This is a genomic window from Mesorhizobium sp. B2-3-11 (assembly GCF_006442215.1).
GTDB lineage: Bacteria > Pseudomonadota > Alphaproteobacteria > Rhizobiales > Rhizobiaceae > Mesorhizobium > Mesorhizobium salmacidum.
The window spans coordinates 113,348-164,970 of sequence record NZ_VFVS01000017.1 but is presented as its reverse complement, the minus strand read 5'-3'; the positions used below and the strand labels follow the sequence as shown (position 1 = coordinate 164,970).

Genomic DNA, 51,623 nt, shown 5'->3' with positions numbered 1-51,623 from the left:
TAGGGGAATAGGGGAATAGGGGAATAGGAAGTCTTCAGAAGCAGCAGACACGCCCAAGCCGCATCATCAATGCTACGCCCTTATCCCTTCCTGTTTCGCTGCCAGCCGATGTCTAGAAGGCCCAGCCGGCCGGTCTCGCGGTCCATGGCGCGGGTGATGTCCTTGCGGGCGGCGCCGATATCGCGCAACTGGCGATCGGACAGATCCTCGACGTTCTGGTGGCCAAGATTGACCGCGACCCTGGCCTGCCGCAGCCAATCACGGACAGCCGACAGCCAGCCCGGCCGGGCGATGTAGGCAGGGTGAAGAACGATGTGAGACATGATGGGATCCGTATTCTCCGGACATCAAATCCGGTTTGATGGTGTTTTGATGTTGCAATCATGCCGGATTGAAAAACAAACGGGAAACGAGTAGTTCTTTTCTCATCGTCAAGTTTTATTTGAGGATTGAGGCTCCATGGACCGCTTCGATCGGGCCGCGCGCTGATGGCAGCCCTCTTGCCTGGAACACGGGCGCTCAGGACGCTGGAGGCGGCGGCCCGGCACCTCAATTTCACCCGAGCCGCCGACGAGCTCGGCCTGACGCCCGCCGCCGTCAGCCACCAGATCAAGGAAATCGAGGATCAGCTCGGCATCGTGCTGTTCACCCGCACCAGCCGCACCATCCGTCTGACGGAAGCGGGCACGGTGCTGTACGAGGCGGCGACCGACACGCTCGACCTGCTTGGCCGGGCCGTGATGCGGGCGCGCAAATTGGCGCGCGGCACGGAATTCCTGAAGGTGACGCTGGACGCGCAGTTCGCGGCGAAATGGCTGATGCGGCGTGTCGAGAATTTCCGCAAGCAGCGGCCGGGCATCGAACTCAGGTTCGACATCGCCTATGGCTTGCGCGATTTCGATCTCGACGACGTCGATGTCGGCATCCGCTTCGGTGCCGGCAAATATCCAGGACTCTGCGCGCATCGCCTGTTCGACAACATCATTATTCCGGTGTGCAGTCCGGGCCTCCTGGCATCTGGGCCGCCCCTGCGCGAGCCGCGCGACCTGTTCAACCACACGCTTGCCCATATCGAATGGGCCCGCCAGGGCGTGACCTGGCCGAACTGGCGCATGTGGATGGCGGCGGCCGGCATCAACGATTTCGACGACAGCCGCACCGTCGTCTTCGGCACGTCCACGGATGCTGTCCAGGCGGCGCTCGACGGCAATGCCGTCGCGCTTGCCGATTTCGCCATGGTGGCGAACGACCTGTCCGAGGGCCGGCTTGTGCGGCCCTTCGAACTCAGCATCAGGGTTGCGCCGGAATTCGCCTATTTCCTGGTCTATCCCCAGGCCATGGCGGACGATCCCCGTATCGTCGCGTTCCGCGAATGGATCCTCGAGGAAGTTGCCAGGACGCGGACGGCGGACAAGGTCTAATCTCTTGTCTTATGCATTCCCGGGAAAAGCGCTACGCGCTTTTCCCGGGAAAACCACGACGCATTTTTCCTGGAATTGCTCCGCGCTCAGGACCGGGCGTTGTGGCCGAAGATCATCCTTGTGTATTTCTTCCATTTCCATTTCAGCTTCTTGTACAGAAGCGGGTGCTTTTTGCCGGCGACGGAAGTCTGGAAAGCGCCGTTTTCGCTGCCTTGCTCGACAATTGGCCGCTCGAACCACAGCATCTCAATGCCCAGTTTTTCGTCCATCTGCTCGATCTGGTGGTCGATCACGGTGTATATTTTGTGCTGATCGATCAAGGCACAACGGGCTTCGGCGACCGGACGGGTGATGAGATAGGAATCCGCGCACCTGGCATGCAGTGCCGGGTAGAGCCTCTGACCCCTGCGCAATTTCCAGCTCGGCGTGTAGTAGTTGCTGCCGTTGCCGAAATAGATGACGGCCTTGCGCATCGGGCTGCCGAGTTCGGCCAGCCCTTGCCGGAATTTGGCGACGAAGTCGCGCGCGAGGAAGACGTCATCCTCGAACACCAGGCAATAGGGCAGGTCGGTTTCGAGGAAGTCGCGCCAGATGCCGACATGCTTCAGCGCCAGAGAGACCTGCGCCGGGTGGACAAAATCGGGAGCGACCAATTCAGCACGAATCTCCGAGGTGATATCTGGCTTGTCCCAGTCCGTGTAAAAGTAGACGGGCACGCCGCGCCGCTCAAACTCGCGGACAATGTGGCGGCGGCGTTCGTCATAACCATGCTTGACGTGGCAGATCCGGGTGAACACCAGGTCGCGGGGAAATCCGGATTCATCCGTCGTCGTCAAAGCGTTATCTCAGCTCGCCGCGGCGCCGAACCAGCCGATCACCGCGCCGATGATCAGCAGCACGCCCAGCCAATGGCCGCCGTCGATGAGGGTCAGGTCCCAGCCGAAATTCTCATAGCGATGGTTGACCGACAGCGTCGTGGCGACGAAACCCAGCCAAAGCACGAAGCCGAAGATCAGGCCGGCGAGCCAGGTCGGCTCACCACCCGTCATCGCGCCGACGACCAGGGCCATGATGTAGGCCATCAGCAGCTCGGCGATGAAGGAGATGACGAAGGGCAGCGGCGATTTCTTCATCTTCGCCGGATCGAGCTTGACGGCCTTCAGCCAGGGCTTGCTCAACGCCATGTACCAGGCGGCGCCGAACAGCCATGCGACGACGGCGGCGGCAACCACCGCGATCCAGTTCACTGCTGAAAAATCCACGAGTTCCCCCTCCTGTGCGGCTTTATGGAAACGCCTGTTCGGCGATGGCGTCAAGCAGTCGCCACACGGTCGTGCGCTTGACTTCGGCATCCTCGAGCGCCCTTGTCACCGGCACCTGGTAGACGCCAAGCGGCTCCAGCCCCGATCGCGGCAGATAGGACCGGCCGGGATCGCCGACGAGGACCTCGGCGCCACGCCGTTTGAGCGCCGAAAACCACGGCATCAGCCGGTCGGCGAAGGGTTTGTCGTAGAAGACATCGCCAGCCAGGATCACATCCCAATCCGCATCGGTGCCGATACAGTCCGTGCCGAGGAATTTGTTCACGACGCCATTGGCGTCGCTGTTGAGCCGGATCGCGGTGGCGCAGAACGGGTCTATATCGGCAGCGGTTATCTCGGCAGCCCCCGCCCTGGCGGCGGCGATGGCGACGAGCCCGGAGCCCGAGGCGAAGTCGAGCACGCGCTTGCCTCGCACTGTATCGGGATTGTCGATGACGTAGCGGGCGAGGCCCTGGCCGCCGGCCCAGGCGAAAGCCCAGAAGGGTGGCGGCAGGCCGATCTCGACCAGTTCATCCTCAGTCCGCTGCCAAAGATCATGCGCTTCGTCGGCGAGGTGGAGAAGAATCTCCGGTACATGCGGCGGTGCCATCAGCGCCGTGTTGTCGAGGATGAACTGCCTGGCGCTGTCGGGGGTGAGTGCCGTCACGGCGCAGGCGTCAGGCCGCCCATGCGGCAGACTTCCTTCCATTCGGCCGGGGTCACCGGCTGCACGGAAAGCCGTCCGAGCCGCACCAGCGCCATCTCGGCCAGTTTTGGATTGGCCTTGACTTCTTCCAGCGTCGGCGGGTTCGGCATGTCCCTGACGGCACGGATGTCGACACACTCCCAGCGCGGATCATCGGATGTGGTGTCGGGATGGGCCAGCGCGCAGACCTCGGCGATGCCGACCACGTTCAGCCCCTCGTTGGAATGGTAGAAGAAGCCGAGATCGCCGATCTGCATGGCCTGCATGTTGTTGCGGGCGGCGTAGTTGCGCACGCCGTCCCATTGCGTGCCGGCGTTGCCCTTGGCCTTCAACGCCTCGAAGGAGAAAACCGAGGGTTCGGATTTGAACAGCCAGTAGTTCATTTTTCTCTCCTCCTTGCGACCCCGTCGCGGGCGACCGGAAATTAACTAGCCGCCGGCTTGTTGAACGTCCAGTTCCACTGGCGGATTTCGACGCTTTCGAACAGGCCGGCCTTGGCATAGGGGTCAGCGGCCGACAGGGCCTGTGCGCCTGCCAGATCGGGCGCCTCGACGACAACGAGGCTGCCGTTTGACTTGCCGTCGGCGTCGAGGAACGGACCGGCAAAGGCCAGCTTCTTGTCGCTGTTCAGCCCTTCGAGGAAGGCGACATGCTCGGGCCGCGTGTCGAGGCGCACCTGCAGGCTTCCGGGCTTGTCCTTGCAAATCAGAGCAAACAGCATGGTCTTTTTCCTGGGTGGTTGGATCAGGGGATCAATCGTTGGTTTCGGTCTTCAGCGGCCGGGTCATCAGGGCCGTCACGGCCTGGCCGATGGTGATCCCGCCGTCCAGTATGGCGGCCACGGCGGCGATGATCGGCGCATCGATATTGCGCTCGGCGGCGATGCGGGCGGCGATCGCCGCGGTCGGCACGCCCTCGGCCAGCGGCAGTCCGGAAAGCGCCTTGCCTTGCCCGAGCGCCAGCCCATAGGCGAAATTGCGCGATTGCGTCGACGAGCAAGTGAGCAGCAAGTCGCCAAGGCCGGAAAGCCCCATCAGGGTCTCGGGCCTGGCGCCGAAGGCGGCACCGATGCGGCGCAGCTCGACGAAGCCGCGCGTGACCATGGCGGCCTGCGCGCTGGCGCCGAGCCCGGCACCGGTGACAGCGCCGGCGGCGATGGCGAAGACGTTCTTCAAGGCGCCGCCGATTTCGACACCGATCAGGTCGTCGCTCGAATAGCAGCGCAGGTTTTCAGCCGAGAAACGGGCGGCAAGGTCGGCCGCTAGGGCCTCGTCGCCGGCAGCCACAACCACCGCCGTCGGCAGGCCGCGGGCGACATCGTTGGCGAAGCTTGGCCCCGACAGGGCGGCGACCGGGTTTCGCGGCAGGATCTCCGCAGCGATTGCCGACAGCAAGGCACCGGTGTCGCGCTCGATGCCCTTGGCGCAAAGCACGAGTGGAATGCCAGCCGGCATATGATCCTTCGCGGCCGCCAGGGTCGCCCGCAACGCTTGCGCAGGCGTCACCGCCAGCACGCAATCGGCCCCGGCAAGCGCTGCCTCGATGTCGCTCGTCGCGTCTATACCGGGCGCGATGGCAATGCCCGGGAGATAGCGCGGGTTCTCGCCACGACCGATCGAGGCCACGGTTTCAGGGTCACGCGCGAACAGCCGTACCGAGTGGCCGGCGCGCAGCATGGCCAGCGCCAGCGCCGTGCCCCAAGCGCCGCCGCCGAGCACGGCGACATGCCAGCCGCTTTTGCCGGGGTCCGCGCTCTTCATGGCTTTGTCAGTCATGCCTTGGCTCCGCGCCGGCCGGAGCCGACCATTGGCGTCGAGACGCTATCCAGCGGCCAGCGCGAGCGTGGCACGAAATCGAAGCCGTTCTCCTGCGCCATGCCTTCGCGCAGCCGCTCAATGCCGGCCCAGGCGATCATCGCGGCATTGTCGGTGCACAATTTCAGCGGCGGCGCGACGAAGGTGAAACCATTCTCGGTACATAGCCGCTCCAGCGTCGCCTTGATGGCGCGGTTGGCGGCGACGCCGCCGGCGACGACCAGCGCCGGGTTTTTGGTGCCAGGGAATGTCTTGCGAAAGCGTGCCAGGGCGCGAGAAACGCGGTCGGCCAGCGCATCGGCGACCGCCGCCTGGAACGAGGCGCAGATGTCGGCGACATCCTGGTCGCTCAAGGGCTCGATCGCGGTTGCCGCCTGGCGCACGGCGGTCTTCAAACCGGAAAAGGAGAAATCGGGCTGTTCCGAGCCTTTCATCGGCCGCGGGAAGGCAAAGCGCGAGGCATTGCCCGACAGCGCCGCCTTTTCGACATTGGGACCGCCGGGATAGGGCAGGCCGAGCATTTTGGCGGTCTTGTCGAAGGCTTCGCCGAGCGCGTCGTCGATGGTGGTGGCCCAGCGCTGGTAGTCGCCGACGCCGCGCACGGCGAGGATCTGCGTGTGACCGCCGGAGACCAGCAGCAAGAGATACGGGAATTCCAGGCCGTCGGTCAGCCGCGCCGTCAAGGCGTGGCCTTCGAGGTGATTGACGGCGATCAGCGGCTTGCCGGCCGCCGCCGCGATAGCCTTGGCCGTCATCAGGCCGACAATCAGCCCGCCGACGAGGCCCGGCCCGGCGGTCGCGGCGATGGCATCGATATCGGCAAGCGCCACGCCCGAATCGGCGAGTGCCGCCTCGACGATGCCGTCCAGCGCCTCGACATGCGCGCGCGCGGCGATCTCCGGCACGACACCGCCGAAGGCGGCATGCTCCTCGATCTGGGAGAGCACGATATTGGACAGGATTTTCGGCGCGGCATCGCCCTCCAGCGCCACGACGCTGGCGGCGGTCTCGTCGCAACTCGTCTCAATGCCCAGAACGCGGATCAATTCGTCGCTATCCCAAGAGATTGTTTATGAGGCTATTCCCCATTAGGAAAAGGCCGGCAAGACCTCGATTTCGCTCGGGGGTTATCACGGACCGCGCGCCATGCAAACTTTGAAAATCGGAACACGGAAAATCGGAACACGCGGCAGCCCGCTGGCGCTCGCCCAGGCGCATGAGACGCGTGTGCGGCTAATGAAAGCGCATGGCCTTCCCGAGCAGGCGTTTGAAGTGGTGCCCATCTCGACCAGCGGCGATCGTATTCAGGATCGGCCACTGTCGGAGGCCGGCGGCAAGGGCCTGTTCACCAAGGAAATCGAGGAAGCGCTGCTCGATGGTCGTATAGACATCGCCGTGCATTCGTCGAAGGACATGCCGACGATGCTTCCTGACGGACTGGAGCTCTCCACTTTCCTGCCGCGCGAAGACGCGCGCGACGCTTTCATAGGCAAGGCGGTCAAGCGGATCGCCAATCTGCCGCATGGCGCCAAGGTCGGATCGTCGTCGCTCCGTCGCCAGGCGCTGATCCGCCGGATGCGGCCGGATTTCGAGGTGGTGATGTTCCGCGGCAATGTGCAGACGAGGCTGCGCAAGCTGGATGAAGGCATCGCCGAGGGCACCATCCTCGCCTATGCCGGGCTGAAGCGGCTCGGGCTCGAAGGCGTGGTCACCGACCTGATGCCGCTGGAGGATTTTCCGCCGGCGCCGGGACAAGGCGCGATCGGCATCGAAACACGCGTCGGCGACCGTGATATCGAGAATATGCTGGCGGCGATCCATCATGCGCCGACCGGCCAGGCCTTGGCCTGCGAGCGCGCGTTTCTGGCCGCGCTCGACGGCTCGTGCCGCACACCGATCGCCGGCCATGCGACGGTATCAGGCGGGAAACTGTCCTTTGCCGGGCTGATCATCTCGCCCGACGGCACGGAGTGGCATGACGTCCGGCTGGAAGGCGAGGCCGCGGACGCAGCGGAAATTGGGGCTGATGCCGCACGGACAGTTCGCGCCAGGGCCGGCGAAAAGTTCTTCGACGGTTGGCTCTGAAAATGCTCCGGGTCCTGGTCACCAGACCGGAGCCGGGTGCGTCGCGCACGGCGCGAAAGCTGGAGGAGATGGGTTTTGAGCCTCTTCTGCTGCCATTGACGGAGACGATGGCACTGCCGGTCGATGCCAAGGCGGTTCCGAACGACGTGGCCGCCGTTGCCATCACCAGCGCTAATGCGGTGCGCCATGCCCCTGGAGATCTGATGGCGGCGCTGTCCAACCTGCCTTGCCATGCTGTCGGCAAGAGGACAGCGGAGGCGGCGCGCGACGCAGGCTTTCTCTCGGTCAGCGAGGGGCCTGGCGATGCCGAGGCGCTGGCCGCGGGCATGGGAATCGCGTTTTCCGGTAAAGCGCTCGTCTATCTCTGTGGGCGCGTGCGGTTTCCCGCCTTCGAACAGAAGCTGGAAGCTGCTCATGTCCAGGTCCATGCCGTCGAGACTTATGACACGATAGCGGTAAGCTATTCGGACGAAGCGATTCTTCCGCTGATATCAGGCCAATCCGTCGATGCGGTGCTGCTCTATTCGGCCAAGGCCGCTGCCGCGATGCAGGTCCTGGCCAGCCGGCCCGCCCTGCAAAAGGTCTTTGAAAAGACGCGGGTTTTTGTCCTTTCCGCGCGCATCGCCGCCGCCTTCGGCGATAGTGCCGGCAAAGCAATCCGCGTCGCCGCACGAGCCGACGAGGAGGCGCTGCTGGCACTTTTGCGGGCACGGCCCTGACCCGCGTCATCACACCGCCCCTTTTCACCGCTTGGTGATGTGCTAGACCCTTTCTGAACCATCACGCGCCGCCGGGCGTTGAGACGAAGCGAATTTTGCGGAGCCCATGCATGGTCAAGACGCCGAAGATGCGACACTCGAAAGGCCGCCGCGAGCCGGTGACCATCGACCTCGATCCGGGCGCCGTCTCACGCATCGTCGACGGGGATGCCGCCAAGGATATTGCCCAGACGGACGAGGCGAAGGCCGAGGAAGCAGCGAATGCCTCACGGCCAGAGCCCCCGGAAGAGCCGGTGCATGCCGATCAAGCGGATCTCGAACCCTGGGAGCATGGCGATGCCGCCGGGCAGTCTGGCACGGATTCGCCACCGCATGCCGAGGCCAAGACCGCCGAGCCGGAAATGCCTTATCCCGGTTCGGATACTCCCGCCAACCGCGCCGAGGCTTCCGACTATAATTTTGAGGATGCAACCGCCAAAACCGCCGAGACCAAGGCGGCTTCCGGAAAAGCCGACGCAAGGAGCGAACCGATGACAGTGCAGCCGAAGCGGGGCGGCCTCAACGGCGTCGCCGCCGGCATCATCGGTGGTGTCATCGCGCTGGTCGGTGCCGGCGGCCTGCAATTTGCCGGCCTACTCGGCGCGCCGGGATCCGCTCCCGGTGCCTCGCTCGCTGGTGTCAATGGCGAGATTGCCTCGCTGAAGAGCGAAATCGCGGACATGAGGGAAGCCGGCAACAACAATGGTGCGTCGGCCAGGGTCGATGGCCTGTCGTCGGGGCTCGACCAGGTCAAGAGCGATGTCGCGGCGTTGAAATCGGCGGTCGAACAGGGCGGCGCCGGCGACAATGCCGGGCTTGCAGCACTTGGCGACAAGGTCAAGCAGATCGAAACCACGGTGGCGGCCCTCGGCAAGGCCGGCAGCACGGCACCGGTCGACCTTGGTCCGCTCAACGAAAAAATGGCGGGTCTCGATGCGCTGGTGAAGTCGACGAGCGAGGCGGCGAAGGCGCAGGAAGGCCGGCTCGCCGCGCTCGAACAGTCGGTGTCGCAGCTTTCCGGCAAGGTCGATGCACAGGCATCGCAGCCGAAGGTCGCGCTCGCCATCGCGGCTTCGGCGCTGAAGGCCGCGCTCGATCGCGGCGCGCCGTTTTCGGCCGAACTCGATACGCTGGCCGCGATTTCGCCTGATGCGCCGCAGCTCGCGACGTTGCGCCCCTATGCCGAAAAAGGCGTGCCGACCCGCACCGAGATCGCCTCGCAGATGGATGCGGCCGCCAATGCCATGGTCGCAGCGGCCACGCCGGCCGACCAGAATGCCGGCTTCCTGCAGAACCTGATGTCGAGCGCCGAATCGCTGGTCAAGGTCCGGCCGATCGGTGCCGTCGAAGGCGCCGGCGCACCGGAAACCGTGGCGCGCATGGAGGTTGCGGTCACTCAGGGCGACTATGCCAAGGCGCTCAGCGAATATGACACGTTGCCGCAAGCCGTGAAGGCCGCGGGCGCCGACTTTGCCGGCAAACTGAAGGCCCGCATCGAGGTCGAAACCCAGGTCGACGCGCTGATCTCCGGCGCGATGAAGGCATGAGGGCAACACGATGATCCGCCTGCTCGCCTTCCTCATCGTCGTCTTCGCGCTCGGGCTGGGCTTTGCCTGGCTGGCCGACAGGCCCGGCGACATGGTCGTCACCTTCAACGGCTACCAATACCAGGTGAGCCTGATGGTGGCGGCGGTGGCCGTCGTTGCCGTCGTTGCGGCGGTGATGATCGTCTGGTGGCTCATCAAGTCGCTGTGGAACAGCCCCTACACCATCTCGCGCTATTTCCGCGTGCGCCGCCGTGACCGTGGCTACCAGGCGCTGTCGACCGGCATGATCGCCGCCGGTGCCGGCGACGGGGCGCTGGCCCGCAAGAAGACCAAGGAAGCGGCCAAGCTGATCCGCTCCGACCAGGAGCCGCTTATCCATCTGCTCGAGGCGCAGGCATCGCTGCTCGAAGGCGATCATGAAGGCGCGCGCCAAAAGTTCGAGAGCATGCTCGACGACCCCGAAATGCGGCTGCTTGGCCTGCGAGGGCTTTACCTGGAGGCTGAGCGGCTGGGCGACCGCAACGCAGCCCGGCACTATGCCGGCCGCGCCGCCGCCGTGGCGCCGCAACTGGCCTGGGCGGCCGAATCGACGTTGGAGGAGCTGACCGCGCGCGGCGACTGGGACGGGGCGCTGAAACTGGTCGATGCGCAGAAGTCGACGCGGCAAATCGAACGTGACGCCGCCAACCGCCGCCGCGCCGTGCTGTTGACCGCCAAGGCGCAGTCGCTCGCCGATAGCGATCCCACGGCTGCCAGGACAGCGGCGCTCGAGGCTAACAGACTGCAGCCGGATTTCGCCCCCGCCGCCGTTGCCGCCGCCGCGGCGCTGTTCAAGCAGAACGACGTACGCAAGGGCTCGAAGATCCTCGAAGCAGCATGGAAGGCCGAGCCGCATCCCGAAATCGCGGAGCTCTATACCCATGCAAGGCCGGGTGACGCCGTGTTTGATCGGCTCAACCGGGCAAAGAGGCTGCAGGAGATGAAGAAGAACCACGCCGAATCTTCAATGACAGTGGCGCGTGCCGCGCTCGACGCGCAGGATTTGTCGACCGCCAGGCGCGAGGCCGAAGCCGCGATCCGCATGGATCGCCGCGAGGGTGCCTATCTGCTCCTTGCCGATATCGAGGAGGCCGAGACCGGCGACCAGGGCAAGGTGCGGCAGCTGCTCTCCAAGGCGGTTCGGGCGCCGCGCGATCCGGCCTGGGTGGCCGACGGCGTCGTCTCCGAGCGCTGGGCGCCGGTATCGCCGGTTACCGGCCGTCTCGACGCCTTCGAATGGCGCGCGCCGATGGAGCGGCTTGGCCAACTGATCGACAGCCGCGATGAGCCGGATGCCCCGGTAGTGGCTATCGAGGCCCCGGCGAGGCCGGAAAAGCCGGTCGACGTGATCGATCATGCCGCCTCGGGCAACGAGGCGACGGGCAAGGACGCCGAAAGCCGCGAGGATCATGTCACCCCGGTCACGGCAGCCGCCTTTGCCGCGGTGCCGGCCGATGCCGAGGCCGTCGAGCCGGCGGAAGAACTGGCGCGCCTGCCGGACGATCCAGGCGTCGATCCGGACGACGAGGCGGAAAAGTCGCCACGCCGGTTCCGGCTGTTTTGATTTGGGCCGGCCATCGGGCCGTTGGGAATGAATCGATGTTCGAGCGCGTTCTGTCGTTTCTCAGGGATTTGCCGGCTGGCTCCGCCAGCCATACCAGCGCGGACGACCCGCGCGTCGCGGCTTCGGCGCTGCTCTACCATGTGATGAATGCCGACGGGGTTCGCCAGGATGTCGAGTGGGAGCGGTTCAAGGCGGTGCTGGCGCAGAGCTATTCGATCAACGGTGCCGAACTCGAAGCGCTGGCCGCCGCAGGCGAGCGCGCCGACAACGAGGCAATCGATCTCTACGCCTTCACCAGCGTGCTCAAGCGCCATCTCGACGCGGAGGGGCGCAAGGCCTTCATCGGCCTGATGTGGGAGATCGTCTATGCCGATGGCGAGCTGCATGAGCTCGAGGACAATACGGTGTGGCGGGTCGCCGAGCTGATCGGCGTCGAGCGCCACGACCGGATCGAGGCGCGCCGCAAGGCCGCGGCCGAGGTACCGGGTGCCCGTGGGACGTCAAGCGACGAATAGACGGGATCTCGTCCAACGATGCCGTCCATAACGAGCCCGAAGCCAAGAATCCTGATCGTGCTGCATCAGGAGAATTCGAGCCCCGGGCGCGTCGGCCACATGTTGCTGGAAGAAGGCTTCGATCTCGACATCCGCCGCCCGCCGCTCGGCGACGCCTTGCCCGAAACACTGGATGGTCATGCCGGCGCGGTGGTGTTCGGCGGGCCGATGAGCGCCAATGACGAGGACGAATTCGTCCGCCGCGAGACCAACTGGCTGGAAATCCCGCTCAGGGAAAACCGGCCACTGCTCGGCATCTGTCTTGGCGCGCAGATGCTGGCCAATCATCTCGGCGGCAAGGTCGAGGGCCATGGTGAAGGGCTGGTCGAGATCGGTTGGTATCCGCTGAAGGCGACCGAGGTCGGCAAGAAACTGATGCACTGGCCCGAAATGGTCTACCAGTTCCACCGCGAGGGTTTTTCGCTGCCGACCGACGCGATGCTGCTGGCCACGAACGAGACCTATCCCAACCAAGCTTTCCGCTACGGCGACAATGCCTGGGGCATCCAGTTCCATGGCGAACTGACCCGGGTGATGATGCAACGCTGGGTGGTGCGCGGCGCCCACCGCTTCGAGCTGCCCGGCGCCCAGCCCGGCCGCGATCATCTCGGCGGCCGGCTGATCTGGGACATGCATTTGAGGCGCTGGCTGGACGAGTTCTTGCGCATGATTTTTGGCGGACCGGTGGCGCGTTAGAGTCGAACCGGTGCTCTGAACGGCCAAATCCGGCCGACTTCCGACCGGCGGCTTTCGGCGCGTGAAACTAGAGCAATTCCAGGAAAAGTGCGTAGCGGTTTTCCATCCGTAATTGCGTGAAAACAAAGAGTTAGAGCGGTTCGGCGATTCCAACAAACACTGAACCGCTCTAGTCCGAAAAGCTCACGCTCACGCCGCGCTGCCGAAAATAAGCCTGCATCAACTTGCGGCCCGAGCGGTTGCTCTGCGCCAATTTAGCAGGATCGAACACCGCCTGTTTTATCCCTTCTCGTGCCAGCGCTGCCTTGAGCGTCGCGATATGTGCGTCGATGTCGGCATTGTCCGCCCGAAGAGACGCATAGATACTTTCGGTCGCCTCGGCCACAGTCGGTTCGCTCACAGGTGTCGTCCTTTGGTTGGTTGGGCGGGCGGCTTAGCACAGATTCGCTGCCCCGCCGATAGCGATGAAGCCGTCAGTTTCGTCCTTTGAGGTGCCGCACCTTGCGCAGCGCCGGGAATAGATAGGCCCACAGGCCAGCAACCGCGACGGCGCCGACGCCGCCGATGACGACCGCCGGAACCGTGCCGATCAGCGCCGCCATGGTGCCGGCACGGAACTCACCCACTTCGTTGGACGCCCCGACGAAGACCTGGTTGACGGCGTTGACGCGGCCGCGCAGTTCGTCGGGCGTCCACAGCTGGATCAGCGTTTCCCTGATATAGACGCTGAACATGTCGGTGGCGCCGAGGAAGACTAGAGCGACGATAGACAGCCAGGTGAGGGTCGACAGACCGAACAGCACGGTGAAGGCGCCGAACGCCGCCACGAAGCTCAGCATGATCTTGCCGGCGTGGTCGCGGATCGGGTGCCCGGCGAGCCATACCGCGACGCAGATGGCGCCGATGCCCGGCGCCGAGCGCAGCAGGCCGAGGCCCCAGGGGCCGAGCTGCAGAATGTCGCGCGCATAGACCGGCAGCAGTGCCGAGGCGCCGGACAAAAGCACTGCGAACAGATCGAGCGAGATGGCGCCGAGCACGATCTTCTCGCTCCAGATGTAGCGGAAGCCGGCAAATAGTGTTTCCATTGTCGGCTTATCGGTGGCGCTTTGCTGGGCGGGTTTGGGAATGGTGAAGATCAGCAGACCGGCCACCAGCATCAGCACAGAGGCGACGGCGTATGCGGCTTCGGCCGAGACGCCATAGAGCAGGCCGCCGGCGACCGGACCGACAATCGTGGCCGTTTGCCAGGCGGAGGAGTTCCAGGCAATCGCATTGCCGAAATCTTCCGGCGGCACCAGATTGGCGAACAGCGACGACGAGGCCGGTCCGTAAAAGGCGCGCGCCATGCCGAATAGCGCCAGAATAACGAAGATCGGCAGCGCACTGACGAGGCCGCGCAGCGTGAAGTACAGGAGAACGAGCGCACAGGCTGCCTCGACCACCGTTGCCAGCGCCATGATCACCCGGCGGCCGAAGCGGTCGGCGACGGCGCCAGTGACCAGCACCAGCAACAGCGATGGCAGGAACTGGACGATGCCGACGATGCCGAGATCGAACGGATCGCGCGTCAGGTCATAGATCTCCCAGCCGACGGCGACGGAAACGATCATGGTCGCGAAGGTGGTGAGAAAGCGCGCCGTCCAATAGCTGAGGAAGGCTTTGTGCCGGAAAGCGGCGTAACGCTGCTCCGGTAAAGTTTGTTCAGGTTTCATGAAGATAGGGCCCCGGTTGCTTTGGCATCGGCTGGCGGGGCACTTCCCGGATGGGCGCTGTTCCGGCCAATGGAACTTGGTAAAATTCGGCGCGGATATGCGTCAAAAACAGGTCTGGATCAAGGGACTTTCGATCCGTGTCGTCGATCGCACGCGGAAGTTACTGCCGTAGCGCGGTCGAAATCGCGTTCAATCCGCCTCTCAATTCGGCCTCCGTCGGCCAGCCGAAGCCGACGCGGAAGAAGCGCTTTTCCATCTCGAACCAGTGGCCGGGCCCGACATAGGTGCCGTGGTCTTCCAACAGCCTGATATAGAACCGGTCTAGGTCGAAGCCGGGTGCGACATCGAGGCGCGGGAAACCGACGACACCGCCCTCAGGCCGTACCCAGTCGACCAGCGGCTCGCGGTCGATCCAGGCCTGGACGATGTCGCGGCGCTTGGCCATTTCGGGAAGCAGCTTTGCCAGAAACGCGTCCCGGCGATCCAGCATGCCGCGCGCAATGCCTTCGTCGATGACGCTGCCGCAGATGCCGATCTGCTCCTTGGCGGCGAGGAATTTTTCCTGGAGGGCTGCATCCCTGGTGATCAGCCAGCCGATGCGGATGCCGGGAATGCCGAAGGCTTTTGACAGCGACGAGACGCTGATGGCCTTTTTGCTCAGGGAAGCCGCCGCTGGCAGGCGCTTGTCATAGGAAAGATCGCGGTAGGTTTCGTCGACCAGCAAATGGCAGCCACTGGCCTCGGCAAGCGCGACCAGCGCGTCGAGATCGGCGCGGCTCATCATGGTCCCGGTCGGGTTGTGCGGGCAAGTAACGCTGATCAGCCTGGTATTCGGCCGCATCGCTGCCTTGATGCGTTCGACGTCGATGGCAAAGCCTTCCTCGAAAGCCAGGTCCACGAAGCTGATGGCGCAGCCGATCGCCCTCGGCGTTTCAATGTTGGTGGCGTAGTTGGGCCTGATGACGACGAGGTGATCGCCGGCCGACAGCAGCGAGGTCGAGATGATGAACAGCGCACCGGCGGCACCGGCGGTGACCAGCACATCGTCGGTCGAGATGCCGGCATCCTGCGCGGCGATCAGGTCGCGCAACGCCTTGTCGCCGCGGTGCTCGCCGTAAAAGAGCGTCAGGTCGGGCAGCGAGAGGCCGATGTCGGAGAGCTTCTGGTCGGTAATCGAGCTTTCGGAGAGATTGTAGCGGATACGCTCATAGCCGTACTCCTCCGGGGCTTCTCTCTCGATCACCATCCTGGTGTAGTTCATCGCTTCCCCTCCGGAGCGGTTCACCGTTTCACGGAAACGGCAAGAGCTCCATCCCCTTTGTCTAGACGCAATTCCGGACGGAAAACCGTTTCACACTTTTCCTGGAATTGCTCAAAGCTTGTCTGGTTCATCCAAGCCACAAAAGCATGAAGCCTGCCAAGGCGGAATCGCCGGCAGGCTTCAGACAAACATTGGCTCAGATGAAACCGCTCAGGCCGAAACCTTGGCCTTCCTGCCCTTCGACTTGGCAGGCGCCGGCGCGACGGCCTTGCGGCCGAGCCCGATCGACTTCGCCAGTTCCGAGCGCGAAGCGGCGTAGTTGGGTGCGACCATCGGATAGTCCGACGGCAAGCCCCATTTGGCGCGGTAGGCGTCCGGCGTCAGGCCGAAATGCACGCCGATATGACGCTTCAGCGATTTGAACTTCTTGCCGTCCTCGAGGCAGATGATGAAATCCGGGGTCACCGACTTCTTCGGGTTGACGGCGGGGACCAGCGGTGCCGCCACCGGAGCGACCGGCTGGCCGAGCCCGCTGATCGAGGCGCTGACGCTGGCGATCAGTTCGGGAAGGCCGGACGCAGGCAGGCGGTTCTTCTCGACATAGGCCGATACGATATGGGCCGTCAGTTCGAGAAGGTCGAGGGTTTTGCTGGCGTGGCTGTTCTCGTCGGTCAATCTATTTTCCTCCATCCATGGCGCATGACCTCGAAAATGGGGCCGTTTTCAAAAAGGATAATGCGCAAAATTAAAGTGCGTCTTCTTTGTGCGTCGCGCGCGACGCGATGTAGTGGGGCTGACTTCCTAGTCGGCAAATCTGCACAATGCAATCTATCGGCGCGACATCACACGCCATTTTGAACAACTGTACTAAACTGTAATAATATCAGACGATCAGGGCCTTGTCGCGCCACAGACGAAATCCGCCTTCGAAAGCGCGTGTGTTGTCACCGCGCCTGGAGTTGGGGGGCAATTCGTCGAGCTTGTCGACATTGCCGCCGCCGATGACGACATAGTCTGGCTGCAGGGCGGCGCGCAGGCGGTTGACGACGTCGAAGACATAGCCGCGCCACTTCTTCTTGCCGCGCTTTACCAGGCCGCGTTCGCCGACATAGTCCTCGAAGCTCTGGCCTTTTCTGTAGGGGAGATGGGCGAGCTCCATCGGCTGGCCGACATTGTCGAGGATCATCGCCGCGCCGAGGCCGGTTCCGAGGCCCAGGAACAGCATGCGCCCGCCCTCATAGCTGCCGAGGGCCTGCATCAGCGCATCATTGACCACCTTGACCGGCTTGCCGAACTCAGCGGCGAAATCGAAGCCGGCCCAGCCCTTGCCGAGATTCATGGGATCAAGCACCGGCTTGTTGTGACGCACAGGGCCCGGATAGCCCATTGAGATGACGTCATAGGAAAGGTTCTCGGTGAGCTTCTTCACCTTGCCGATCATCTGCCGTGGCGTCAGGTCAGGCCCGGAATCCGCCCGGCGCTCGGTGCCGCCGTCGCTGGTCAGGATCTTGACGTGCGACCCGCCAATGTCGATCGCCAGCACTATCTTCCCGGTGTCCGACGCCGCCTCCTTCACCGCCTTGGCCATCCTTTCCTCTCCGTTCATGCCACCGGATCAATCCAGCCATTGGGCGGCCCGAAGCCGGCCATGGCGTCCGCCGGTCCCCACGTCTTCGGCTCGTAAAGATGCGGCGGCGCGGTGTCGCCGAGCACCGGACCGACGATGCGCCAGGCCAGTTCGGCGGCGTCCTGGCGGGTGAAGAGCTGGCCATTGCCGTTCATTGCGTCGCCGATCAGCCGTTCATAGGGCGGCATGTCGCCCTTGGAATCGTCAAGCGCGGTCAGTTCCACCTGCTCGCCGGTCATGTCGTCGCCGGGCGCCTTGCGCTGGGCACCGATGGCGATCGTCACCTGCGGGTCGATGCGAAAACGGACGTAATTCTGGTCGGTGGGCTTGATCGGATCGAAGACGTCGAGCGGCGGCCGCTTCAGCCGCACCACCACCTCGGTGACATGCACCGGCATGTTCTTGCCGGCGCGGATGAAGAACGGCACGTCCTGCCAGCGCCAGGTGTCGACGAAGAAGCGCACCGCTGCGAAGGTCTCGACCGGCGAGTTCGGCGCCACGCCGGGCTCGGCGAGATAGCCGGTGAACTGGCCGCGCACGACATCGTCTTTCGTCAATGTCCGGATGGCGCGCAGCACCTGCACCTTCTCGTCGATCAGGTCGTCGGCGGAGCGGCCGACCGGCGGCTCCATGGCCAGGAGCAGCAGGATGTTGAGCAGATGGTTCTCGATGACGTCGCGGATAGCGCCGACATCGTCGTAGAAGCGGCCACGGCCTTCGACGCCGAAGTCCTCGGCCATGGTGATCTGGACGCTCTCGACGTAATTGCGGTTCCAGATCGGCTCGAGCAGGGCGTTGGCGAAGCGGAAATAGAGCAGGTTCTGGATCGCTTCCTTGCCGAGATAGTGGTCGATGCGGAAGATCGACTGTTCGTCGAACACGAGGTGCAGCACGCGGTTCAGCCAGCGCGCCGACTGCAGATCGTGGCCGAAGGGCTTTTCCACCATCAGCCGCGCGCCATGCGCGGTGCCCGACTGCTCCAGGCCTTGCACGACTGTCTCGAACATGGACGGCGGCACCGCCATGTAGTGCAGCGGCCGCTGGGCGCTGCCGAGTGCCGTCTTCAGCTTCTCGAACGTGGCCGGATCGCGATAGTCGCCGCTGACATAGCGCAGCAGCGACGCCAGCTTGGCGAACACCTTCTCATCGATGGCGCCGAGCGCGCTGACGATGCCGTCGCGAGCCCGGTCCTGCAATTGCCTCAAATCCCAGGCATCGAAGGCGACGCCGATCACCGGTTCGGTAAGCGTGCCCTTGGCGATCATCTGGTAAAGCGCTGGAAATATCTTCTTGTGGGCGAGGTCGCCGGTCGCTCCGAAGAGCACCAGCGTGTCGGACCGTTCCTGGCTCATGCCTGCGTCTCCCCTGCCGCCGTCACTTGCCGTCCTTCGGCTTTTCGATGTGACCGCCGAAGGCATAACGCATGGCGGACAACAGCTTGTCGGCGAATTCGGATTCGCCTTGCGAGGAGAAACGATCGAACAGGGCCGAGGACAGCACCGGCGCCGGGACGCCGGTGTCGATCGCCGCCTTCAGCGTCCAGCGCCCCTCGCCGGAATCCGAGACCCGGCCGCCGAATTGCGCCAGACCCGGATCGCTCTTCAGCGCGCCGGCGGTGAGATCGAGCAGCCAGGAGCCGATGACGCTGCCATGTCGCCACACCTCGGCCACCTGCGGCAGGTCGACGTCGAACTGGTAGTATTGCGGGTTTTCCAGCGGGCTGGTCTCGGCGTCCGCCATACGCTGCCGCTTGCCGGCATTGGCCGACTTCAGGATGTTCATGCCTTCGGCATAGGCGGCCATGACGCCATATTCGATGCCGTTGTGCACCATCTTGACGAAGTGGCCGGCGCCGCTCGGTCCGCAATGCAGGTAGCCATAGGGCGCGGTGCCGGCGGTCTTGTCCGGGGTGGGCGCGCCGGCATCGGCGCCAGGCGCCAGCGTGGCAAAGACCGAATCGAGGTGCTGCACCGCCACGTCGGGGCCGCCGATCATCAGGCAGTAGCCGCGTTCCAGGCCCCAGACACCGCCGCTGGTGCCGACATCGACAAGGTGGATGCCCTTGGCGGCCAGTTTCGCGGCCTGATCGACAGCGTCGTGATAGTAGGAATTTCCGCCGTCGATGACGATGTCGCCAGGCTCCATCAGCGCCGCGACCTGATCGATGATCTTGCCGGTGATCGCCGCCGGCAGCATCAGCCACACGCAGCGCGGCTTGGCGAGCTTGCCGACGAATTCCGCCATCGAGGCTGCTCCGGACGCGCCGTCGCTCACCAGCGCCGCGACGCTGGCCGGATTGATGTCGTAGACGACGCATTCGTGGCCGTCGCGCATCAAGCGCCGCACCATGTTGGCGCCCATCCGGCCCAGTCCCATCATTCCGATCTGCATGGTTTCGTCCTGTTTCCTAGAGATTTGCTGGGTTTGTCGAGGAAGGATCTACTGGCTGTCCTGAACGCCTGACATGACGGAGAAGTCGACATTCTCCCAATCGCCGGTTCCGGGCCAGAAAAAAGTGAAGATCAGCGTGCTTCCGCCGGGGAGGCTGGCCGTGGGCAGATCGACAAGGTGGATGCCGAAAGCGTTCTCCCCCGTCTGGCTGTCGTGGGCGGTTGCCCAACTGTCGGTGCTCCAGTGGACAGTGGCTGCTGCCAGCAATTCGATACGCAGCGTCTTGCCGGCCGGCAGCGCGCGGATCTTGTTGTTGAAGCGCCATGTCCTGAATGGCGAAACGGTGTTGTCCTCGATGTAGCGCCTCACGCCTTGCGGCGGCATGTCGAAGACGGCGCCGTCGCGCAGCGAGCGCAACAGCTTGATATGTTCGGAATGCGCCCAGACCAGCGGCATGGCGCTGCCTGATGGCTTGCCATACAACAGTTCGCGCTCAGGAATATCGGCGCCGTCCCAGACCTGTTCGGGCAGCAGGCCGCCGGGTCCGGCCGACCGTTCCAGCGCATCGAGCAGGCTGGCTGCCTTGTCCTTGCGCCCAGCCGCCAGCTCGTAATGGGCGCGTTCGCCGGCGAGCAGCGGCCACGGCCGGCCCTGGCCGGTGCCGTCGAAGGGCGAGCCATCCTCGTGTTCACCATAGCCGTCGCTGTTGTAGCGGTACCAGAGCGGTCCTTGCGGCAGCTCGCAGCGCAACTGCGCGTCGATGGCCTTGACGGTGCCGACGATGCGCGGATCGTCGGCGGCCCTCAGGCCAAAGCGCACCAGGGCCAGTGCGTCCGGGCTGACGATTTCTTCGACCGGCCGTTCCGTGTCGCCGGGCGGCCGGTTCTTGATCGGGACATAGCCATCCTTCGGCGAGCCGGCATCGGCGCTGTCGGGCGGCGCGATGCGGACGTAGTAGCCGCCGACGCCCACGGCCCTGCAGATGGCGGTGCCGGTGACATAAGTCCAGCGCTCGACCTGGTCGTTCCAGCAGTCGGCGGTCTCGCGCAGATAGCTTGCCGCGTCCCGCTTGCCGCAGGCATCGAGCAGGTCGGCGCCGGCAAGCAGTGCCGCAATCTCGACGGCCAGCGTGAACGGGCTGTAGCCGGCGTCTTCTTCCCAGCGGTCCTCGCCGGTGACGGGACCATTGCGCACGACATAGGACGCCGCGCGCTCAATCATCGGCAGGAAGGCCCTGAGCCTGGCAGTCGGCAGGTGGCCAGCGCGATGCAGGGCATCGGCCAGCAGCATGGGGAAGGCGCATTCGTCCATCTGGATGCCGGGCCAATAGGCGGAGCCGTCGAGCCAGGCGTTCTGCGGCCAATGGCCGTCCGGCTGCTGGATGGAGCGGAGGTATTCCAGGATCTGCAGTGCCGAAGCGGCATCGCCGGCGGCGAGATAGCCGCCCGCCGTTTCGGCCAGGTCGCGCGGCCAGACCAGGTGATAGCCGCCGAGATCGTCGTCACCTTTGTCGAACCCCCACGGAATCGACAGGCTGGCCACCGCCGCGCCCGGCATGGCCGATGACCGGTGGGTGGCCAGCATCGCGGTGGAGACGCGGTAGCTGTTTACTCCCGGCACCCCGGGCGTGCGGTCGCGGTCCAGTGGGAGCAGCCCCGCCTGCCATTCGCGCCATTTTTCGACATAGGATTTCGCCGTCGGTTCAAAACCCCGTTTCAGGCTGGCGAAGGCGTTTTCGGCCGCTTCGTCTGGAGTCGCGCCAAAACCCAACGCCAACACTGCCTTTGTGTTGAGGGCGGTGAAACCGATCTCGCCGGTCAGCGCTACATTGCCGTCCTCGGCGCGCCGCCAAGCCGGATCGAGCTTGCCGGCATGGTTCAATTGCTGCCAACCGTCGGAGAAGCCGACATAGCCGGCCGAACAATCCCGCCAGGACAGCGACGAGGCCAGCGCCAGGCAGATGCCGCGCCCCGAGGCAAACAGGACAGGCTTTCCCTGGTACTCGCCGACCCAGGCGGTGTTGCCCATGCCGGCATTGACCAGATGCGGCGCCAGAAGCGCGTAGACGCGGTAGTCGGCGACGGAGCCCTTCAGCGGGTTGAAGGTGATTTCCTGCAGCAAGGTCGGGCGCGCCGGATCGGCCAGAATGCGCTTCTCGATCCGGTAGGCGCCGTCATCGGCCGTGTTGGCCAGCCTGTAGGCGGGCACGCCGTCCTCGAACGGCTCGATGCCGTGCGCGGCATCCCGCTTCTCCTCGGAGAAATATCCATCCCTGCGGGTGACGATCAGGCCGAGGTCGCGCGTGCAAGCGCTGTCGACGCGCGGATAGTACACCTCGTTCAGGATGCCGTGGCTGATGGTGAACCAGACGCGACTGGACGGCGAAAGCGCCGATCCGACGCCGCTCTTGGCACTAGAGGTCCAGCGCGCGGGAATTCCCGGTGCGCCCGGCGGCACAGTCGGCGTCATGCTTGTTCGCTCTCCTGGCCCGTATGCCTAGCCATCAACCGGAGCCATTTCAATCAGCGCACCGCAAGTTGATCGCCGGCGTACATCGGATTGCGGTTGACAGCCCGCCGGCCTTCTGCACTTTTGTCTGACAATAGATAAAAAACAGGATCGCAACCGCGAAATCGTCGACAATCAAACTGATCAGCAACTCTCGGGAGGAGTATCACATGAAGAAGCTATTGGTTCTCAGCACGCTTGCGGCGGTGCTCGCAGCAGGTACGGCTTTGGCCGACACCAGCGGCAAGAAGATCGCGTTCTCCAACAATTACGCCGGCAATTCGTGGCGGCAGGCGATGCTCGACAGCTACGGCATCGTCACCAAGAAGGCGGTCGACGACAAGATCGTCGGCGCGGCCGATGTCTTCACCACCGCCGACAAGGAGGTGCCGACCCAGGCCGCTCAGGTGCAGAACCTGATCCTGCAGGGCTATGACGCCATCGTCATCAACGCCGCCTCGCCGGATGCGCTCAACGGCGCCATCAAGCAGGCCTGCGACGCTGGCATCACCGTCGTTTCCTTCGACGGCACCGTAACCGAGCCTTGCGCCTACCGCGTCGTCGTCGACTTCAAGGACATGGGCAAGCAGGAAGTCGAGCATATGGCCAAGTTCCAGCCCAAGGGCGGCAATCTGCTTGAAATCCGAGGCCTGGCCGGCACTTCGATCGACGACGCCATCCATGCCGGTATCCTCGAGGGCGTTGCCGCCCATCCCGAGTTCAAGATCGTCGGCTCGGTCACCGGTGACTGGGACCAGACCACGGCGCAGAAGGCGGTGGCGACCATCCTGCCGTCGCTGCCCGACATCGTCGGCATCGTCGACCAGGGCGGCGACGGCTATGGCGCCGCGCAAGCCTTCGCCGCCGCCAACAAGCCGCGCCCGACCATCATCATGGGCAACCGGCAGGACGAATTGAAGTGGTGGAAGGAACAGAAGGACAAGGACGGCTACCAGACCTGGTCGGCCTCGATCGCGCCTGGCGTGTCGACGCTCGCCTTCTGGGTGGCGCAGCAGGTGCTCGATGGCCGCAAGGACATCCCGCACGATCTGCTGGTGCCGTATCTCGCCTTCACCCAAGACGATTTCGAGGCGGCCCTGCCGAAGATCAAGGAGGGCGGTGTCGCCACCCACGAATACACGCAGGAAGATGCCATCGCGGCGATCAAAGCCAATATCAAGTGAAAGTCGCACACGCGTTGCCGCGCGCACCACTGAACGGATATCGTTGAGCATGGCTGCAGGCAATACGGACGTCATCAGACTGAGCGGCGCCGAAAAACAATTCGGCGCCGCCAATATTGACATCGTAAGACTTGACGGTGCCGAAAAGCATTTCGGCGCCGTCAGGGCGCTGGGCGGGGTGGATTTCCATGTCGGATCCGGCGAATGCGTCGGCCTCGTCGGCCATAACGGCGCCGGCAAGTCGACGCTGATGCACATGGTGGCCGGCACCTCGACGCCCGACAGCGGGACGATCGGGGTGCATGGCGGTATCGAAGAGAACTACTCGGTGTCGCGAGCGCAGCAGCTCGGCATACGCTGCGTGTTCCAGGAGCTCTCGCTCTGTCCCAATCTCAGCGTCGCCGAAAACACGCGCATCAACCATGCTTCGCTCTCCGGCTTCGGCTGGCAGCGCAGGGCGGCCGAGCTGATCGCCGCCAAGCTCGATGAGATCTTCCCGGACCACGGCATCTCGGCCTTGGACATTGTCGGCGATCTCTCGATCGGCCGGCGCCAGATGGTCGAGGTGGCGCGCGCCTTCACGGTGACACAGGACCGGCTCGACCTGGTCATCCTTGACGAGCCGACCTCGTCGCTCGACGCGCACACGGCCGGCCAGCTGCTGGCTTTCGTGCGCCGCTTCGTCGCCGGCGGCAAAAGCTGCATCCTGATCTCGCACGTGCTGGGTGAAGTGTTGCGGAACGCCGACCGCATCGTCGTGATGCGCGACGGCAAGGTGGTGGCGTCGGACGCGGCTGGTGCCTTCGATCGCGACCGGCTGGTGACGGTGATGGGCGGAGCCGAGGCGCGCGAGAAGATCGCCGCACAGGCGGCTGCCGCCAAGCCAGGCGCCAGTCCGCTGCGCGTCCGGGCGCGGCCCGCCGGGCAGACTGACGGTAAGGACCTTGTCGCCCGCGCGGGTGAGATCATCGGCCTTGCCGGGCTGGCCGGGCACGGACAGACCGACTTGCTACTGCGGATCTTTAATGCCGCCGCGCGCGCCAAGGCCGGCATCGAGGTCACGGCGCCGGTGGCGCTGGTGGCGGGCGACCGCCAGTCGGACGGTATTTTCCCGCAATGGTCGATTGCGCGGAATATCGGCATCCGCTCGCTGGGGCGTCTGCGCAACGGGTTGCTGATCTCGCCGCGGCGCGAGGCGGAGCTCGCCGATGCCTGGAAGAAGAAGATCGGCATCCGCACGCCCGACATGAACAACAACATCTTCTCGCTGTCGGGCGGCAACCAGCAGAAGGCCCTGTTTGCCCGCGCACTGGGCTCCGATGCCGAAATCGTGCTGATGGACGATCCGATGCGCGGCGTCGACATCGGCACGAAGCTGGAGGTCTACGACCTCGTGCGCGAAGAAGCGGGTCGCGGCCGCACCTTCCTCTGGTACACGACCGAAACCGAAGAGCTCGACAATTGCGACCACATCTATGTCTTCAAGAACGGCCGCATCGTCGCCAATTTGAGGCGCGACGAGCTGACCGAGGAGAAGATCATCCAGTCCTCCTTCGGCGATGCGGCCTGAAATGACGGCGACGCCAATGGACAATGGCTTCAAGGGGTCGGCGGCACGCAATGCGGCGGCGCGGGCGCGGCTGTTGCGTGGCCTGCTGCCGGCGCTGTCGCTGGCGCTGGTATTGGCGGCAATCGCCTGGCTCAACCCGCGCGCCATCAGCTATTTCGGCTTCAGCCTGATGCTGAACCTGGCGATTCCGATCGCGCTGGCGACGATCGCGCAGATGTTCGTCATCGCCGGCAACGAGCTCGACCTCTCGATCGGCACCTTTGTCGGCTTTGTCGGCTGCGTCACCGCGACCTGGCTGAAGGACGCACCGCTCATCGGCGTCCTCATTCTCGTCGGGTCGATCGGCATTTATGCGCTGCTCGGCGCGCTGATCCACATGCGCAACCTGCCCTCGATCGTGGTGACGCTCGGCATGAGTTTCGTCTGGCAGGGGCTGGCCATCCTCGTCCTGCCCAAACCCGGCGGCAAGGCGCCGGACTGGTTGCTGGCGATCATGTCCTTCAAGCCGCCCTTCATTCCGTTTCCGATCATCGCCGCGCTGCTGATCGCCGCGGTCGTGCATTTTGGTTTGATGCGCACCTCCTACGGCGTGATCCTGCGCGGGTCCGGCGGCAATCCGGCGGCGCTGCGACGCGCCGGCTGGTCGCTGCTCAAGACCAAGATCGTGCTGTTCGCGCTGGCCGGTCTTTTCGGCGTGCTGTCGGGCATGGCGCTGATCGGCATCACCACCTCGGCGGATGCCAATATCGGCAATGGCTACACGCTGCTGGCCATCGCCGGCGTCATCCTCGGCGGCGGCGAGTTCGTCGGCGGCCGGGTCTCGCCGATCGGTGCTGTCATCGGCGCGCTGACGCTGGCGCTGGCCGCCTCGCCGCTGCTCACCTTCATGCACATTCCGCCCGACTGGCAGGTGGCCGCCAACGGCGCCATCCTGATCATCGTGCTGGCGGCGCGCGTGCTGATCAGCCGCAGGGAAAGGTGAGCGATGGCTTCGCTTAAAACGCTGCTCACAAAACCCTGGATCTGGTCGTTTGTCGGCGCGCTGCTGGTGTGGCTGGCGACGGTCGCCTTCACCGGCGGCTATGGCGGCGGCGGCATGGTCACGGCCGCATTGTCGCTTGCCGTTTTCACCGTCATCGTCGGCGTCGGCCAGATGTTCGTCATCACGCTCGGGCCCGGCAATGTCGACCTGTCGCTGCCGGCCAATATCGGCTTGGCAAGCGCGGTTGCCATGAAGGTGATGGGCGGCAGCGATGCCATGATCGTGGTCGGACTGCTGGCGGCGCTCGCCTGTGGTGCCGCGATCGGCGTCATCAACTATCTCTTGATCTGGGCGCTGCGCATCCCGCCGATCATCGCGACGCTGTCGGCGAGCTTCATCATCCAGTCGGTCGACATCAGCTATGGGCGCGGGCTGCAGATCAAGCCGCCGCCCGGCTTCGCCGATTTCACCAACTGGCAGGTGCTCGGCATTCCCGTGCTGGCGATCCTCACCGTGCTGTTCACCATCGGTGCGGCCATCGCCTTGCAGCGCATGATCTACGGCCGCTCGGTGCTGGCGATCGGCCAGAACATCCGTGCCGCTTGGCTCGCCGGCGTCAAGGTCGGGCGCATCCGCTTCCTCACCTACACGCTTTCGGGGGCGCTCGGCGGCATCGACGGCGCGCTGCTCGCCGGCTATTTTCGCGGCGCCAATGTCGACATCGGCAATGAATACCTGCTCGCTTCGATCGCCGTGGTCGTTATCGGCGGCACGTCGGTGGCCGGCGGCAAGGCCAATGTGCCCGGCGTCTGGGGGGCGGCGCTGTTCCTAGTGCTGCTGCTCACCATGCTCAACACATTCGGCGTCAGCGCCGGCGTGCGCCTCTTGCTGACCGGGCTGATCATCGTAGGGGTGATCACGGCTGCGGGCGGCGAGAAGGCGGTGCGCTGACCGCAACGTCTAGGGCGCGACCTCAGCCTGTCGGGCCAACCGTTGGACCAGCCGGTTCCCATTCGCGGCGTGGCCTTGTAAACCGGTCCCCGATCTCAGCCGGTCTTGGGAGGCCTCCACTTGTCCAGTTCTGTCAGCGTCGCGAATGAGAGTGGCGTCGCCATCGTCACCATCGACAATCCGCCGGTAAACGCGTTGAGTTTCCACGTCCGCGAACCGCTGATGCAGGCTTTGGTCGCTTTGCGCGATGACGCATCGGTCGCGGCAATCGTCATTGCTTGCGCCGGCCGGACCTTTGTCGCCGGTGCCGACATCACCGAATTCGGCAAGCCGGTGCGACAGCCCGACCTGCGTGCCATCGTGGCGGTGCTGGAAGCCATTGCCAAGCCGACGGTCACCGCCATCCACGGTACCGCGCTCGGCGGCGGGCTGGAACTGGCGCTCGGCTGCCATTTCCGCGTTGCCGATCAAGGCGCAAAGCTCGGCCTGCCCGAGGTGAAGCTCGGCATCCTGCCCGGTGGCGGCGGGACGGTGCGGCTGCCGCGCCTGGTTGGCGCCGCCAAGGCATTGAAGATGATCGTTTCCGGCACACCGATCGGCGCGGATGAGGCGCACGGGGCCGGCCTGGTCGACGCCGTCTTCGCGGGCGATCTGACCACCCGCGCCGTGAACTTCGTCCGCGAAATAGCCCGCAAGGGTGGTCCCTTCACGCCGGTGCGCGACCGCGATGAGCTGCTTCGCGGAACCGACCTGGCGGCCTTCGATGCCGAGGCGGCGGATTTGGCTGGGAAGGCGCGTGGCCTGGAAGCGCCGATCGCCTGTGCACAGGCGGTGCGCAATGCCGTCACGCTGCCCTTCGACGGGGCGCTGGCGGCGGAGCGGGCGCTGTTCGTCAAGCTCGTCGCCAGCGACCAGTCGCGCGCGCAGCGGCATCTGTTCTTCGCAGAACGCGAGGCGGCCAAGCTTCCCGGCAATGTCGTCAAGCGCAGGATCGCCCGCGTCGGCGTTATCGGCGCCGGCACGATGGGCGGCGGCATCGCCATGGCTTTCGCCAATGGCGGCTTTCCCGTCACCTTGCTGGAAGCCAGCCAGGAAGCGTTGCAGCGGGGGCTGGCGACGATCGAGAAGAACTATGCCGTCTCGGTCGCGCGCCGCTCCTTGAGCGAAGGCGCCAAGCGGCAGCGGCTCGGTCAGTTCAAAGGCTCGATCGACCATGCCGATCTCGCGGATTGCGACCTGATTATCGAGGCGGCGTTCGAGGACATGGCGGTCAAGAAAGAAATCTTCGGCAAGCTCGACGCAGTGGCGAAACCTGGCGCTATCCTTGCCACCAACACCTCCTATCTCGACATCGACGAGATCGCCGCCTCGACCTCGCGGCCGCAGGATGTGCTCGGCCTGCATTTCTTCTCGCCGGCCAACGTCATGAAGCTGCTGGAGATCGTGCGAGCGCAAAAGACCGCGCCGGATGCGCTGGCGACCGTGGTCGATCTGGCGAGGCGGATCGGCAAGGTGGCTGTCGTCGTCGGCGTCTGCCACGGCTTCGTCGGCAACCGCATGCTGGCGGCGCGTGGCTCGGAATTGGAAGCGCTGCTGCTGGAGGGCGCGGCTCCCACCCAGATCGACAAGGCATTCACCGATTTCGGCTGGCCGATGGGGCCGTTCCAGATGGGCGACCTGGCCGGCCTCGACATCGGCTGGCGCAACCGCAAGGCGCGCGGCCTGACGGCCGTCATCGCCGACACGCTGTGCGAACAGGGCCGTTTCGGTCAGAAGACCGGCCGTGGCTTCTATCTCTACGAGAACGGTTCGCGCACGCCGGTACCCGATCCCGAGGTCGAGGCGCTGATCCGTGACAAGGCAGCCGAGAAGGGCATCGCGCCGCGCACGATCAGCGCCGACGAGCTCATCGAGCGCACCCTCTATCCCCTGGTCAACGAGGGGGCGAAGATACTGGAGGAAGGGATTGCTGCCCGCGCCTCCGACATCGATGTCGTCTGGGTCAATGGCTACGGCTTTCCCGTCGGCAAGGGCGGTCCGATGTTCTGGGCCGGCCTGGAAGGCGGGGCCAGGATCGTCGAGCGGCTCGAATATTGGCACGAGCGGACCGGCAAGGATGTTTTCAAGCCAGCGCCTTTGCTGAAGCGGATGGCTGAGACCGGCTCCTGGGAAGCCGGGTCAACAGCCGGGATCCGAGGGTAGTCAGCGGCCTGCGGGAATCATCGGATCCGCGCGTCGATGATCTCGACGAAGCGGGCGAAAAGGCCGGCCTGCGACTTGATCTTGAGCTTGCGGTAGATGTTGCGGCGATGGACCTTCACCGTTCCCGGCACGATGCGCATGGCCCTGGCAATCGATTCCGTGGAGTGTCCCTGCAGCACAAGGTCGACGACGTGTTTTTCGCGCGGCGTCAGCGACAGGCTTTTCCAGATATGGGCGCGGTCGAACTCGTTGACCGCGGCTATTTCCTCGTCCTGCTTCGTCTCGGCCGGCTCGTCGGCGGGAAGGGCAGGCCAGCGCAATCGGATGAAGCTGATCACGGTCGGCGCCATGTCGCGCAGCAGCCTGGCATCGGCGGTGCCGAACGGGCCGGAAGTGCTGAGCCGCATCAGCGACAGCACCAGCGCGTCCTTGCCCGGCAGCGGCACGAAGAAGCCGACTTCCTCGGCCAGCCTGGTCTGGCTGTAGTAGGAGCGGAAATATTCGCTGGCGTAGAAACGATCAGGCGCGAGTTCCCGCATGCGCCAGAACCCTTCCTTGCGCTCGACCGCCGCGTGATGGAACGGGTCGAGCAGGTAGGGCCCTTCCTGATAGAGCGCGACGAAGACGTGGCTTTCGGCCGGTGTGAACGTCTCGAACAGCAGCGACGGGCGCGCGGCGCCGCGATAGCCGAAGATCACGCAGTGGTCGAAGCCGACATGCTGCCGCAGCCAGTCGACCATCGCTTGGCCGAAAAGGTCGCCGCTCGTCTCCCGCGTCGCCGCGACAAGGGTGGCGAGCCGGCTGTATTCGTCGCTGCGGGATCCACTCAATCCATACCCCCTCAAATGAGAAAATAGATCAGATATACCACCCCCGAGGTATATACTAGCTGCCATTGGCTCTGGTAGCGTCTTGAAATCACATCGTCCTGTCGCTGGAGCCCGCAGCCTTGACCGCAGTGCCCGACATCGAATTTCGCGGCGTCACCAAGCGCTATGGCGCGGTGACCGCGGTCAGCGGCATCGACCTTGCCGTGCCACCGTCCGCCTTCGTTGCCCTGCTTGGACCGTCCGGCTGCGGCAAGACGACTTGCCTGCGCATGATCGGTGGCTTCGAGCAGCCGAGCGAGGGCCAGGTGTTCATCCGCGGCCAGGACATGGCCGGCACGCCGCCCTACCGGCGGCCGGTCAATATGGTGTTCCAGCAATATGCGCTGTTCCCCCATCTCGACGTGGAAGCCAACGTTTCCTATGGCCTGCGCCAGGCAAGGCCACGGCTGTCGTCGCGCGAGATCGGCCGGCGGTCCGGCGAAGCGCTCGAAATGGTGCGACTCGCCGGCTATGGCGGCCGCAAAATCCACGAACTGTCCGGCGGCCAGCAGCAGCGTGTCGCGCTGGCGCGCGCGCTGGTCAACAAGCCGGCAGTGTTGTTGCTCGATGAGCCGCTGGCGGCGCTCGACAAGAAGCTGCGCACCGACATGCAGATCGAGCTGCAGAACCTGCAGCGCGAGATCGGCATCACCTTCGTGCTGGTCACCCACGACCAGGAGGAAGCGCTGTCGATGAGCGATTTCGTCTGCGTCATGAATGGCGGGCGCATCGTCCAGCTCGGCCAGCCGAGCGAGATCTATGACGAGCCGGCCGACCTGTTCGTGGCCGATTTCGTCGGCAAGACCAATCTTCTTGCCGGCAAGGTTGCCGGCCATGCGGGTGATCTTGTCAGCGTGGCGCTGGCGGACGGCACCGTCATTACGGCGCGCAAGCGCACTGCCCTGCAACAAGGCGAGACCGTCTCGGTCAGCCTGCGTCCTGAATCACTCAGCCTTGGCGCTCCGACAAGCGGTCCGCTCAAGGGCGTTGTTCGCAACCGGATTTTCCTGGGCTCGACGGCGGAATACGCGATCGAGGTCCAGGGCATCGGCACTTTGCTCGCCAAGGCTGATCACCTGATCGGCCAAGGCAATCTCTTCAAGCCGGGCGAACCCGTCGCCATCGGCTATGCCTCCGGAACGCCGCTGGCGTTTCCGGAAACCAAGAACAACGGGACCAACCAGAGGGTAAACAAACATGTCGAAATCATATCGTGACGGACTGCCGATAAGCCCCGAGAATTTCGTCGACCAACTGATGCGCCTGAAGCGTGGCTCAATCGGCCGCCGCGACTTCCTCGGCCTCACCGGACTCGGCATCGCGACGGCGGTGATGGCGCGCGAGGTCGGCATCATGCCGACGCCGGCTTTCGCCGCCGAAAGCCTTGGCGACCGCATGTCGATCGCCACCTGGCCGAACTACCATGACCCGCAGACCTTCGAGAACTTCAAGAAGGACACCGGCGTCGCCGTCGAGGTCAACGTGTTCGGCTCCAACGAGGAGATGCTGGCCAAGCTGCAGGCCGGGGCCTCGGGCTGGAGCCTGTTCGTGCCGACCAATTATACCATCTCGACCTACAAGAAGCTCGGCATCATCGAGGCGCTGGAGATGGCGAAGCTGCCGAATTTCGACGGCACCCAGGAAGATCCGCGCTTCACCTCCGAGGGTACCATCGATGGCACTATTTACGCCGTGCCGAAGAACTGGGGCACGACAGGCTTTGCGGTGAACACCAAGAAGCTCACCAAGCCGATGACGAGCTGGAAGGAATTCTGGGATACCGCCATGGCCGAGGGCGACAGCCGCACCATGGTGCATGACTACCAGCTCACGACCATCGGCAATGCGCTGAAATATTACGGCTATTCGTTCAATTCGCTGAAACAGGACGAGCTCGCCAAGGCGGAGGAGTTGCTGCTGAAGGTCAAGCCGCACCTGTTCGCCGTCTCATCCGACTACCAGCCGGGCATGCGCGCGGGCGACGCGTGGATGACGATGTGCTGGACCAATGACGGTGCGCAGCTGCATCGCGACATTCCCGAGATCGCCTATGTGCTTGGCAAGGAAGGCGGCGAGATCTGGACCGATTTCTATGCCATCCCGAAAGACGCGCCGAACAAGCCTGCCGGCTATGCCTTGCTCAACTATCTGATGAACCCGCAGGTCGCGGTGAAGGAGCACCTGGCCAATGGCGCGCCTTCGACCGATGCGCGGGTCAACAAGCTGCTGCCCAAGGAGGTGCTCGACAATCCGATCCTCTATCCGGCGGCGGACCTGTTGACGCCGCTCGAATTCGGCGCGGCGGCGACGCTGACCGATCCGGGCCGCGCCGAACTGATGGCGCGCTTCAAATCGGCTTGAGACTGGCCTGAACAAAGACAATCGACCGGCGGGCCTATGTCCGCCGGTACCGGGGCGGTTTTTCAAATGCACGGCAACAGATTTCGGCATAATTTCCTGACTGCCTTGCTGCTCGCGCCGGCGACAGCATGGCTGGTGGTGTTCCTGGTGCTGCCGTTCGTCGCCATCGCCGTGTTCAGCGTCGGCGAGCGGGCGCCCGAGGGCGGCTATCAGGCAGCCTTCACGCTGGCGCAATACGCCAATCTTCCGGCGCGGGCGACCGCGTTCTGGAACACGATGATGCTGGCGCCGGTGGGCGCGCTTGCCTGCCTGCTCGTTGCCTATCCGGTCGCCTATTACCTCGCCTTGCAGGCGCCGCAGCGCTGGCGGCTGATCCTGCTCGCGCTGGTCGTCATTCCATTCTGGACGAGCCTTTTGATGCGGACCTATGCCTGGATGTACATTCTGGGCGGACGCGGCATACCGGCGCTGCTCGCCTTTGCAGGCATTGAGGATGTCAGGCTGATCAACACGCCGGGCGCCGTCCTGCTCGGCATCGTCTACGGCTATCTGCCGCTGATGATCCTGCCGATCTATGTCAGCCTCGAGCGGCTCGACCGGAGGCTGCTGGAAGCCTCTGCCGATCTCGGCGCGACGCCATTGTCAACCTTTCTGGGCGTGACCCTGAAGCTGTCACTGCCGGGCGTCATGACCGGCTTCTCGCTGGTCATGATCCTGCTGCTTGGCGAATATTTGATCCCGACGTTGCTTGGCGGCGGCAAGGTCTTCTTCATCGGCAATGCGCTGGTCGATCTGTTCCTGCAGTCGCGCAACTGGCCATTCGGGTCGGCCATCGCGATCACGCTGGTGCTGGTTTCGGTGGTGGTGCTGATTGCCGCCAACCGCATCTCGACCCGGGTCTCGGGCGCCCGCAGGGTGGACCTGATCTGATGCGCGCCTTCGTCATTGCCGTCTTCGCCTTCCTCTATTTGCCGATCGTGCTGGTCGTGTTGTTCTCCTTCAATGCCGGCCACCATGCCAGCGAGCTCACCGGCTTCTCCGTGCAATGGTATGGCAAGGCGCTGTCCAACCCGTTCCTGGTCGAGGCGCTGAAGAACAGCCTGTTCATTGCCAGCACCAGCGCCCTTCTGGCGGCGGTGTTCGGCACCGCGGCAGCCCTCGGCCTGGCGCGTGTCGGCATCAGAACCCGCGCCGTCTTCGACGGATTGCTCGGCGCGGCGATCGTTGTTCCCGGCGTCGTCATCGGCATCTCGACGCTGGTCGCGCTTGTCCAGCTGTTCGCGGTCGTCAATCCGTTCCTCGCCTCAGTCTGGCCCGGCGACCAACCGCCGCGCCTGTCGCTCGGCTACGGCTCGATCATCGCCGCGCATGGCCTGTTCTCGATGGCGCTGGTGGCGATGATCGTCGGCACGCGGCTGGGCAGCCTCGACCGCAATCTGGTCGAAGCGTCGAGCGACCTCTACGCCACGCCGCTGACGACGTTCCGCTCGATCGTCCTGCCGCAGATCATGCCGGCGGTGGTCGCCGGTTTTCTGCTCGCCTTCACCTTCTCCTTCGACGATTTCATCGTCGCCTTCTTCGTCGCCGGCGCGCAGACGACGCTGCCGATCTATGTCTTCGCCTCCATCCGGCGCGGCGTGACGCCGGAGATCAACGCCGTCGCGACCATCGTGCTCGTCGCTTCCGTCCTGCTCGTGGTGCTTGCCCAATGGCAGCTGCGCCAGCGCAGGCCATCAAACTGAAAGCCGCTCCATGATCCTCAAAGACCGCATTGCCGTGGTGACCGGCGCCGGCTCCGGCATCGGACGTGCTGGCGCCATGATCATGGGCAGGGAAGGCGCTATGGTCGTCATCGCCGACAGGGATGCGGCCAACGGCGAGGCAACGGCCTCAGGCATTCGGGCAATGGGCGGCCGGGCCGAGGCTATCGCCACCGATGTCGGCGAGGACGCGGCTGTTGAGCAACTCATAATCCGTACGCTGGAAAAGCATGGGCGCATCGACATCCTGCACAATCATGCCGGCATCCAGGTCGGCGGCAAGCTGACCGAGGTCGAGACCGACGGCATGGATGCCTCATGGCGGGTCAATGTGCGGGCGCAATTCCTCGCGGCCCGGATCGTCATGCCGTCGATGATCGCGCAAGGGGGCGGCGTCATCCTCAACACGGCTTCGAATTCGGGCGTCTTCTACGACCGCGAGATGATCGCCTATGCGACGTCGAAACATGCCGTGGTGGCGATGACCAGGCAGATGTCGCTCGACTATGCCCGGCACAATGTGCGCGTCAACGCGCTCTGCCCGGGCTGGGTCGACACGCCCTTCAACGAGCCATTCATCGCCCAGATGGGAGGACGCGCGGCGATCGAAACCTATGTCCGCACCAAAATCCCAATGGGGCGCTGGGCCGTGGCCGAAGAGATCGCCGAAGCGATCCTGTTTCTCGTGTCGGACCGATCGTCCTTCATGACCGGCCAGGCGCTGGTGATCGACGGCGGTGAAAGCATCGGCTGAGACCTCAGCTTTTATCTATCGCCCTACCTATTCAGCCCCCTTTTTCCTGCGGTTTCGCGTGGCGCCGGACGGCACAAGACCAAGGTCTGGCTGGCATGGGACTTCAGTGCCATCGCAAGTCAAAGGCAGTGAATTCCTTTGCTTTTCAGTGGCTTACGTTTCCGGCTTGGCGCCCGCTCTCGGATTGCGACCGCATTTGTTTAAAGTTTACCGGGTACAATTAGCGATTTCTCATACGCAGATGGTTCAGCGGTGGGCGAGAACGTGATTCCCGAGGAGATTACCATGACAAACCGGAAAACTCTGTTCGCGGCGCTGGCCGCATTGGCGCTTCTGGCGTCTCCAGCGCTCGCCGGCAATGGGCATGGCAACGGCGGCGGCAATGCTGGAGGCAATGGCGGCGGCAACGGCAATTCCGGGGGCAACGGCAATAGCGGCACCCACGGGAATAGTGGCGGCAACAGCGGCGCTTCGCACGGCAAGTCGTCGTCGGCACCGGGACGGGCAGCCAAGACGGAAACGGACATCACGGCCAGCACCACGGTCGATACAGAAGTCTCGTCGAAGCAGAAGAACATCCACGCCAAACTCGGCCGGCTGAACTCGCTGCAGCGCAACGTCAACGCCTATATGAACTCCAAGAGCAAGAAGTTCGGTGCCATTCAGGCATTCGTGACACAATCGGCGAAAGCCAAGAATGCGCAGACCGCGGCTGCGGCGGCCGCCACCACGGCTGCCGCTGCCCAGGCCCAGCTGGATGCGCTGAATTCGCAGCTGAGCGCACTGACGTCGCTGTCGCAGGCCGAAATCGACGCCATGACACCCGAACAGCAGGCGGCCCTGCCTGGGCAGATATCGGCCTTGCAGGCCGATGTCACGGCTCAGCAGGCTGTGGTCGCCGCCGATAATGCGGCTGCCGACGAAGCCGCGGCCGCGGCAACCGCGGCAGCGGTCGGCACCGATGACGCATCGCTCGACGCGGCGCTGACGGACATGGCCAACAAGCCTGTCGACGCCGAGGTCACGGCCTGGGCCCAAGGCGTCCTTGCCGGCAAGATCGACCAGACGGCGGCCAAGCTTCAAGCGGGAACGACGCCGTAGCGGATCGTCACTGAAAAGGCGGTAGCCAGTCAAAGAAGATGCCGCTGGGCTTCGCCCGGCGGCATTGTTTTTCCTGGAGCCGTTCCCGTTTAACGACAAGGCGATGTGCAGCACGTTCAAGGCGCTTATGGCGGCGCTCGTCCTGCATCGTGTCGACGGCGGCATCGAGCAGCTCGACCGCGGCATCAAGGTTCCGCATGACGCCGCCGTCGCCAACTCTCCGACGACCAGAATTCGCCGGCAGCGAGATGACGGTGGCGCGGTTGTGCGAGGCCGCCGTGACCGTCAGCGACAATGGCGGCCAATCTGCTGCTGGCGTCCTTTGGCGGGCCGCCGCAACTGACGGCGTCTTCCGGCCGAGGCAATCGTTGCGCGAACACCTCAATACACTCGACCATCTCGAAAACCGGAAGTATGAAATGGGTGCCGATCTGTTTCGCGTCCACCTGCGCCTCGCAGCCGGCGACCGCAGGCGGCCAGGCCCGGGGCCGCACTGTTCGGCGCGATCAGCCGGCCGGATTGAAGAGGATGAATTGACGCGTAAAGCCAGCCCGACCATGGCGCTGTTTTCCAAGACGGGCTCTGGCGCCGCGCTGAATTGCATCGGCATCGCACAGGCCTTGCGGGCCCGGGGCGCCCAGCCTTCATCCAGCATCGCGCGGTGCCCGACAATGTCTATCTCGACGCTTGGTTTCCGCAGCCCTCGGTGGTGGCGAAGTCGGACCTGTTCATCCACCACGGCGGCAACAACAGCTTTTGCGAAGCGCTGCGTTTCGGCGTGCCGTCGCTGATCATGCCCTATTGCTGGGACGGACACGACAATGCGCAACGCGCCGGAGAGACCGGCGTCGGCGACCATATCGGCCGTGACGGCTGGACCGAAGGAGGATTGGAGAGGGCCATTCTCGGCCTGCTGGCCGATGACGCCATGCGCGCCCGCCTCAGGAACAATGCAGCCGAGATGGCGCTGAAACCCGGAACGGACGTGGCCGCGCAAGCCATACTCTCCCTGATACGGACATGAACGAAATGCTTGATAAGAACACGAATACCGCAATCAACGACCCCAAGGCCTGGCTCACGCAGCACGGCATCAATGAGGTCGAGTGCCTGGTGCCCGACATGAATGGCGTGCTGCGCGGCAAGGCGCTGCCGACGGCCAAATTCCTCAAGGCGCTGGAAGACCGCGCGCTCTATTTGCCGAGCAGCGCCTTCCTGGTCAGCATCGATGGCCGCTATTCCGGCTCTATCGACGAGGGTTTTGCCTATTCGGACCCCGACATGCGCATGGCGCCCGATGTTTCGACGCTGTGCCTGGCGCCGGGCGCTGGCGCTGGCGCTGGCAAGGCCTATGTCTTTGCCGACGCTTTCCACATGGACGGCAGGCCGTGGATGGCCTCGCCGCGCCATGTGCTGCGCGCCGTGCTCGATCTCTACCGCCAGCGCGGCTGGCGCGCGGTGGTGGCGCCGGAACTCGAATTCTATCTCACCGCACACAATCCCGATCCGGACAAGCCGCTGACCGCCCCGGTCGGCGCCAATGGCCGGGCCGAGGGCGTGCAGCATCCCTATGACATGGCGGCGCTCGAGGAGTTCGAGCCGGTGATCCGGCGTATCTATGACTATTCAGCGGCGGCCGGCCTGCCGCTCGACACCCTGATCCATGAATCGGGCACGGCGCAGCTGGAAATCAACCTGCTGCATGGCGACGCACTGCCGCTGGCCGACCAGGTGCTTTTGTTCAAGCGGTTTACGCGGCAGGCCGCGCAGCGATGCGGCATGCATGCGACCTTCATGGCCAAGCCGATCGCGGCCCAGGCCGGCAGCTCGATGCATCTGCACATGTCCGTCGCCGACGAGGCCGGCAACGCGCTTTTCGCCAGCGCTGACGATGCCGACACCACGATGTTCGGCCATTTCATCGGCGGCCTGCAGAAATATATTCCCGAAATCATGCCACTGTTCGCGCCCAACGTGAACTCGTTCCGCCGCATCCGGCCCAACCACAGCGCGCCGGCCAACATCGAGTGGTCGCATGACAACCGCTCCTGCGGGCTGCGCGTGCCGGTGGGCGGGCGCGCCGCAAGGCGGGTCGAGAACCGGTTGCCGGGCGCCGATTGCAATCCCTATCTGGCGATCGCCGGTTCGCTGCTTGCCGGCTATCTCGGCGTCGAGCAGAAGCTGGCGCGCTCGGCCGAAGCCTCGGGCAACGCCTACAAGATCAGGAGCACGCTGCCGAAGACCATGGAGGAAGCGCTCGACCGCTTCACGGCTTGCGGTCCGGTGCGGGAACTGCTGGGTGAAGACTTCTTCCAGACCTATCTGCGCGTCAAGAGTGTCGAGCTCGACCTGTTCCAGAGCGTGGTGACGAGCTGGGAACGCGACCACCTGTTGTTGAAGGTGTGACCGTGGCATCTTCAACGGGTTTCAATTCCGGTCTCGATATCGGCAAATCCTACTACGTCGCCACCGCCAATCTGGCGCCGGACCATCCGGCGCTCGCCGGCGATGTCGATGCCGACCTGGTCGTCGTCGGCGGCGGCTGCACCGGGCTGTCGGCCGCCCTTCACGCTGCCGAGCGCGGCCTGAAGGTGGTGCTGCTCGAAGGCGGCAGGATCGGTTGGGGTGCGTCGGGGCGCAATGGCGGCCAGATGATCCCCGGCCTGCGCAAGGGCGCCAAGGGTTTGGTCAAGCTCTATGGGCCTGAGCGCGCCAAGGTGCTGTTCGACCTTGCCTTCGAGGCGCGCGGACTGGTGCTCGACATCATCGAGCGCAACGCCATCGATTGTGATCTCAGGCTGACCGGCCATCTGGTCGGTGCGGTCAACGGCTCCGACCTCAGGGATCTGGAAGAAGAGGCCAGGTGCCTCAAGAGCGTGATGAAATTCCGCGACGTCGAGATTCTCTCGGCGGCGGACGCGCGGGCCAAGGTCGACACGCCTTATCATGGCGCGATGTACGAGCCGCTCGGCGGCCACATGCATCCCTTCAACTACACGCTGGGCCTTGCCCGCGCGGCCGTCGCGGCCGGCGTCACCATCCACGAGAATTCGGTGGCCGTGAAGCTGGAGCGGAAGCCGTCGATCCGGGTTTCGACGGCAAAGGGATCGGTCCGTACCAGACATGTCGTGCTGGCGGGCGATGCGCTGCTCAACGGGCTGGAGCCGCGCGTCAACAGCCGCATCATGCCGGTCGGCAACTACATCGTCGCCACTGAGCCGCTGGAGGGCGCTCGCAACGTCATCCCCGCCAATGTCGCGGTGTCCGACACACGCTTCGTCGTCAACTATTACCGCATGTCGGCGGATGGACGCCTGCTGTTCGGCGGCGGCGAACGATACACACCGTCACCGCCGGCCGACATTGCCGGCTTCGTGCGGCCGCACATGGAAAGCACCTTCCCGCAGTTGAAGGGATGCCGCATCGACCACGCCTGGGGCGGGCTGGTGTCGGTGACGACGTCGCGGCTGCCGCATGTCGGGCACTATGGCGAGGTCTATTTCGCGCATGGCTATTCCGGCAAGGGCGTCATCCTGTCGACGCTGTCGGGCAAGCTGCTCGCCGAAGCGATCACCGGCGATGCGTCGCGGTTCGACCTGTTCTCGACGCTGACGCCAATGCCGTTCCCAGGTGGGACGGCCTTGCGCGGGCCGCTCTATGTGCTGGGAATGCTGTGGTACGCGATGCGGGATAGGCTCAAGCATTGAGGGGCGCTTATTTAGAAGCTGGCGGGCCGGCGCCGCCTCTGCCCTGCCGGATATCTCCCCCACGAGGAGGGAGATCGGCAGCTTTGGCGCCCCGCGGTGTCCTGCAACGTTGGAATTTGGTGAAAGCCGGCGTGATATCCGGTCTCCCCCCAAGTGGGGGAGATGCCCGGCAGGGCAGAGGGGGGCGCTGACCCACCGACTTGGAAAGTTCAACAGGCTTCTCAGACCACAAAGAAATCCTGCTAGAAAATATCACATACGGTACTTTTGTTCGCAATGCGAACTTTGTTGAATCCTGAGGGCCGCTGCGATGGTCAAGTTCCTGCCGCTCAAACAGGCCGTGGCCGAGAACCTCAGCAATGGCGACACGGTTGCCTTCGAAGGCTTCACCCATCTGATCCCGACGGCGGCAGCGCACGAGGCGATCCGCCAGGGGTTTCGCGACTTGACCCTGATCCGCATGACGCCCGACCTGATCTACGACCAGATGATCGGCATGGGCATGGCGAAAAAAATCGTCTTCTCCTATGTCGGCAACCCCGGCGTCGGCCTGCTGCGGCGCGCCCGCGATGCGATCGAGAACGGTTTCCCCGGGTTGATCGAGATCGAGGAACACAGCCATGCCGGGATGGCCAACGCCTATGAAGCGGGCGCGGCCGGCCTGCCCTGTGCCGTGTTTCGCGGCTATCGCGGCGCCGGGTTGGCTGACGTCAATCCCAACATCAGGTCGGTCACCTGTCCGTTCACCGGCGAGGTGCTGGCGGCGGTGCCTTCGATCCGGCCCGACGTCACCTTCATCCATGCGCAGAAGGCCGACAGGAAAGGCAATGTGCTGGTCGAGGGCATCATCGGCATCCAGAAGGAAGCCGTGCTGGCGGCTAGGCGCGCTGTGGTGACGGTGGAGGAAGTCGTCGACAATTTCGACGACCTGCACCCCAATTTGACCGTGCTGCCGCACTGGACGATCGCGGCGATCTCGGCCGTGCCCGGCGGCGCGCATCCGTCCTACGCACATGGTTACTATGTCAGGGACAACGCCGCCTATCTCGAATGGGATGAGATCGCCGCTGACCGCGAGAAATTCCAGGCCTGGATGCAGGCGAACGTCATCGAAAGAACCACCGATGATTTCGCGGCCCGCGTCGAACATCTGAGGAAAGCGGCATGAGCCAGCTCGCCTTTACCCCCAACGAGATGATGACGATCGCCGCCAGCCGTGCGTTGAAGAACGACGATGTCTGTTTCGTCGGCATCGGCGCGCCGTCGGCCGCCTGCAACGTCGCGCGGCTGACGCATGCGCCTGACATAACGCTGATCTACGAGAGCGGCACGATCGGCACCGCGCCCGACGTGCTGCCGTTGTCGATCGGCGATGGCGAATTGTGCGAGACCGCCGTCACCACCGTCGCCGTGCCGGAGATGTTCCGCTACTGGCTGCAGGGCGGCCGCATTTCCATAGGGTTCCTCGGTGCCGCTCAGCTCGACAAGTTCGGCAACATCAACACCACCGTCATCGGCGACTATTTCCATCCCAAGACGCGTCTGCCCGGTGGCGGCGGCGCACCGGAGATCGCGACATCGTCGAAGGAGATCTACATAACCATGGCGCAGACCAAGCGCGGCATGGTCGAAAAAATCGACTTCTTCACCTCCTTTGGCCATGGCGAGGGCGGCGACCACCGCCAGCGGCTGGGCATCGACACATCGGGCCCGACATTGCTGGTCACCGATCTCGCCGTCTGGAAGCCGGATCCGGTGACCAAGGAATTCACTGTTGTTTCGATGCATCCCGGGGTCACCCGCAAGCAGGTGCAGGAGAGCTGTGGCTGGGTGGTTAAGTTCGCCGAGGCGCTTGACGAAACACCGGCGCCAAGCGAACTCGAACTGAAGACATTGCGCGACCTGCAGGCCCGCACCAAGGCGGCGCATGAAGGAACCGGAAAAGGGAAGGCTGCCTGACATGGCCGAGGCCTATATCTGCGACTACATCCGCACGCCGATCGGCCGCTTCGGCGGTTCGCTATCTTCGGTGCGTGCCGACGATCTTGGCGCCATCCCGCTGAAGGCTTTGCTTGAGCGCAATGCCGGCATCGATTGGCAGGCGGTCGACGACGTCGTCTATGGCTGCGCCAACCAGGCCGGTGAGGACAACCGCAACGTGGCGCGCATGGCGCTGCTTTTGGCAGGACTGCCGCAGGAAGTCCCCGGCTCGACCGTCAACCGGCTGTGCGGCTCGGGCATGGACGCGCTGACCATCGCCGCGCGTGCCATCAAGGCCGGCGAAGCGGAACTGATGATTGCAGGCGGGGTGGAATCGATGAGCCGTGCGCCCTTCGTCATGCCCAAGGCCGACGCTGCCTTCTCGCGCAATGCCGAGATTTACGACACCACCATCGGCTGGCGCTTCGTCAACCCGCTGATGAAGAAGCAGTATGGCGTCGATTCCATGCCGGAAACCGGCGAGAACGTGGCGGAAGACTTCGCTGTTTCCCGCGCGGACCAGGATGCCTTTGCCGTGCGCAGCCAGGACAAGGCGGTCGCGGCCCAAGCCAATGGCCGGCTGTCGAAGGAGATCACCCCGGTGACGATCCCGCAGCGCAAGGGCGATCCGGTCGTGGTCTCGAAGGATGAACATCCCCGCGCCGGCACCACGGTAGAGACGCTGGCCAAATTGCCGACGCCGTTCCGGCAAGGCGGCACGGTGACGGCGGGCAATGCATCCGGCGTCAATGACGGCGCGGCGGCACTGATCGTTGCCTCGGAAGCAGCTGTCAGGAAATACGGGCTGACGCCGATCGCCCGTTTCCTTGGTGGGGCCGCCGCCGGGGTCGCGCCGCGCATCATGGGCATCGGCCCGGCGCCGGCGACGCAGAAGCTGTGCGCGCGGCTTGGCCTGACGCCAAAACAGTTCGATGTCATAGAACTCAACGAAGCCTTCGCCTCACAAGGCATCGCTGTGCTGCGCCAGCTCGGCATTGCCGAGGATGCGCCGCAGGTCAACCCAAATGGCGGCGCCATCGCACTTGGCCATCCCCTGGGCATGTCGGGCGCCCGCATCTCAGGGACGGCCGCACTTGAGCTGCGCGAACGCGGTGGCCGCTACGCGCTGGCCACCATGTGCATCGGGGTCGGCCAGGGCATTGCCGTCGCGCTCGAACGGGCCTGATCGTCGGTTCTCGGCTCGACAAGACCATGGTCAGATTCGGCGCTTCGCCAAATTTGACCATGTGGACAAAAGTGCTGACCCGTTCCATAGTTCCCCGTCTGATTTTTGGAACAGCCGGCTCGACACGGCTGTCGAACAGAGGGGCACTTCAATGGAAAACCGGAAGAACAAATCCCATTCGACGCGCGAAGGACTGTCGCGGCGCAACGTGCTGGAGCTGGGCGCTCTTGGCCTGGCGGCGGCGATGCTGCCTAGTGCGGCCTTCGCGGCGGGCAAAAAACTGAAGGTGGCGGCGATCTTCGCCACTCCGATCGAGGAGCCTTGGGACAACCAGATCCACGTCGCCTTGCAGAAGGCCGAGAAGGAACTCGGTATCGAATACAAATGGTCCGAGAAGGTGCAGACCGCCGACTTCAGCCGCGTCATGCGCGAATATGCGCAAGGCGGCTACCAGCTGGTGCTGGGCGATGCCTTCGCCGCCGAGCGTGAATCGCGCCGCACCGCCAAGCAGTTTCCAAAGACCGCCTGGCTGTTCGGCTCGGGCGCCGGGCCGGCCGAACCCAATTTCGGCGTGTTCGACAACTGGATCCATGAGCCGGCTTATCTCTCGGGCATGATCGCCGGCAAGATGTCGAAGTCGGGCACGGTCGGCGCGGTGGCGGCGATGGGCATCCCGGAAGTGAACCGGCTGGTCAACGCCTTCTTTGCCGGGGCCAAGGAGGTCAATCCCAACGTCAAGAAGAAAGTCGCCTTCATCGGCTCCTTCTTCGACCCGCCGAAGGCCAAGGAGGCCGCGGTGGCGCAGATCGATGCCGGCGTCGATGTCATCTATGCAGAACGCTTCGGCGTCATCGAGGCGGCGGTGGAGAAGAAGATCTTCGCCATCTCCAACATGTCCGACCAGTCGAGCCTCGGTCCCGATACGGTCATCACCGGCCCGGTCTGGGACATGTACCCGACGGTCGAGCAGGCGATCAAACTGGTCAAGGCCGGCGTCTACACGGCGCAGGATTACGGCGATTTCTCGCGCATGGCCAAGGGCGGCTCGTATCTGGCACCCTTCCACAAGTTCGACAAGACCTTGCCCGCCGAGATCAAGGATCTGGTCGAGAAGAAGAAGGCCGAGATCCTGGAAGGCAATTTCCGGGTGGACGTGGACGAGAACACGCCGGTTTCGGATTGAGGGTTGGTTCGAGGGGCGGTGCGTGGCGCCCCTCGTCCGGCATGCCAGAGGGGGGTGCAGCGCATCCCTGTCAATCAAAGCTGCCATGGTAAGCCAATTCCTCTCAGGAGCGCCCTTGTCCGCCCCCCTCATCGAAATGCGCGGCATCACCAAGACCTTCGGCGCCCTCAAGGCGAACGAGGCCGTGGATCTCAGCGTGGCGCCGGGCGAAATCCTCGGTCTGCTCGGCGAGAACGGCGCCGGCAAGACGACATTGATGAACGTGCTGTTCGGCGCTTACGCGCCGGATGCCGGCGAGATCCTGATCCAGGGCCGGCCGGTACGGATCACGAGCTCGGCCGATGCGCTGGCCGCCGGCATCGGCATGGTGCACCAGCATTTCCATCTGGCGCCACGGCTGACGGTGCTGGAAAACCTGCTCATCGGTATTCCGGGCAAGTCGGGGCGGATCGATCGCGCCGGCGGGCTGGCCCGGCTTGCTGAAATCAGCAGCCAGCACGGGCTGACGCTTGATCCCGACCTGCCGGTCTCGGCGCTGTCGGTCGGCGAGCAGCAGCGGCTGGAAATCGTCAAGGCGCTGTTTCGCGGCGCCAGGCTCTTGATTCTCGACGAACCGACTGCAGTGCTGGCGCCGAGCGAGGTCGAGGGTTTGTTTTCGGCGTTACGGTCTATGGCGGCGCAAGGGCTCGGCATCATCTTCATCTCGCACAAGCTCAATGAGGTGCGGGCGCTCACCCATCGCTGCACCGTACTGCGGCATGGCCGCGTCGCCGGCCGTGTCGACGATCCTGCCAACACGACGTCGGCGGCGATGGCGCAATTGATGTGCGGCCATGAGATCGTGCCGCCGGCGAGGGGGCCGTCGCTGCCCGGCGCCGGTGTGCTGACGCTCGACGGCATTTCAACCTGGCGGCATTCCGGCACGGCGCTGCGCGATGTGTCGCTTGCGGTTCGTGCCGGCGAAATCCTCGGCATTGCCGGCGTCTCCGGCAATGGCCAGCGGGCACTGGCGGAGGTCATCTCGGGCGTGCGCGCGCCCGATGCCGGCCGGATGACCATCGCCGGCGAGACCGTATCGCGGTTCTCGCCGCGCGAGGTGCAGGCACTGGGCGTTGGCCGCATCCCGGAAGATCGCATGACGACGGGGCTGGTCACCAATCTGCCGCTCGCCGATTCCATGGTGCTGCCGCGCATCGGCACATCGGCCTTCTCCGCCAGGGGGCTGCTCAAGCCGGATGCGATCCGCGCTTTCGCCGAAGAACAGATCAAGGCCTATGATATCAGATGTCCCGGGCCGATGACGCGCGCCGGCGCGCTGTCCGGCGGCAATCTGCAGAAGGCACTGCTGGCGCGCGAGCTTGCCTTCGACCCAAAGGTGTTGATCGTGTCGCAGCCGACGCGTGGCCTCGACATTGGCGCCGCCCGTTTCATCCACGAAAAATTCCTCGACATGCGCGCCAAGGGTTGCGGCATTATCGTCATCGGCGAGGATCTGGAAGAACTGCTGGTGCTCTGCGACCGCATCGCGGTGATGTATGAAGGCCGCATCGCCGGCACGCTGGACAGCGCCGACGCGACCGTCGCGCGGCTCGGCCTGCTGATGACCGGCGCGGAGGGGCACGGCTGATGTTCCGCCTCGAAGTCCGCACCTCGACACCTGCCTGGTTCAATTTGGCCTTGCCGCTGCTGGCGATTGTCGCCACGCTTGTCCTATGCAGCGGCCTGATCGCGCTGGCCGGCGCGGGCGTGCTCGAATCCTACGGGGTTATGTTCACCGCTTCGCTCGGCGACAGTTATGCCATCACCGAAACGCTGGTGCGCGCCGCACCGATGATCTTCACCGGGCTGGCGGTGGCCGTCGCCTTCCGTGCCAAATTCTGGAACATCGGCGCCGAGGGGCAATTGCTTGCCGGTGCGGTGGCGAGCTGTTTTGTTGGCGCCATCCCCATGCCGGGGCCGCTCGCCATGCTGCTGATGGCGCTGGCGGGTGCGGCCGCGGGTGCCGCGGTCGCGCTGGTGCCGGCGACGCTGCGCGTAAAATTCAAGGTCGATGATGTGGTGAGCTCCTTGTTGCTCAACTCGGTCATCTACTACGCCTTGATGGCGCTGATCGAAGGGCCGTGGAAGGACAGCTTCAGCGGCTACCCTATCTCGCCGCCGATCGAGGATTCGGCGAACTTTCCGGTGTTGATCGAAGGCACGCGGCTGCATCTCGGTGTCGTCGCGGCGCTGGTCGCGGCCCCATTGATCTGGTTCCTGATCGTGCGCACGACGCTCGGCTTCCGGATCAGGGTTACCGGCGAAAACCCGGAAGCGGCCAGATATGGCGGCATCCATGTCGAGCGAGTGCTGATCTCGACGGCGCTGCTGTCGGGCGCGCTGGCTGGTCTTGCCGGCGTCGGCGAGGTCGGCGGCGTGCACTTCCAGGTGATGAGCGACATCTCGCCGGGCTACGGCTATTCCGGCATCGTCGTCGCCATGCTGGCTCGGCTCAACCCGCTCGGCGTCGTGCCTGCGGCGATTTTTCTGGCCGCCGTGATGACCGGTGCCGAGGCGATGTCGCGGGCGACCGGCGTGCCGGCCTTCCTCAGCGACGTCATCCAGGGCACGGCGCTGCTCGCCATGCTGGTGGCGCTGCTGTTCACCGCCTATCGCATCCGCCGCGTCGGAGCCTTCGGATGAGCGCGGTGTTCGAACAGATTTTTCAGGTCGGCTTTCTCGCCGCCATCATCCGCATCGCCACGCCGCTGGCCTTTGCCACGCTCGGCGAAATGTTCTCCGAACGGGCCGGCGTGCTCAATCTCGGCATCGAAGGCATCATGCTGCTCTGCGCGATGACCGGCTTCACCGCCACCAGCCTCAGTGGAAGCCTGTGGCTCGGCGTGCTGGTGGCGGTGCTGACCGGCATGCTGATGGGCGCGCTGCATGCGCTGTTCACGGTGGCGCTCGGCCTCAGCCAGCATGTCTGCGGCATCGGCGTCACGCTGTTCTCGTCGGGCCTTGCCTATTTCCTCTACCGGCTGATCTTCGGCCAGCAATCGGTGCCGCCGAGCATCAAGGGTTTTCAGACGCTGCCGATCCCGGTCCTCTCAGATATTCCAGTGCTGGGACCTGCGGTGTTCAACCAGTTCGCGCTGGTCTATATGGCGATCATTGCCATCCCGCTCGCCGCCTTCGTGCTCTACCGCACACCCTGGGGCCTGTCGGTGCGCATGGTCGGTGAAAACCCGCGTGCCGCCGATTCGGCCGGCGTCAGCGTCATTGCCACGCGTTTCCAGGCCGTCATTCTCGGCGGCGCCCTGATGGGGCTCGCCGGCGCCTTCCTGTCGATGGCGCAATTCAATGCCTTCACCTTTGGTGTCGTCTCCGGGCGCGGCTGGGTGGCGATCGCGCTGGTCGTGTTCGGCCGCTGGGACCCGTGGCGCTCGGCAGGGGCCGCGCTGCTGTTCGCCTTCGTCGATGCCTTGCAACTCCGCATGCAGGCGAGCGGTTTGGGGCATATCCCCTACGAGGCGTTCCTGATGCTGCCGTTCATCTTTACCATCATCGCGATGGCGGTCATGTCGCGCAACGCGGTGGCACCCTCGGCACTGCTGAAGCCGTTTCGGCGGGAAGAGCGGTAAGCGAATAGGACTTGGCATCCTTTCCTCTCCCCCGATCGACGGGTAGAGGAAGGCGCCAAGCTGTCCCTGGGTCGAAGACCCAAAGCCCGAATGCGTCACATCGCGGTAAAGCCGTTATCCACGAACAGATGCGTGCCGTTGACGAAACTGGACTCGTCGCTCGCCAGGTAAAGCGCTGCCTTCGCCACTTCCTCCGGCTCGCCGATGCGGCCCTGCTGCGCGGCAAGTGCGGCGTCCGAGACATCGACGCCGAGCCTGCCAAGATCGGCGACCTCGCGCAGGCCGTGCGGCGTTCTGATGAAGCCGGGACAGACCGCGTTGCAACGGATGTTGTGGTCACGGAACTCCACCGCGATGGCGCGCGCGAACATGTGGCAGGCGCCCTTGGTGGTGTCGTAGAGCACTTCATTCGGCGTCGCCGCCACCGCCGAGATCGACGAGGTGCAGACGATCGATCCACCGCCGGCGGCGATCATGCCGGGCAGCACGGCGCGTGTCATCAGGAACATCGAGCGCACATTGACGGCGTGCAGCCAATCCCATTCCTGCAGCGTCGTCTCCAGGAACGGCTTTATCACGATGGTGCCGGCATGATTGAACAGCACGGTGACGGGCCCGAGTTTTTCGGTCGCCCCTGTAACCGCAGCTTCGACCTGGGCCTCATCAGAGACGTCGGCCACCCAGTGTTCGGCTATGTGTCCCCGCGCGCGTATCGCGGCCGCGGTTGCAGCAGCTGCTTCACCGTTGCGGTCGATGATCGCGACCTTGGCGCCTTCGGCGGCAAACAGTTCCGAAGCCGCGCCGCCCATTCCCGTCGCGCCGCCCGAAATGATGGCGACCTTGCCGCCCAGTCTTTCGCCCATTTTTCTGCTCCCAACTTCCCTTTGGATGATTTCATGTTGCCACTGGCAGCGATGCTATCCCTCCTGCATCGAGTGGCCAATGCAGGAAACAGGCGCGTAAAGCGATGCCGCCATGCCGTATCACTTCATCGCCTGGATATGTCACCACAGCAAGTTCCTACCAATTTCCAGCGATCAATCAGAAAATAATTTTGCCTATGACACAAAAATAGCAATCGACAAAGTCTACAAGTTTTATAGATTAACCGGCGAGACGGAGGTCGATATGTCCTATATCCAGAACGCCCAGACCGACAGCAACGGCCAGAAGCTGGCCAATGCCCAGGGCTTTCGCCCGGCCTATGCCGGCGCTTTCGCCTATCTCGTCTTTGCCCTTGCGTTCGTGTTCACCGGGGCAGTCGTGCTGGGCCTTATTCCCTAAGGGATCGACAGGGGCTGTTGCCCCACAGCTTTCAGGCAATCGGAGTTGAATGAACCGGATCCCGGAGCGCTTTCGCGCACCTGAGGGCCGCATTTCACAGCATCAGTGATTCCAGAGATGGAGGAGATGACAATGCCGATCGAATTCACCCATATTCCCGGCAAGACTGCCGACGCGGCGGTTCCTTTTTTCTATGACTTCGCCGAGACCGCGACGAAGCTCGGGCTGATCGAGGACGGCGGTTTCCAGAAGATCGTCGTCGACGATTCGGCCGGGCTGCTGACCAACATGGATCTTGCGTCCCAGGTGCTCAACCGCACCGCTTCGCTGGAAGTGGTGCTCACTCATTGGGCCGGGGTGATCGACCCGACGGTGGCTGCCCGCCAACTGGCGTCCATCGACAGGGAGAGCGGCGGACGGCTGGCGCTCAGGATGATCAGCGAGCCGCTGAACGATGACGATGCCGAGACACGGCCGGTCGGCCATGGCGTCGTCTGGCAGCGCATCGACGAATATCTGGTCCTGTTGAAGCGGCTGTGGTCGAACGACCGGCCCTTCGATCACGAAGGCGCGTTTTACAGCATCAAAGGCGGTTACGTGCCGCGCAAGGGTCCGCATGGCGCCGACCTCGTGATCCGCATGGGCGGGCAATCCGGAACGGCGCTGAGGGTGGCCGGCCGGCATGCCGATCTCTTCGAGCTGGCGCCAGGCTCGATCGACGATATCAGGCAATTGATGGAGCGGGCGCGTGGCGCCGCAGCCGAATATGGCCGTGCCGGCAAACTGCGCTTCGCGCTTCCGGTCAGGATCCACCAAGGTGTTTCCGCCGCCGGCCACAAGGCGGTCGACTTCTCCGGGCCACCGGCCCAGGTCGCGCTGTCGTTGCTTGCCTATGCGGCTCTCGGCATCGATGAGTTCATGGTCGTCGGCGTCGACACGCCACACGAGATCGCGACAGTTGGCCGGGAAACACTGGCGCTGCTACGCAACTCCCTGGCGCGCCGGGAGGCCGATGCGCCACAGCTAGGCAGGTTCATCTCCCGGGAGCGAGGCCCGCAAGCAGCAAATCGAGGCCCTTCCTGAAGGTGCCGACCCAATCGTCGTCGAACAGCGGGCGAGAGCGTTGGATCGTGGGATAGCGTTCGCCCGGATGTGCGTGGTGCTGCTGCGTGGCGGCCTTGTCGCTGTCCGCGAGGTCGAAACTCGTCCGGGTTATGGTGGCGCCCATCACATAGTTCCATAGCGACCAGATCGCGACGTTCAAATCCTTGTCCGCCACGCCGGCTCGGGACAAAGTCCTGCCGAGCAATTCCAGGCGGCTGAGAATGTTCGGTCCAAGCGCCCGGCTCGACAACAGCGGTACCGACCAGGGATGGCGCAGCATGCCGGCCCGCCAATCTTCGAGCATATGGACAATTTCCACTCGCCAGTCCTCAGCGGCATTTATTTGCGGCGATCCGCGATATTCGAGCACGGAATCGAGCGCCAGATCGAAGACGCCGTCCTTGTTGTCGACGTGCCAATATAGGCTCATCACGCCCGAGCCGAGGCGATCAGCCAGTCGACGCATCGTCAATCCGTCGATCCCCCGTGCGTCCAGCAGTTCCACCGCAGTGGCGACAATGCGTTCCAAGGAGAGAGGGCGTTCCAGCGAGAGGTGCGGTTCACCGCGCGGCTCCGGCGCGGGCTGGAACTCCGTCCGTCGGGGCCGTTTGCTCCGGGCGCCGCACACGGCGACACTGGATGCCTGTCATCGCATAGCCCGGGGCGGATATCGCAGACCACCGGCGCCGTAGCGTTTCAGGGATTTTGCGGCGCATTCCCAAATTGTTGAGCATTGCAGTCATCTTTAATGTTGACTAATAAGTTCATGTTTCATAGTCAGCCGGGCACCTTGCCTGGCGCAGCCGGGATTGGAATGCGGCGGCCGCGCTGGAGAAATGCCATGACCGGGGCCGCTGTAAGGACAAGGAAGAAGCTCGTGTTGAGACATGGTTTGTTGGTGGCATTTGTCGCATCGGTGATCCTGGCGGCGACCGGCGCGATGGCCCAGGAGCAACCGGCCGGCGCTGCTCCAGCAGCTGAGGCACCTGCCGCATCGACCGAAGCGGCACAAGCTGCTCCAGCCGCACCGGCACCTGCCGCGCCGGCGGCTGCCGCACCCGTGACGCCGGCGCTCCCGCTGCCGGCGGCATCTGCGGGGGCGATGGAGCTGAACCTGCCGCACGACCTGTCGCCATGGGGCATGTTCATGGCCGCCGACATCATCGTGAAGGCGGTGATGATCGGACTGGCCATCGCGTCGCTCGTAACCTGGACGATATGGCTGGCCAAATCGCTGGAGATTTTCGGCGGCAAGCTGCGCATCCGCCGCGCGGTTCGCGCGATCGGCGATGCCGCGACATTGAAGCAGGCGAGCCGCGCGCTCGACCGCGGTGGCGGCCCCGGCGCGCTCCTGGTGCGGGCGGCGGCGGAAGAGACCGCGCTTTCGGCCGGTGCGCTCGACCATGTCGGGGGAGACGGCCTGAAAGAACGGGTCAGTTCGCGCCTGTTGCGCATCGAGGCGGCGGCGTCGCGGCGCATGTCGCGCGGCACCGGCCTGCTGGCGACGATCGGTTCCACCGCGCCTTTCGTCGGCCTGTTCGGCACCGTCTGGGGCATCATGAACGCCTTCATCGGCATTTCGCAGGCGCAGACCACCAATCTCGCCGTGGTCGCGCCAGGCATCGCCGAGGCGCTGCTGGCCACCGCGATGGGTCTGGTCGCGGCGATTCCTGCGGTGGTGATCTACAACGTCTTCGCCCGCTCCATAGCCGGCTACCGGCAAATCCTGGCCGATGCCTCGGCGGGCGTCGAACGGCTGGTCAGCCGCGACCTCGATTTCCGCTACGTCGCACCCGCGACGGCGGTGGCGGCCGAGTAGCGGCGCAAGACCATGAGCA

At 64.5% G+C, this 51,623-nt stretch carries 51 protein-coding genes and 1 pseudogene (1 of these 52 cut by a window edge); 32 read left to right on the top strand and 20 right to left on the bottom strand.

Going from position 1 to position 51,623, the window contains the following annotated elements:
- Positions 1-80: 80 nt before the first annotated feature.
- Positions 81-323 carry a hypothetical protein gene (locus FJ960_RS22215; protein WP_140510211.1) on the bottom strand — a complete coding sequence of 81 codons (243 nt, stop codon included), beginning with the start codon at positions 321-323 and terminating at the stop codon, positions 81-83.
- 165 nt (positions 324-488) lie between these two features.
- On the opposite strand from FJ960_RS22215, the gene gcvA reads away from it, so the two are divergent.
- Positions 489-1,421, top strand: coding sequence for a transcriptional regulator GcvA (gene gcvA / locus FJ960_RS22210; protein ID WP_140510213.1), 933 nt, complete (start codon positions 489-491; stop codon positions 1,419-1,421).
- Between the two features lie 86 nt (positions 1,422-1,507).
- Here gcvA and FJ960_RS22205 read toward each other — a convergent pair whose 3' ends face one another.
- The 7 genes from FJ960_RS22205 to tsaD are packed head-to-tail and all read right to left on the bottom strand — an operon-like array spanning position 1,508 to position 6,285.
- Positions 1,508-2,257, bottom strand: a complete 750-nt coding sequence (locus FJ960_RS22205; protein WP_140716799.1) for a glycosyltransferase family 25 protein — start codon at positions 2,255-2,257, stop codon at positions 1,508-1,510.
- Between the two features lie 9 nt (positions 2,258-2,266).
- On the bottom strand, positions 2,267-2,683 hold the full coding sequence (locus FJ960_RS22200) for a DUF1761 domain-containing protein (protein ID WP_140716797.1): 417 nt from the start codon (positions 2,681-2,683) through the stop codon (positions 2,267-2,269).
- A gap of 22 nt (positions 2,684-2,705) precedes the next feature.
- On the bottom strand, positions 2,706-3,431 hold the full coding sequence (locus FJ960_RS22195) for a methyltransferase (RefSeq protein WP_181169998.1): 726 nt from the start codon (positions 3,429-3,431) through the stop codon (positions 2,706-2,708).
- Positions 3,386-3,811, bottom strand: a complete 426-nt coding sequence (locus tag FJ960_RS22190) for an EVE domain-containing protein (RefSeq protein ID WP_140510219.1) — start codon at positions 3,809-3,811, stop codon at positions 3,386-3,388. Before FJ960_RS22190 ends, FJ960_RS22195 begins: the two co-directional genes overlap by 46 nt.
- A gap of 41 nt (positions 3,812-3,852) precedes the next feature.
- The gene (locus tag FJ960_RS22185) at positions 3,853-4,149 is read right to left on the bottom strand and encodes a YciI-like protein (RefSeq protein WP_140510221.1); all 297 of its coding nucleotides are present in this window, start codon (positions 4,147-4,149) and stop codon (positions 3,853-3,855) included.
- A 31-nt stretch (positions 4,150-4,180) separates the two neighbouring features.
- A complete protein-coding gene (locus FJ960_RS22180; RefSeq protein ID WP_140716795.1) occupies positions 4,181-5,203 on the bottom strand; it encodes an NAD(P)H-dependent glycerol-3-phosphate dehydrogenase in 1,023 nt (340 codons plus the stop codon).
- The gene (tsaD, locus tag FJ960_RS22175; protein ID WP_181174288.1) at positions 5,200-6,285 is read right to left on the bottom strand and encodes a tRNA (adenosine(37)-N6)-threonylcarbamoyltransferase complex transferase subunit TsaD; all 1,086 of its coding nucleotides are present in this window, start codon (positions 6,283-6,285) and stop codon (positions 5,200-5,202) included. Before tsaD ends, FJ960_RS22180 begins: the two co-directional genes overlap by 4 nt.
- Positions 6,286-6,388: 103 nt before the next feature.
- Between tsaD and hemC the strand changes: the two genes are divergently transcribed.
- The 6 genes from hemC (at position 6,389) to FJ960_RS22145 (ending at position 12,485) form a co-directional block, all read left to right on the top strand.
- Positions 6,389-7,327, top strand: a complete 939-nt coding sequence (gene hemC / locus FJ960_RS22170) for a hydroxymethylbilane synthase (protein WP_140716791.1) — start codon at positions 6,389-6,391, stop codon at positions 7,325-7,327.
- Positions 7,328-7,329: 2 nt separating this feature from the next.
- Entirely contained in the window at positions 7,330-8,046 is a 717-nt protein-coding gene (locus tag FJ960_RS22165; RefSeq protein ID WP_140716789.1) for a uroporphyrinogen-III synthase, read from the top strand.
- Between the two features lie 110 nt (positions 8,047-8,156).
- Entirely contained in the window at positions 8,157-9,632 is a 1,476-nt protein-coding gene (locus tag FJ960_RS22160) for a COG4223 family protein (RefSeq protein WP_140716787.1), read from the top strand.
- Between the two features lie 10 nt (positions 9,633-9,642).
- Positions 9,643-11,235, top strand: coding sequence for a heme biosynthesis protein HemY (locus tag FJ960_RS22155; protein WP_140716785.1), 1,593 nt, complete (start codon positions 9,643-9,645; stop codon positions 11,233-11,235).
- A gap of 35 nt (positions 11,236-11,270) precedes the next feature.
- Complete coding sequence (locus FJ960_RS22150; protein WP_140716783.1) at positions 11,271-11,750, top strand: TerB family tellurite resistance protein; 480 nt, start codon at positions 11,271-11,273, stop codon at positions 11,748-11,750.
- Positions 11,751-11,768: 18 nt separating this feature from the next.
- On the top strand, positions 11,769-12,485 hold the full coding sequence (locus tag FJ960_RS22145) for a glutamine amidotransferase (RefSeq protein ID WP_140716781.1): 717 nt from the start codon (positions 11,769-11,771) through the stop codon (positions 12,483-12,485).
- A gap of 169 nt (positions 12,486-12,654) precedes the next feature.
- Here the strand turns inward: FJ960_RS22145 and FJ960_RS22140 are convergent, their stop codons facing one another.
- From FJ960_RS22140 to FJ960_RS22105, 8 genes are all read right to left on the bottom strand, one after another.
- Positions 12,655-12,885 (bottom strand): hypothetical protein, encoded by a 231-nt coding sequence (locus FJ960_RS22140; protein ID WP_140510236.1) that lies wholly within the window; start codon positions 12,883-12,885, stop codon positions 12,655-12,657.
- 73 nt (positions 12,886-12,958) lie between these two features.
- Positions 12,959-14,197 carry an MFS transporter gene (locus tag FJ960_RS22135; RefSeq protein ID WP_140716779.1) on the bottom strand — a complete coding sequence of 413 codons (1,239 nt, stop codon included), beginning with the start codon at positions 14,195-14,197 and terminating at the stop codon, positions 12,959-12,961.
- A 160-nt stretch (positions 14,198-14,357) separates the two neighbouring features.
- Entirely contained in the window at positions 14,358-15,458 is a 1,101-nt protein-coding gene (locus FJ960_RS22130; protein WP_140716777.1) for an aminotransferase class I/II-fold pyridoxal phosphate-dependent enzyme, read from the bottom strand.
- Positions 15,459-15,668: 210 nt separating this feature from the next.
- Positions 15,669-16,133, bottom strand: coding sequence for a MucR family transcriptional regulator (locus FJ960_RS22125; protein ID WP_027144591.1), 465 nt, complete (start codon positions 16,131-16,133; stop codon positions 15,669-15,671).
- Between the two features lie 208 nt (positions 16,134-16,341).
- Complete coding sequence (locus FJ960_RS22120; protein ID WP_140716775.1) at positions 16,342-17,046, bottom strand: ROK family protein; 705 nt, start codon at positions 17,044-17,046, stop codon at positions 16,342-16,344.
- A gap of 14 nt (positions 17,047-17,060) precedes the next feature.
- Entirely contained in the window at positions 17,061-18,437 is a 1,377-nt protein-coding gene (gene zwf, locus FJ960_RS22115) for a glucose-6-phosphate dehydrogenase (RefSeq protein ID WP_140716773.1), read from the bottom strand.
- Positions 18,438-18,459: 22 nt separating this feature from the next.
- A complete protein-coding gene (gnd, locus tag FJ960_RS22110; RefSeq protein ID WP_140716771.1) occupies positions 18,460-19,476 on the bottom strand; it encodes a phosphogluconate dehydrogenase (NAD(+)-dependent, decarboxylating) in 1,017 nt (338 codons plus the stop codon).
- 48 nt (positions 19,477-19,524) lie between these two features.
- Entirely contained in the window at positions 19,525-21,945 is a 2,421-nt protein-coding gene (locus tag FJ960_RS22105) for a glucan 1,4-alpha-glucosidase (protein ID WP_140716769.1), read from the bottom strand.
- A 209-nt stretch (positions 21,946-22,154) separates the two neighbouring features.
- Here FJ960_RS22105 and FJ960_RS22100 point away from each other — a divergent pair, with 209 nt between their 5' ends.
- From FJ960_RS22100 to FJ960_RS22080, 5 genes are all read left to right on the top strand, one after another.
- A complete protein-coding gene (locus FJ960_RS22100; protein WP_027144586.1) occupies positions 22,155-23,168 on the top strand; it encodes an ABC transporter substrate-binding protein in 1,014 nt (337 codons plus the stop codon).
- A gap of 49 nt (positions 23,169-23,217) precedes the next feature.
- Entirely contained in the window at positions 23,218-24,738 is a 1,521-nt protein-coding gene (locus tag FJ960_RS22095; protein WP_246672899.1) for a sugar ABC transporter ATP-binding protein, read from the top strand.
- A 16-nt stretch (positions 24,739-24,754) separates the two neighbouring features.
- The gene (locus FJ960_RS22090; RefSeq protein ID WP_246672902.1) at positions 24,755-25,720 is read left to right on the top strand and encodes an ABC transporter permease; all 966 of its coding nucleotides are present in this window, start codon (positions 24,755-24,757) and stop codon (positions 25,718-25,720) included.
- Between the two features lie 3 nt (positions 25,721-25,723).
- Positions 25,724-26,671 carry an ABC transporter permease gene (locus FJ960_RS22085; protein ID WP_140716765.1) on the top strand — a complete coding sequence of 316 codons (948 nt, stop codon included), beginning with the start codon at positions 25,724-25,726 and terminating at the stop codon, positions 26,669-26,671.
- A 120-nt stretch (positions 26,672-26,791) separates the two neighbouring features.
- The gene (locus tag FJ960_RS22080) at positions 26,792-28,873 is read left to right on the top strand and encodes a 3-hydroxyacyl-CoA dehydrogenase NAD-binding domain-containing protein (protein WP_140716763.1); all 2,082 of its coding nucleotides are present in this window, start codon (positions 26,792-26,794) and stop codon (positions 28,871-28,873) included.
- A 17-nt stretch (positions 28,874-28,890) separates the two neighbouring features.
- Here FJ960_RS22080 and FJ960_RS22075 read toward each other — a convergent pair whose 3' ends face one another.
- Positions 28,891-29,703, bottom strand: a complete 813-nt coding sequence (locus FJ960_RS22075) for a LuxR C-terminal-related transcriptional regulator (protein ID WP_140510254.1) — start codon at positions 29,701-29,703, stop codon at positions 28,891-28,893.
- A 119-nt stretch (positions 29,704-29,822) separates the two neighbouring features.
- On the opposite strand from FJ960_RS22075, the gene FJ960_RS22070 reads away from it, so the two are divergent.
- The 6 genes from FJ960_RS22070 (at position 29,823) to FJ960_RS22045 (ending at position 35,718) form a co-directional block, all read left to right on the top strand.
- Entirely contained in the window at positions 29,823-30,959 is a 1,137-nt protein-coding gene (locus FJ960_RS22070; protein WP_140510256.1) for an ABC transporter ATP-binding protein, read from the top strand.
- On the top strand, positions 30,940-32,103 hold the full coding sequence (locus tag FJ960_RS22065) for a spermidine/putrescine ABC transporter substrate-binding protein (RefSeq protein ID WP_140716761.1): 1,164 nt from the start codon (positions 30,940-30,942) through the stop codon (positions 32,101-32,103). The genes FJ960_RS22070 and FJ960_RS22065 overlap by 20 nt, the downstream gene beginning before the upstream one ends.
- 66 nt (positions 32,104-32,169) lie before the next feature.
- Entirely contained in the window at positions 32,170-33,033 is an 864-nt protein-coding gene (locus FJ960_RS22060; protein ID WP_140716759.1) for an ABC transporter permease, read from the top strand.
- Positions 33,033-33,845, top strand: coding sequence for an ABC transporter permease (locus FJ960_RS22055; protein ID WP_140716757.1), 813 nt, complete (start codon positions 33,033-33,035; stop codon positions 33,843-33,845). Before FJ960_RS22060 ends, FJ960_RS22055 begins: the two co-directional genes overlap by 1 nt.
- A gap of 10 nt (positions 33,846-33,855) precedes the next feature.
- Positions 33,856-34,617 (top strand): glucose 1-dehydrogenase, encoded by a 762-nt coding sequence (locus FJ960_RS22050; RefSeq protein WP_140716755.1) that lies wholly within the window; start codon positions 33,856-33,858, stop codon positions 34,615-34,617.
- A 285-nt stretch (positions 34,618-34,902) separates the two neighbouring features.
- Positions 34,903-35,718 carry a hypothetical protein gene (locus FJ960_RS22045; protein WP_140716753.1) on the top strand — a complete coding sequence of 272 codons (816 nt, stop codon included), beginning with the start codon at positions 34,903-34,905 and terminating at the stop codon, positions 35,716-35,718.
- 7 nt (positions 35,719-35,725) lie between these two features.
- Here the strand turns inward: FJ960_RS22045 and FJ960_RS22040 are convergent, their stop codons facing one another.
- A complete protein-coding gene (locus FJ960_RS22040) occupies positions 35,726-36,013 on the bottom strand; it encodes a hypothetical protein (protein ID WP_140510267.1) in 288 nt (95 codons plus the stop codon).
- A 357-nt stretch (positions 36,014-36,370) separates the two neighbouring features.
- Here FJ960_RS22040 and FJ960_RS22030 point away from each other — a divergent pair.
- The 10 genes and pseudogenes from FJ960_RS22030 to FJ960_RS21980 all read left to right on the top strand — a co-directional run.
- Positions 36,371-36,742: pseudogene (locus FJ960_RS22030) on the top strand (nucleotide disphospho-sugar-binding domain-containing protein); the annotation flags it as partial.
- 5 nt (positions 36,743-36,747) lie between these two features.
- Entirely contained in the window at positions 36,748-38,124 is a 1,377-nt protein-coding gene (locus tag FJ960_RS22025) for a glutamine synthetase family protein (RefSeq protein WP_140716751.1), read from the top strand.
- 2 nt (positions 38,125-38,126) lie between these two features.
- Positions 38,127-39,425 carry an FAD-binding oxidoreductase gene (locus tag FJ960_RS22020; protein ID WP_140716749.1) on the top strand — a complete coding sequence of 433 codons (1,299 nt, stop codon included), beginning with the start codon at positions 38,127-38,129 and terminating at the stop codon, positions 39,423-39,425.
- A 310-nt stretch (positions 39,426-39,735) separates the two neighbouring features.
- Entirely contained in the window at positions 39,736-40,593 is an 858-nt protein-coding gene (locus tag FJ960_RS22010; RefSeq protein ID WP_140716747.1) for a CoA transferase subunit A, read from the top strand.
- A complete protein-coding gene (locus FJ960_RS22005; RefSeq protein ID WP_140716745.1) occupies positions 40,590-41,384 on the top strand; it encodes a CoA-transferase subunit beta in 795 nt (264 codons plus the stop codon). The genes FJ960_RS22010 and FJ960_RS22005 overlap by 4 nt, the downstream gene beginning before the upstream one ends.
- A gap of 1 nt (position 41,385) precedes the next feature.
- Positions 41,386-42,591, top strand: coding sequence for a 3-oxoadipyl-CoA thiolase (gene pcaF, locus FJ960_RS22000; protein WP_140716801.1), 1,206 nt, complete (start codon positions 41,386-41,388; stop codon positions 42,589-42,591).
- Between the two features lie 151 nt (positions 42,592-42,742).
- A complete protein-coding gene (locus FJ960_RS21995) occupies positions 42,743-43,774 on the top strand; it encodes a BMP family protein (RefSeq protein WP_140716743.1) in 1,032 nt (343 codons plus the stop codon).
- Positions 43,775-43,889: 115 nt separating this feature from the next.
- Positions 43,890-45,401 (top strand): ABC transporter ATP-binding protein, encoded by a 1,512-nt coding sequence (locus FJ960_RS21990; protein ID WP_140716741.1) that lies wholly within the window; start codon positions 43,890-43,892, stop codon positions 45,399-45,401.
- Positions 45,401-46,456 (top strand): ABC transporter permease, encoded by a 1,056-nt coding sequence (locus FJ960_RS21985; protein WP_140716739.1) that lies wholly within the window; start codon positions 45,401-45,403, stop codon positions 46,454-46,456. The genes FJ960_RS21990 and FJ960_RS21985 overlap by 1 nt, the downstream gene beginning before the upstream one ends.
- Positions 46,453-47,397, top strand: a complete 945-nt coding sequence (locus FJ960_RS21980; RefSeq protein ID WP_140716737.1) for an ABC transporter permease — start codon at positions 46,453-46,455, stop codon at positions 47,395-47,397. The genes FJ960_RS21985 and FJ960_RS21980 overlap by 4 nt, the downstream gene beginning before the upstream one ends.
- Positions 47,398-47,492: 95 nt before the next feature.
- On the opposite strand, the gene FJ960_RS21975 is transcribed toward FJ960_RS21980, so the two are convergent.
- Positions 47,493-48,260, bottom strand: a complete 768-nt coding sequence (locus FJ960_RS21975) for an SDR family oxidoreductase (RefSeq protein WP_140510796.1) — start codon at positions 48,258-48,260, stop codon at positions 47,493-47,495.
- Between the two features lie 265 nt (positions 48,261-48,525).
- Between FJ960_RS21975 and FJ960_RS21970 the strand changes: the two genes are divergently transcribed.
- A complete protein-coding gene (locus FJ960_RS21970) occupies positions 48,526-48,681 on the top strand; it encodes a hypothetical protein (protein ID WP_140510795.1) in 156 nt (51 codons plus the stop codon).
- Between the two features lie 132 nt (positions 48,682-48,813).
- Positions 48,814-49,764 carry an LLM class flavin-dependent oxidoreductase gene (locus FJ960_RS21965; protein ID WP_140716735.1) on the top strand — a complete coding sequence of 317 codons (951 nt, stop codon included), beginning with the start codon at positions 48,814-48,816 and terminating at the stop codon, positions 49,762-49,764.
- On the opposite strand, the gene FJ960_RS21960 is transcribed toward FJ960_RS21965, so the two are convergent.
- A complete protein-coding gene (locus tag FJ960_RS21960) occupies positions 49,715-50,413 on the bottom strand; it encodes a TetR/AcrR family transcriptional regulator C-terminal domain-containing protein (RefSeq protein ID WP_140716733.1) in 699 nt (232 codons plus the stop codon). The genes FJ960_RS21965 and FJ960_RS21960 overlap by 50 nt on opposite strands.
- 249 nt (positions 50,414-50,662) lie before the next feature.
- On the opposite strand from FJ960_RS21960, the gene exbB reads away from it, so the two are divergent.
- Together exbB and exbD are read left to right on the top strand one after the other, a co-directional pair.
- Positions 50,663-51,604, top strand: a complete 942-nt coding sequence (gene exbB / locus FJ960_RS21955; RefSeq protein WP_140510812.1) for a tonB-system energizer ExbB — start codon at positions 50,663-50,665, stop codon at positions 51,602-51,604.
- Between the two features lie 12 nt (positions 51,605-51,616).
- Positions 51,617-51,623, top strand: the 5' end (the start) of a protein-coding gene (gene exbD / locus FJ960_RS21950) for a TonB system transport protein ExbD (RefSeq protein WP_140716731.1). It continues 461 nt past the right edge of the window; only the first 7 of its 468 coding nucleotides appear in the window; it begins with the start codon at positions 51,617-51,619; its stop codon lies beyond the right edge, outside the window.

Excerpts from the sequence above, each read along its gene's own strand:
- FJ960_RS21975 (WP_140510796.1), bottom strand. The coding sequence starts at position 48,260 with ATGGGCGAAAGACTGGGCGGCAAGGTCGCCATCATTTCGGGCGGCGCG.
- FJ960_RS22025 (WP_140716751.1), top strand. The coding sequence starts at position 36,748 with ATGCTTGATAAGAACACGAATACCGCAATCAACGACCCCAAGGCCTGG.
- FJ960_RS22055 (WP_140716757.1), top strand. The coding sequence starts at position 33,033 with ATGCGCGCCTTCGTCATTGCCGTCTTCGCCTTCCTCTATTTGCCGATC.
- FJ960_RS22195 (WP_181169998.1), bottom strand. The coding sequence starts at position 3,431 with ATGGAAGGAAGTCTGCCGCATGGGCGGCCTGACGCCTGCGCCGTGACG.
- FJ960_RS22145 (WP_140716781.1), top strand. The coding sequence starts at position 11,769 with ATGCCGTCCATAACGAGCCCGAAGCCAAGAATCCTGATCGTGCTGCAT.
- FJ960_RS22180 (WP_140716795.1), bottom strand. The coding sequence starts at position 5,203 with ATGACTGACAAAGCCATGAAGAGCGCGGACCCCGGCAAAAGCGGCTGG.
- FJ960_RS22065 (WP_140716761.1), top strand. The coding sequence starts at position 30,940 with ATGTCGAAATCATATCGTGACGGACTGCCGATAAGCCCCGAGAATTTC.
- FJ960_RS22160 (WP_140716787.1), top strand. The coding sequence starts at position 8,157 with ATGGTCAAGACGCCGAAGATGCGACACTCGAAAGGCCGCCGCGAGCCG.
- FJ960_RS22095 (WP_246672899.1), top strand. The coding sequence starts at position 23,218 with ATGGCTGCAGGCAATACGGACGTCATCAGACTGAGCGGCGCCGAAAAA.
- FJ960_RS22190 (WP_140510219.1), bottom strand. The coding sequence starts at position 3,811 with ATGAACTACTGGCTGTTCAAATCCGAACCCTCGGTTTTCTCCTTCGAG.
- gnd (WP_140716771.1), bottom strand. The coding sequence starts at position 19,476 with ATGCAGATCGGAATGATGGGACTGGGCCGGATGGGCGCCAACATGGTG.
- FJ960_RS22005 (WP_140716745.1), top strand. The coding sequence starts at position 40,590 with ATGAGCCAGCTCGCCTTTACCCCCAACGAGATGATGACGATCGCCGCC.
- FJ960_RS22010 (WP_140716747.1), top strand. The coding sequence starts at position 39,736 with ATGGTCAAGTTCCTGCCGCTCAAACAGGCCGTGGCCGAGAACCTCAGC.
- FJ960_RS22105 (WP_140716769.1), bottom strand. The coding sequence starts at position 21,945 with ATGACGCCGACTGTGCCGCCGGGCGCACCGGGAATTCCCGCGCGCTGG.
- FJ960_RS22135 (WP_140716779.1), bottom strand. The coding sequence starts at position 14,197 with ATGAAACCTGAACAAACTTTACCGGAGCAGCGTTACGCCGCTTTCCGG.
- FJ960_RS22130 (WP_140716777.1), bottom strand. The coding sequence starts at position 15,458 with ATGAACTACACCAGGATGGTGATCGAGAGAGAAGCCCCGGAGGAGTAC.
- FJ960_RS22165 (WP_140716789.1), top strand. The coding sequence starts at position 7,330 with ATGCTCCGGGTCCTGGTCACCAGACCGGAGCCGGGTGCGTCGCGCACG.
- pcaF (WP_140716801.1), top strand. The coding sequence starts at position 41,386 with ATGGCCGAGGCCTATATCTGCGACTACATCCGCACGCCGATCGGCCGC.
- FJ960_RS22060 (WP_140716759.1), top strand. The coding sequence starts at position 32,170 with ATGCACGGCAACAGATTTCGGCATAATTTCCTGACTGCCTTGCTGCTC.
- hemC (WP_140716791.1), top strand. The coding sequence starts at position 6,389 with ATGCAAACTTTGAAAATCGGAACACGGAAAATCGGAACACGCGGCAGC.
- zwf (WP_140716773.1), bottom strand. The coding sequence starts at position 18,437 with ATGAGCCAGGAACGGTCCGACACGCTGGTGCTCTTCGGAGCGACCGGC.
- FJ960_RS22120 (WP_140716775.1), bottom strand. The coding sequence starts at position 17,046 with ATGGCCAAGGCGGTGAAGGAGGCGGCGTCGGACACCGGGAAGATAGTG.
- FJ960_RS22155 (WP_140716785.1), top strand. The coding sequence starts at position 9,643 with ATGATCCGCCTGCTCGCCTTCCTCATCGTCGTCTTCGCGCTCGGGCTG.
- FJ960_RS22090 (WP_246672902.1), top strand. The coding sequence starts at position 24,755 with ATGGACAATGGCTTCAAGGGGTCGGCGGCACGCAATGCGGCGGCGCGG.
- FJ960_RS22050 (WP_140716755.1), top strand. The coding sequence starts at position 33,856 with ATGATCCTCAAAGACCGCATTGCCGTGGTGACCGGCGCCGGCTCCGGC.
- FJ960_RS22085 (WP_140716765.1), top strand. The coding sequence starts at position 25,724 with ATGGCTTCGCTTAAAACGCTGCTCACAAAACCCTGGATCTGGTCGTTT.
- FJ960_RS22100 (WP_027144586.1), top strand. The coding sequence starts at position 22,155 with ATGAAGAAGCTATTGGTTCTCAGCACGCTTGCGGCGGTGCTCGCAGCA.
- FJ960_RS21995 (WP_140716743.1), top strand. The coding sequence starts at position 42,743 with ATGGAAAACCGGAAGAACAAATCCCATTCGACGCGCGAAGGACTGTCG.
- FJ960_RS22150 (WP_140716783.1), top strand. The coding sequence starts at position 11,271 with ATGTTCGAGCGCGTTCTGTCGTTTCTCAGGGATTTGCCGGCTGGCTCC.
- FJ960_RS22215 (WP_140510211.1), bottom strand. The coding sequence starts at position 323 with ATGTCTCACATCGTTCTTCACCCTGCCTACATCGCCCGGCCGGGCTGG.
- FJ960_RS22045 (WP_140716753.1), top strand. The coding sequence starts at position 34,903 with ATGACAAACCGGAAAACTCTGTTCGCGGCGCTGGCCGCATTGGCGCTT.
- FJ960_RS21980 (WP_140716737.1), top strand. The coding sequence starts at position 46,453 with ATGAGCGCGGTGTTCGAACAGATTTTTCAGGTCGGCTTTCTCGCCGCC.
- FJ960_RS21970 (WP_140510795.1), top strand. The coding sequence starts at position 48,526 with ATGTCCTATATCCAGAACGCCCAGACCGACAGCAACGGCCAGAAGCTG.
- FJ960_RS22185 (WP_140510221.1), bottom strand. The coding sequence starts at position 4,149 with ATGCTGTTTGCTCTGATTTGCAAGGACAAGCCCGGAAGCCTGCAGGTG.
- gcvA (WP_140510213.1), top strand. The coding sequence starts at position 489 with ATGGCAGCCCTCTTGCCTGGAACACGGGCGCTCAGGACGCTGGAGGCG.
- FJ960_RS21965 (WP_140716735.1), top strand. The coding sequence starts at position 48,814 with ATGCCGATCGAATTCACCCATATTCCCGGCAAGACTGCCGACGCGGCG.
- FJ960_RS21985 (WP_140716739.1), top strand. The coding sequence starts at position 45,401 with ATGTTCCGCCTCGAAGTCCGCACCTCGACACCTGCCTGGTTCAATTTG.